59 protein-coding genes, 1 pseudogene and 1 other annotated feature (2 of these 61 cut by a window edge) are annotated in these 56,682 nt (G+C 53.6%); of the genes and pseudogenes, 28 read left to right on the top strand and 32 right to left on the bottom strand.

Annotated elements, in window-relative coordinates; all coding sequences use genetic code 11:
- The 3 genes from ACF8PE_RS13815 to pdeR form a co-directional block, all read left to right on the top strand.
- Positions 1–227: the 3' portion of a CMD domain-containing protein gene (locus ACF8PE_RS13815; RefSeq protein WP_392494983.1), read on the top strand. 781 nt of this gene lie to the left of the window's left edge; 227 of the gene's 1,008 nt are visible here — the last part of the coding sequence; its start codon lies off the left edge, out of view; the stop codon is at positions 225–227.
- An 88-nt stretch (positions 228–315) separates the two neighbouring features.
- Positions 316–2,250 carry an exoribonuclease II gene (locus ACF8PE_RS13810; protein WP_392494982.1) on the top strand — a complete coding sequence of 645 codons (1,935 nt, stop codon included), beginning with the start codon at positions 316–318 and terminating at the stop codon, positions 2,248–2,250.
- A gap of 322 nt (positions 2,251–2,572) precedes the next feature.
- Entirely contained in the window at positions 2,573–4,564 is a 1,992-nt protein-coding gene (pdeR, locus tag ACF8PE_RS13805) for a cyclic di-GMP phosphodiesterase (protein WP_117385505.1), read from the top strand.
- Here the strand turns inward: pdeR and ACF8PE_RS13800 are convergent.
- Positions 4,561–5,430 carry a crotonase/enoyl-CoA hydratase family protein gene (locus ACF8PE_RS13800; protein WP_032611157.1) on the bottom strand — a complete coding sequence of 290 codons (870 nt, stop codon included), beginning with the start codon at positions 5,428–5,430 and terminating at the stop codon, positions 4,561–4,563. The genes pdeR and ACF8PE_RS13800 overlap by 4 nt on opposite strands.
- A gap of 192 nt (positions 5,431–5,622) precedes the next feature.
- Here ACF8PE_RS13800 and ACF8PE_RS13795 point away from each other — a divergent pair, with 192 nt between their 5' ends.
- The 3 genes from ACF8PE_RS13795 (at position 5,623) to osmB (ending at position 7,109) form a co-directional block, all read left to right on the top strand.
- Positions 5,623–5,805, top strand: a complete 183-nt coding sequence (locus ACF8PE_RS13795; protein ID WP_059307720.1) for a hypothetical protein — start codon at positions 5,623–5,625, stop codon at positions 5,803–5,805.
- Positions 5,806–5,873: 68 nt separating this feature from the next.
- A complete protein-coding gene (locus tag ACF8PE_RS13790; protein ID WP_059307719.1) occupies positions 5,874–6,629 on the top strand; it encodes a DNA-binding transcriptional regulator YciT in 756 nt (251 codons plus the stop codon).
- Between the two features lie 261 nt (positions 6,630–6,890).
- Complete coding sequence (gene osmB, locus ACF8PE_RS13785; protein WP_392494981.1) at positions 6,891–7,109, top strand: osmotically-inducible lipoprotein OsmB; 219 nt, start codon at positions 6,891–6,893, stop codon at positions 7,107–7,109.
- Between the two features lie 113 nt (positions 7,110–7,222).
- On the opposite strand, the gene yciH is transcribed toward osmB, so the two are convergent.
- The 5 genes from yciH to pgpB form a co-directional block, all read right to left on the bottom strand.
- Positions 7,223–7,549, bottom strand: a complete 327-nt coding sequence (gene yciH, locus ACF8PE_RS13780) for a stress response translation initiation inhibitor YciH (protein ID WP_032611165.1) — start codon at positions 7,547–7,549, stop codon at positions 7,223–7,225.
- On the bottom strand, positions 7,549–8,286 hold the full coding sequence (gene pyrF, locus ACF8PE_RS13775) for an orotidine-5'-phosphate decarboxylase (RefSeq protein ID WP_392494980.1): 738 nt from the start codon (positions 8,284–8,286) through the stop codon (positions 7,549–7,551). Before pyrF ends, yciH begins: the two co-directional genes overlap by 1 nt.
- 181 nt (positions 8,287–8,467) lie before the next feature.
- On the bottom strand, positions 8,468–9,637 hold the full coding sequence (gene lapB / locus ACF8PE_RS13770; protein ID WP_032611170.1) for a lipopolysaccharide assembly protein LapB: 1,170 nt from the start codon (positions 9,635–9,637) through the stop codon (positions 8,468–8,470).
- 6 nt (positions 9,638–9,643) lie between these two features.
- The gene (locus ACF8PE_RS13765) at positions 9,644–9,952 is read right to left on the bottom strand and encodes a LapA family protein (protein WP_032611172.1); all 309 of its coding nucleotides are present in this window, start codon (positions 9,950–9,952) and stop codon (positions 9,644–9,646) included.
- A gap of 151 nt (positions 9,953–10,103) precedes the next feature.
- Positions 10,104–10,868 (bottom strand): phosphatidylglycerophosphatase B, encoded by a 765-nt coding sequence (pgpB, locus tag ACF8PE_RS13760; protein ID WP_059307716.1) that lies wholly within the window; start codon positions 10,866–10,868, stop codon positions 10,104–10,106.
- 197 nt (positions 10,869–11,065) lie between these two features.
- Between pgpB and ribA the strand changes: the two genes are divergently transcribed.
- On the top strand, positions 11,066–11,656 hold the full coding sequence (gene ribA, locus ACF8PE_RS13755) for a GTP cyclohydrolase II (protein WP_032611178.1): 591 nt from the start codon (positions 11,066–11,068) through the stop codon (positions 11,654–11,656).
- A gap of 47 nt (positions 11,657–11,703) precedes the next feature.
- Here the strand turns inward: ribA and acnA are convergent, their stop codons facing one another.
- The 6 genes from acnA to topA form a co-directional block, all read right to left on the bottom strand.
- Positions 11,704–14,379 carry an aconitate hydratase AcnA gene (acnA, locus tag ACF8PE_RS13750; RefSeq protein WP_103793313.1) on the bottom strand — a complete coding sequence of 892 codons (2,676 nt, stop codon included), beginning with the start codon at positions 14,377–14,379 and terminating at the stop codon, positions 11,704–11,706.
- A 167-nt stretch (positions 14,380–14,546) separates the two neighbouring features.
- Positions 14,547–14,645 carry a small membrane protein YmiC gene (ymiC, locus tag ACF8PE_RS13745; RefSeq protein WP_032611183.1) on the bottom strand — a complete coding sequence of 33 codons (99 nt, stop codon included), beginning with the start codon at positions 14,643–14,645 and terminating at the stop codon, positions 14,547–14,549.
- Between the two features lie 129 nt (positions 14,646–14,774).
- Positions 14,775–14,909: a hypothetical protein gene (locus ACF8PE_RS13740; protein WP_072250830.1), complete on the bottom strand. Its 135-nt coding sequence runs from the start codon at positions 14,907–14,909 to the stop codon at positions 14,775–14,777.
- A 38-nt stretch (positions 14,910–14,947) separates the two neighbouring features.
- Positions 14,948–15,088 (bottom strand): YmiA family putative membrane protein, encoded by a 141-nt coding sequence (locus tag ACF8PE_RS13735; RefSeq protein WP_213019257.1) that lies wholly within the window; start codon positions 15,086–15,088, stop codon positions 14,948–14,950.
- Positions 15,089–15,423: 335 nt separating this feature from the next.
- Positions 15,424–16,398, bottom strand: a complete 975-nt coding sequence (gene cysB / locus ACF8PE_RS13730; protein ID WP_032611190.1) for an HTH-type transcriptional regulator CysB — start codon at positions 16,396–16,398, stop codon at positions 15,424–15,426.
- Between the two features lie 187 nt (positions 16,399–16,585).
- Positions 16,586–19,180: a type I DNA topoisomerase gene (gene topA, locus ACF8PE_RS13725; RefSeq protein ID WP_032611192.1), complete on the bottom strand. Its 2,595-nt coding sequence runs from the start codon at positions 19,178–19,180 to the stop codon at positions 16,586–16,588.
- Between the two features lie 396 nt (positions 19,181–19,576).
- On the opposite strand from topA, the gene ACF8PE_RS13720 reads away from it, so the two are divergent.
- On the top strand, positions 19,577–19,828 hold the full coding sequence (locus tag ACF8PE_RS13720) for a YciN family protein (RefSeq protein ID WP_032611195.1): 252 nt from the start codon (positions 19,577–19,579) through the stop codon (positions 19,826–19,828).
- Between the two features lie 34 nt (positions 19,829–19,862).
- On the opposite strand, the gene sohB is transcribed toward ACF8PE_RS13720, so the two are convergent.
- Positions 19,863–20,909, bottom strand: coding sequence for a protease SohB (gene sohB / locus ACF8PE_RS13715; RefSeq protein ID WP_032611199.1), 1,047 nt, complete (start codon positions 20,907–20,909; stop codon positions 19,863–19,865).
- Between the two features lie 249 nt (positions 20,910–21,158).
- On the opposite strand from sohB, the gene ACF8PE_RS13710 reads away from it, so the two are divergent.
- Positions 21,159–21,920 (top strand): YciK family oxidoreductase, encoded by a 762-nt coding sequence (locus ACF8PE_RS13710; RefSeq protein ID WP_032611201.1) that lies wholly within the window; start codon positions 21,159–21,161, stop codon positions 21,918–21,920.
- Positions 21,917–22,507 carry a cob(I)yrinic acid a,c-diamide adenosyltransferase gene (gene cobO / locus ACF8PE_RS13705; protein ID WP_032611203.1) on the top strand — a complete coding sequence of 197 codons (591 nt, stop codon included), beginning with the start codon at positions 21,917–21,919 and terminating at the stop codon, positions 22,505–22,507. The genes ACF8PE_RS13710 and cobO overlap by 4 nt, the downstream gene beginning before the upstream one ends.
- Before the next feature lie 32 nt (positions 22,508–22,539).
- On the opposite strand, the gene rluB is transcribed toward cobO, so the two are convergent.
- The 6 genes from rluB to rnm form a co-directional block, all read right to left on the bottom strand.
- Complete coding sequence (gene rluB / locus ACF8PE_RS13700) at positions 22,540–23,415, bottom strand: 23S rRNA pseudouridine(2605) synthase RluB (RefSeq protein ID WP_032611205.1); 876 nt, start codon at positions 23,413–23,415, stop codon at positions 22,540–22,542.
- Between the two features lie 275 nt (positions 23,416–23,690).
- Positions 23,691–24,182, bottom strand: coding sequence for a type VI secretion system tube protein TssD (locus tag ACF8PE_RS13695; protein WP_059307712.1), 492 nt, complete (start codon positions 24,180–24,182; stop codon positions 23,691–23,693).
- Between the two features lies 1 nt (position 24,183).
- Entirely contained in the window at positions 24,184–24,456 is a 273-nt protein-coding gene (locus ACF8PE_RS13690) for a hypothetical protein (RefSeq protein ID WP_032611209.1), read from the bottom strand.
- Positions 24,425–24,949, bottom strand: a complete 525-nt coding sequence (locus ACF8PE_RS13685) for a DUF2778 domain-containing protein (protein WP_155166886.1) — start codon at positions 24,947–24,949, stop codon at positions 24,425–24,427. The genes ACF8PE_RS13690 and ACF8PE_RS13685 overlap by 32 nt, the downstream gene beginning before the upstream one ends.
- 201 nt (positions 24,950–25,150) lie before the next feature.
- Positions 25,151–25,771, bottom strand: a complete 621-nt coding sequence (locus tag ACF8PE_RS13680; protein ID WP_032611213.1) for an L-threonylcarbamoyladenylate synthase — start codon at positions 25,769–25,771, stop codon at positions 25,151–25,153.
- Positions 25,768–26,649 (bottom strand): RNase AM, encoded by an 882-nt coding sequence (gene rnm, locus ACF8PE_RS13675; protein WP_032611215.1) that lies wholly within the window; start codon positions 26,647–26,649, stop codon positions 25,768–25,770. Before rnm ends, ACF8PE_RS13680 begins: the two co-directional genes overlap by 4 nt.
- A 138-nt stretch (positions 26,650–26,787) precedes the next feature.
- Here rnm and trpL point away from each other — a divergent pair, with 138 nt between their 5' ends.
- The 9 genes from trpL (at position 26,788) to ACF8PE_RS13630 (ending at position 35,488) form a co-directional block, all read left to right on the top strand.
- On the top strand, positions 26,788–26,832 hold the full coding sequence (gene trpL, locus ACF8PE_RS13670; RefSeq protein ID WP_106993556.1) for a trp operon leader peptide: 45 nt from the start codon (positions 26,788–26,790) through the stop codon (positions 26,830–26,832).
- Positions 26,809–26,903, top strand: a sequence feature (Trp leader region). It overlaps the preceding gene by 24 nt.
- 23 nt (positions 26,904–26,926) lie before the next feature.
- The gene (locus ACF8PE_RS13665; protein WP_144837211.1) at positions 26,927–28,489 is read left to right on the top strand and encodes an anthranilate synthase component 1; all 1,563 of its coding nucleotides are present in this window, start codon (positions 26,927–26,929) and stop codon (positions 28,487–28,489) included.
- The gene (gene trpD, locus ACF8PE_RS13660; protein ID WP_155166888.1) at positions 28,489–30,084 is read left to right on the top strand and encodes a bifunctional anthranilate synthase glutamate amidotransferase component TrpG/anthranilate phosphoribosyltransferase TrpD; all 1,596 of its coding nucleotides are present in this window, start codon (positions 28,489–28,491) and stop codon (positions 30,082–30,084) included. Before ACF8PE_RS13665 ends, trpD begins: the two co-directional genes overlap by 1 nt.
- Positions 30,085–30,087: 3 nt before the next feature.
- Positions 30,088–31,446 carry a bifunctional indole-3-glycerol-phosphate synthase TrpC/phosphoribosylanthranilate isomerase TrpF gene (gene trpCF / locus ACF8PE_RS13655; RefSeq protein ID WP_164540554.1) on the top strand — a complete coding sequence of 453 codons (1,359 nt, stop codon included), beginning with the start codon at positions 30,088–30,090 and terminating at the stop codon, positions 31,444–31,446.
- A gap of 10 nt (positions 31,447–31,456) precedes the next feature.
- Positions 31,457–32,650 carry a tryptophan synthase subunit beta gene (gene trpB, locus ACF8PE_RS13650; RefSeq protein WP_032611228.1) on the top strand — a complete coding sequence of 398 codons (1,194 nt, stop codon included), beginning with the start codon at positions 31,457–31,459 and terminating at the stop codon, positions 32,648–32,650.
- Positions 32,650–33,459, top strand: a complete 810-nt coding sequence (trpA, locus tag ACF8PE_RS13645; RefSeq protein ID WP_032611230.1) for a tryptophan synthase subunit alpha — start codon at positions 32,650–32,652, stop codon at positions 33,457–33,459. Before trpB ends, trpA begins: the two co-directional genes overlap by 1 nt.
- A gap of 156 nt (positions 33,460–33,615) precedes the next feature.
- Positions 33,616–34,827, top strand: coding sequence for a selenium metabolism membrane protein YedE/FdhT (yedE, locus tag ACF8PE_RS13640; RefSeq protein WP_059307705.1), 1,212 nt, complete (start codon positions 33,616–33,618; stop codon positions 34,825–34,827).
- Entirely contained in the window at positions 34,824–35,057 is a 234-nt protein-coding gene (gene yedF, locus ACF8PE_RS13635) for a sulfurtransferase-like selenium metabolism protein YedF (RefSeq protein ID WP_039030671.1), read from the top strand. The genes yedE and yedF overlap by 4 nt, the downstream gene beginning before the upstream one ends.
- A gap of 158 nt (positions 35,058–35,215) precedes the next feature.
- Positions 35,216–35,488, top strand: coding sequence for a YqjD family protein (locus tag ACF8PE_RS13630; RefSeq protein WP_051915983.1), 273 nt, complete (start codon positions 35,216–35,218; stop codon positions 35,486–35,488).
- Between the two features lie 31 nt (positions 35,489–35,519).
- Here ACF8PE_RS13630 and ompW read toward each other — a convergent pair whose 3' ends face one another.
- Positions 35,520–36,152 carry an outer membrane protein OmpW gene (gene ompW, locus ACF8PE_RS13625; protein ID WP_032611237.1) on the bottom strand — a complete coding sequence of 211 codons (633 nt, stop codon included), beginning with the start codon at positions 36,150–36,152 and terminating at the stop codon, positions 35,520–35,522.
- Positions 36,153–36,377: 225 nt separating this feature from the next.
- Here ompW and ACF8PE_RS13620 point away from each other — a divergent pair.
- From ACF8PE_RS13620 to yciA, 4 genes and pseudogenes are all read left to right on the top strand, one after another.
- Positions 36,378–36,467, top strand: a pseudogene (locus ACF8PE_RS13620) (YkgJ family cysteine cluster protein); the annotation flags it as partial.
- Positions 36,468–36,492: 25 nt separating this feature from the next.
- The gene (locus ACF8PE_RS13615; RefSeq protein WP_059307704.1) at positions 36,493–37,236 is read left to right on the top strand and encodes a YciC family protein; all 744 of its coding nucleotides are present in this window, start codon (positions 36,493–36,495) and stop codon (positions 37,234–37,236) included.
- 56 nt (positions 37,237–37,292) lie between these two features.
- Positions 37,293–37,832: a septation protein A gene (locus ACF8PE_RS13610; RefSeq protein WP_032611241.1), complete on the top strand. Its 540-nt coding sequence runs from the start codon at positions 37,293–37,295 to the stop codon at positions 37,830–37,832.
- A 55-nt stretch (positions 37,833–37,887) separates the two neighbouring features.
- Positions 37,888–38,283, top strand: coding sequence for an acyl-CoA thioester hydrolase YciA (gene yciA / locus ACF8PE_RS13605; protein ID WP_032611243.1), 396 nt, complete (start codon positions 37,888–37,890; stop codon positions 38,281–38,283).
- Between the two features lie 43 nt (positions 38,284–38,326).
- Here the strand turns inward: yciA and tonB are convergent, their stop codons facing one another.
- Entirely contained in the window at positions 38,327–39,064 is a 738-nt protein-coding gene (gene tonB, locus ACF8PE_RS13600) for a TonB system transport protein TonB (RefSeq protein ID WP_032611257.1), read from the bottom strand.
- A gap of 221 nt (positions 39,065–39,285) precedes the next feature.
- Here tonB and ACF8PE_RS13595 point away from each other — a divergent pair, with 221 nt between their 5' ends.
- Positions 39,286–39,582, top strand: coding sequence for a YciI family protein (locus ACF8PE_RS13595; RefSeq protein WP_392494979.1), 297 nt, complete (start codon positions 39,286–39,288; stop codon positions 39,580–39,582).
- A gap of 35 nt (positions 39,583–39,617) precedes the next feature.
- Here the strand turns inward: ACF8PE_RS13595 and leuE are convergent, their stop codons facing one another.
- Positions 39,618–40,253, bottom strand: coding sequence for a leucine efflux protein LeuE (leuE, locus tag ACF8PE_RS13590; protein ID WP_077226994.1), 636 nt, complete (start codon positions 40,251–40,253; stop codon positions 39,618–39,620).
- A 70-nt stretch (positions 40,254–40,323) separates the two neighbouring features.
- Entirely contained in the window at positions 40,324–40,497 is a 174-nt protein-coding gene (locus ACF8PE_RS13585) for a YciY family protein (protein ID WP_098946243.1), read from the bottom strand.
- Between the two features lie 142 nt (positions 40,498–40,639).
- Between ACF8PE_RS13585 and cls the strand changes: the two genes are divergently transcribed.
- Positions 40,640–42,100 carry a cardiolipin synthase gene (gene cls, locus ACF8PE_RS13580; RefSeq protein WP_032611248.1) on the top strand — a complete coding sequence of 487 codons (1,461 nt, stop codon included), beginning with the start codon at positions 40,640–40,642 and terminating at the stop codon, positions 42,098–42,100.
- 37 nt (positions 42,101–42,137) lie between these two features.
- Positions 42,138–42,467 (top strand): HI1450 family dsDNA-mimic protein, encoded by a 330-nt coding sequence (locus tag ACF8PE_RS13575; RefSeq protein ID WP_032611249.1) that lies wholly within the window; start codon positions 42,138–42,140, stop codon positions 42,465–42,467.
- Positions 42,468–42,525: 58 nt separating this feature from the next.
- On the opposite strand, the gene oppF is transcribed toward ACF8PE_RS13575, so the two are convergent.
- The 6 genes from oppF to ACF8PE_RS13545 all read right to left on the bottom strand — a co-directional run bounded on the left by oppF (position 42,526) and on the right by ACF8PE_RS13545 (position 49,533).
- Positions 42,526–43,530: a murein tripeptide/oligopeptide ABC transporter ATP-binding protein OppF gene (gene oppF / locus ACF8PE_RS13570; RefSeq protein WP_032611251.1), complete on the bottom strand. Its 1,005-nt coding sequence runs from the start codon at positions 43,528–43,530 to the stop codon at positions 42,526–42,528.
- Positions 43,527–44,540 (bottom strand): ABC transporter ATP-binding protein, encoded by a 1,014-nt coding sequence (locus ACF8PE_RS13565; protein WP_059307703.1) that lies wholly within the window; start codon positions 44,538–44,540, stop codon positions 43,527–43,529. The genes oppF and ACF8PE_RS13565 overlap by 4 nt, the downstream gene beginning before the upstream one ends.
- Positions 44,541–44,551: 11 nt before the next feature.
- Positions 44,552–45,460: an oligopeptide ABC transporter permease OppC gene (gene oppC / locus ACF8PE_RS13560; protein WP_032611264.1), complete on the bottom strand. Its 909-nt coding sequence runs from the start codon at positions 45,458–45,460 to the stop codon at positions 44,552–44,554.
- A gap of 14 nt (positions 45,461–45,474) precedes the next feature.
- Positions 45,475–46,395, bottom strand: a complete 921-nt coding sequence (gene oppB / locus ACF8PE_RS13555) for an oligopeptide ABC transporter permease OppB (RefSeq protein ID WP_032611266.1) — start codon at positions 46,393–46,395, stop codon at positions 45,475–45,477.
- An 85-nt stretch (positions 46,396–46,480) separates the two neighbouring features.
- On the bottom strand, positions 46,481–48,112 hold the full coding sequence (oppA, locus tag ACF8PE_RS13550) for an oligopeptide ABC transporter substrate-binding protein OppA (RefSeq protein WP_059307702.1): 1,632 nt from the start codon (positions 48,110–48,112) through the stop codon (positions 46,481–46,483).
- Positions 48,113–48,885: 773 nt separating this feature from the next.
- Positions 48,886–49,533 (bottom strand): YchE family NAAT transporter, encoded by a 648-nt coding sequence (locus tag ACF8PE_RS13545; protein WP_234548755.1) that lies wholly within the window; start codon positions 49,531–49,533, stop codon positions 48,886–48,888.
- A 477-nt stretch (positions 49,534–50,010) separates the two neighbouring features.
- Between ACF8PE_RS13545 and adhE the strand changes: the two genes are divergently transcribed.
- Positions 50,011–52,695 carry a bifunctional acetaldehyde-CoA/alcohol dehydrogenase gene (adhE, locus tag ACF8PE_RS13540; RefSeq protein WP_077227831.1) on the top strand — a complete coding sequence of 895 codons (2,685 nt, stop codon included), beginning with the start codon at positions 50,011–50,013 and terminating at the stop codon, positions 52,693–52,695.
- Between the two features lie 84 nt (positions 52,696–52,779).
- On the opposite strand, the gene tdk is transcribed toward adhE, so the two are convergent.
- Positions 52,780–53,394 carry a thymidine kinase gene (tdk, locus tag ACF8PE_RS13535; protein WP_032611276.1) on the bottom strand — a complete coding sequence of 205 codons (615 nt, stop codon included), beginning with the start codon at positions 53,392–53,394 and terminating at the stop codon, positions 52,780–52,782.
- A 549-nt stretch (positions 53,395–53,943) separates the two neighbouring features.
- On the opposite strand from tdk, the gene hns reads away from it, so the two are divergent.
- The gene (gene hns / locus ACF8PE_RS13530; RefSeq protein ID WP_032611278.1) at positions 53,944–54,357 is read left to right on the top strand and encodes a histone-like nucleoid-structuring protein H-NS; all 414 of its coding nucleotides are present in this window, start codon (positions 53,944–53,946) and stop codon (positions 54,355–54,357) included.
- A 205-nt stretch (positions 54,358–54,562) separates the two neighbouring features.
- On the opposite strand, the gene galU is transcribed toward hns, so the two are convergent.
- Complete coding sequence (gene galU, locus ACF8PE_RS13525) at positions 54,563–55,471, bottom strand: UTP--glucose-1-phosphate uridylyltransferase GalU (RefSeq protein WP_059307701.1); 909 nt, start codon at positions 55,469–55,471, stop codon at positions 54,563–54,565.
- 200 nt (positions 55,472–55,671) lie between these two features.
- On the bottom strand, positions 55,672–56,682 hold the 3' portion of the coding sequence (rssB, locus tag ACF8PE_RS13520; protein ID WP_032611283.1) for a two-component system response regulator RssB. It continues 3 nt past the right edge of the window; the window shows 1,011 of its 1,014 coding nt (coding positions 4–1,014); the start codon falls outside the window, past its right edge; the stop codon is at positions 55,672–55,674.

Below are 56,682 nucleotides of genomic sequence, written 5' to 3'. Positions count from 1 at the left end.
TTCTGGTCAGCGGGATCCATGCCGCACAGACATCGCCTGCCCTGGATGAGCCAGTGAGACGCGCGATAGAGCAACTGGCGCGCTCCCCGGATCAGTTCAGCGCCGCGCAATTTACCCCGTTAACGGATGAGGGGCTTTCCCCGGCCCAGGCTATCAACCTGCTGACCTGGAGCGCTTTTTGCGGCTGGTTGAACCGTCTGAAGATCGCCATTGGCAGAGGCGAATAACCATACTAATTACCTAAAGAGCGCTTGCTGTAGCAGTGAGATTCGCGTAAAACTGTCAGCCGCTCAATGGCTACGAAAATAGATCACTATGCTCCAGGACAACCCGCTGCTAGCGCAGCTTAAACAGCAACTGCATTCCCAGACGCCACGTGCTGAAGGGGTGGTAAAAGCCACGGAAAAAGGCTTTGGCTTCCTTGAAGTCGATGCGCAGAAAAGCTACTTCATTCCGCCTCCGCAGATGAAGAAAGTGATGCACGGCGATCGTATTACCGCTGTGATCCATAGCGAAAAGGATCGTGAATCCGCCGAGCCTGAAGCGTTGATCGAACCCTTCCTGACCCGTTTTGTCGGTAAGGTCCTGCGTAAAGATGACCGTCTGTCCATCATCCCGGACCATCCCCTGCTGAAAGACGCCATTCCTTGCCGCGCCGAGCGCGGTGTCGCGCATGATTTCAAAGAAGGTGACTGGGCCGTGGCTGAAATGCACCGTCACCCTCTGAAGGGCGACCGCGGTTTTTATGCAGAACTGACCCAGTTTATTACATTTGGCGACGATCATTTCGTGCCATGGTGGGTCACGCTGGCACGCCATAACCTGGAAAAAGAAGCGCCTGAAGGCGCGGCGACAGAGATGCTGGACGAAGGTCTGACGCGTCGCGATCTCACTGCGCTCAATTTTGTGACCATCGACAGTGCCAGCACTGAAGATATGGACGATGCGCTGTATGTGGAAGAGCAGGCTGACGGCAAACTGCTGTTAACCGTGGCGATTGCCGATCCGACGGCCTGGATTGCTGAAGGCACCCCGCTGGATGAATCGGCTAAAATCCGCGCCTTCACCAACTACCTGCCGGGCTTTAACATTCCGATGCTGCCGCGCGAGCTGTCTGATGACTTATGCTCGCTGCGAGCCAACGCCGTGCGTCCGGTCCTCGCCTGTCGTATGACCATCGCCAGCGATGGCACTATCGAAGAGAACATTGAGTTCTTTGCCGCAACCATCGAGTCGAAAGCCAAGCTGGTGTACGACGAAGTCTCTGACTGGCTGGAAAACAGCGGTACCTGGCAGCCTGCCAACGACGCCATTGCCGAACAGATTCGTCTGTTGCAGCGCGTCTGCCTGAGCCGCAGCGAGTGGCGTAAGACCCATGCGCTGGTGTTCAAGGATCGCCCTGACTACCGCTTTATCCTCGGTGAAAAAGGCGAAGTGCTGAATATCGTTGCTGAGCCGCGTCGCATTGCTAACCGCATCGTTGAAGAGTCAATGATTGCGGCCAACATCTGTGCGGCCCGCGTGCTGCGCGACCAGCTCGGTTTCGGTATTTATAACGTGCATACCGGCTTTGATCCGGCAAACAGCGAAGCGCTGGCTGCCCTGCTGAAGACCCACGACGTGCATGTCGATCCGCAGGAAGTGCTGACGCTGAACGGCTTCTGCAAGCTGCGTCGTGAGCTGGATGCACAGCCATCTGGCTTCCTCGACAGCCGCATTCGCCGTTTCCAGTCTTTCGCGGAGATCAGCACCGAACCTGGCCCGCACTTTGGTCTGGGTCTGGAAGCTTATGCAACCTGGACATCACCGATCCGTAAGTATGGCGATATGGTGAACCACCGCCTGCTTAAGGCTATCATCAAAGGTGAAACCATCGCCCGTCCGCAGGACGAGACCACCGTGCAGATGGCAGAGCGTCGTCGTCTTAACCGCATGGCGGAGCGCGATGTGGGTGACTGGCTGTATGCCCGCTTCCTGAAAGACAAAGCCGGGACTGACACCCGTTTTGCGGCTGAAATCATCGATATCAGCCGTGGCGGTATGCGCGTTCGTCTGGTGGATAACGGCGCCGTGGCATTTATTCCGGCACCGTTCCTGCACGCCGTGCGTGATGAACTGGTCTGTAGCCAGGAGAACGGCACTGTTCAGATTAAAGGCGAAGTGGCTTATAAGGTGACCGAGGTTATCGACGTTACTATCGCTGAAGTCCGCATGGAAACACGCAGCGTTATCGCCCGCCCTGCGGTCTGATAGTTCGCTGCGAAAAAGTCGGATTCACCCCACCGGGTGGTCCGACTTTTTTATTACCTCTAAAACCTGATACTCATCACTTTTACTTATCTTTTCCTGCCAAATTTGCCAAAAGCGATCACAATTATTTGCGACGGGCAGGTTCACGCCATTTTGTGTTCTCAGAATATTCATTCGCCTGTATCCTTTTTCGCCATTCTCGTTCTAATATAAGAATACTGGGAAAAAACAATAAGTTTAGCCTTGAATCAGCGCCGTTTTAACGTGATTAAACCGACTGAAAATGCACATTGTGTGCAATTGAGTGCGCCTGGGAGAGAGCATGATTGACGATGTGGAGCAAAATTTGCTGTTTCGTTACATGGGCACCCACAGTCCCTGGTGGCGGTTAACGGCAGACAGCAATGCGCTTCATCTTGCGGCCAGTGAAAGCGCAGATACGACGCAAGTAGTCGCCCTGACCGACGAACAGGCAAATCATATTCGCCAGATGACGGTGATCACCTCCAGCATTACCATGACGCTCTCCCTGTACGGCTCCGAAGTACCTGTGCATCTGGTGGGCCGCAAGATTACTAAAAAAGAGTGGGCCGGCACCGCCTCTGCCTGGCACGACACCCCTTCTGTTGCCCGCGACCTGGCGCAAGGTTTATCTTTTGCTGAACAGGTGGTTTCCGAAGCCAATTCAGTCATTGTCATCCTTGACCGGCACGGCAATATTCAACGCTTTAATCGTCTGAGCGAAGAGTATACCGGGATGAAAGAGCATGAAGTTATCGGCCAGAACGTCTTCAAATTGTTCATGAGCCGTAGCGAAGCCGCCGCCTCCCGCCGTAACATCAGCGGTTTTTTTCGTGACGGTAGCTCCTATGAAGTGGAACGCTGGATCAAAACGCGCAAAGGGCAGCGCCTGTTCCTGTTTCGCAATAAATTTGTGCACAGCGGCAGCGGCAAAAATGAAATTTTCCTTATCTGTTCCGGGACGGATATTACTGAAGAGCGCCGCGCCCAGGAGCGACTCCGGGTGCTCGCCAATACCGATACCATCACCGGCCTGCCAAACCGCAATGCCATACACGATCTGATCAGTGCTGCGATCGACATGCGTGGCGAGGGCCAGGTGGGTGTGGTCTACCTTGACCTCGATAATTTCAAAAAAGTGAATGACGCCTACGGACATATGTTTGGCGATCAGCTTTTACAGGCCGTGGCGCTGGCGATCCTCAGCTGTCTGGAAGAGGGCCAGCTTCTGGCTCGTCTGGGCGGCGATGAGTTTATCGTGCTGGCAACCGGTACCTCGCAGGGCGCGCTGGAGGCTATGGCCTCGCGGATCCTGACCCGCCTGCGCCAGCCCTTCCGCATCGGTTTAATCGAAGTCTATACCGGCTGTTCGCTGGGTATCTCTCTCGCCCCGCAGCACGGGACCGATCGTGAAAGCGTGATTCGCAATGCCGACACCGCCATGTACACCGCCAAAGAGAACGGGCGCGGTACGTTCTGCGTCTTTTCGCCAGAAATGAATCAGCGTGTTTTTGAATACCTGTGGCTGGACACCAACCTGCGCAAGGCTCTGGATAACGACCAGTTGGTGATTCACTATCAGCCAAAAATCACCTGGCGCGGCGAGGTCAAGACCCTTGAAGCGCTGGTTCGCTGGCAGTCGCCGGAGCGCGGGCTGATCCCGCCGCTCGAATTTATCTCCTATGCCGAAGAGTCCGGGCTTATCGTGCCCCTGGGCCGCTGGGTCATGCTTGATGTGGTGCGCCAGGTCGCTAAATGGCGCGATAAAGGTATTAACCTGCGGGTCGCCGTTAACGTCTCGGCCCGCCAGCTGGCCGATCAGACCATCTTCAGCGATCTGAAACAGGCTCTGAAGGATCTTGATTTTGAGTACTGCCCGATTGATGTGGAGCTGACGGAAAGCTGCCTGATTGAGAACGAAGAGCTGGCGCTATCGGTAATTCAGCAGTTCAGCAAGCTGGGGGCGCAGATCCATCTCGATGATTTTGGCACCGGTTACTCCTCGCTGTCGCAACTGGCCCGCTTCCCCATCGATGCCATAAAGCTCGATCAGGCGTTTGTACGTGATATTCATAAGCAGTCGGTTTCGCAGTCGCTGGTGCGCGCGATTGTTGCCGTCGCCCAGGCGCTGAATTTGCAGGTCATAGCGGAAGGGGTAGAGAGTGCTAAAGAAGACGCCTTTCTGACGAAGAATGGCGTCAACGAACGACAGGGTTTTCTTTTTGCTAAGCCCATGCCCGTTGTCGCATTCGAGCGATGGTTTAAACGTTATCAGTCACGCAATGCGCGTTAGCTGGCTTTACGCAGGCCTGATGCGGTGTGGCGGTCCTGGAGCTGAACCAGCCGCTGCATATAGGCTACGTCTTTCGGCTGCAGGCAGAATGCAGCCTCCACCCAGTCTTCCGTGATGTCCATTAACTCACTGCGTGGCAACTGCATGACCCGCTGACGGGCGCGCAGCATGGCTCTGACACCGTTCATTTTAGGCTGTAACGTGTCGATAAAGGTACGTGTCGCCACATAGCCCTGACCGGGTTCGAACAGAACATCCACCAGCCCCTGCTGCTCATACCATTCCGCCGTGTGTGACTCCCCTTTGTAGATCAGCTCCTCGGCCAGTTTCATGCCGGAACGGCGCGCCACCAGCGAGTAGCCTCCCATGCCTGGGAAAAGATTAAAGGCGATCTCCGGAAAGCCTAAGCGCGCGTCCCGCTGCGCCAGTAAAAAGTGGTGCGCCAGCGCGGCTTCGAATCCACCGCCAAGCGCACTGCCTTCTACCATCGACAGGGTGATCGCCCCGGTATCGAAGCCTCGCGACGCAGCATGAACACAGTCCACACAGGCGCGGGCATACGCCCGTAGCGCTTCGCGACGGCCATTCTCAATGCAGTCAACAAAGAAGCGTAAATCACCGCCGGTGTTGTACATATCCGGCACCAGCGATCCGGTCACCCAAAAATCAACGTCAAACCCGGACTGCCTGACCAGCCAGGACAGGTTCATGATCTCCTCAATCAAAGCATGATTGAAGCAAGGGCGTGGCTGTGCTCGCAGCATCATCCACACAGTACGTCTTTCCTCTTCGTAATAACCTGCGAGCTGGGTGAATCGTGCAGAATCAGTAAACAGTTTACAGGTAGCCTGATTGATAATTGTCATAGTCTAATTCCTCATAGAAAAAAGCGCCTTGCGCGCAGAATTAGACTAATCCACTACCTAACTCCCCTGTATAAAGAAGTATCAAAATATCACTACCATTAATGGACTTTCGTTTGCACACTTTTTCCCTTCTCTTTTGCCTTCAATTTCTGCATCATTGAATTTATTCACTTTTCATTTAGGGATGAGGTTATGTCTGATATCGATGCACTGAAAGTTGCCCAACGTATTGATACTGTGCTGGATATTCTGGTTGCAGGTGATGTGAACTCTGCTCTGCGTAATCTCGAAATATTAAAATCAGAATTACTGGCTCAGGCGGGTGCGCAGAAAGATACCGATGAAGTCCCGCCTAAATCGCCGTGGGAAGTTTAAAGACCTCAGCAGCTCACGTAGTTATGTCAGTTTTCAACTAACGGCTGCGCCGTTTTAATTTGGATACTATGAATTCCCGACAACAAATAATATTACAGATGGTGATCGACACAGGACGTGTAAGCGTCGTTGATCTGGCTAAAAGCACTGGCGTGTCTGAAGTCACTATCCGCCAGGACCTCAATCTTCTGGAAAAAATGAGTTATCTGCGCCGCGCGCATGGCTATGCCGTGCCGCTGGACAGCGAAGATGTCGAAACGCGCATGATGAACAACTACGCCCTGAAACGTGAGTTGGCGGAGTTTGCCGCTTCCCTGGTGAATAACGGCGAAACGGTGTTTATCGAGAACGGCAGCTGTAACGCTCTGCTCGCACGTACCCTGGCCGAGCAGAAAGAGGAAGTCACCATCGTGACGGTGAGCAGCTACATTGCTCATCTTCTGAAAGAGACGCGCAGTGAAGTCATTTTGTTGGGCGGCATTTATCAGAAAAAAAGCGAAAGCATGGTGGGTCCGCTTACGCGCCAGTATGTTCAGCAGGTTCATTTCAGCAAGGCCTTTATCGGCATTGATGGCTGGCAGCCGGAGACCGGTTTTACCGGGCGTGACATGATGCGCTCGGATGTGGTGAACGCGGTGCTTGAGAAAGGTGGCGAGACGATTGTGCTGACCGACAGTACCAAGTTTGGCGCAGTGCATCCCTACACTATGGGGCCTGCCTCCCGCTTTAGCCGGGTAATTACCGACGAGGGTATTAAAGCGGTCCACAGTGAGAAATTGCAGCATGACGGACTGATCGTCGACATCGTTAAAAAACCTGTCTGATCCCCCTCCCTGCGCCCGGTTCGTCGGGCGTGTTACTGCCCTTTCGCTCTGAGATTATTCTGAACCATCCTTTAAGACTATTTACCTGTTGGATCAGTGATAAAGACGTAAAATTAATGTTAGCGATATAACAGGAAGTAACTATCACCTGCGTGATTTCGTAACGCCTGCGCGAACAGTTTCATGGAAAACGGGCTAAATAGTTTTACACTTATTTAGGCAGAGTCATTTCCATGGATCACTATTTCAGGAGAATGAGTTATGTCAATTAACAGCAAAAAATTATCCGCTGCTATGCTGGCTGTCACGCTGGCGTTATCACTGAGCGCATGCTCTGGCATGAGCAAACAAACTCGTAACACAGCGATTGGTGCTGGTGCTGGCGCAATCGGTGGTTCTGTCTTAACTGATGGTAGCGCCCTGGGTACCTTAGGTGGTGCCGCGGTGGGTGGGATTATCGGTCACGAGGTAAGTAAGTAAAGTAATACCGATTGCCATCGCAGTCAATTATAAGACATTGTTATTTATAGTCTTATAAAAATATAAGAATATTAAGCCACGGCTCCGGCCGTGGCTTATTTTATTGTTTAGCGTCAGCCGCCCGCTAATTTCACTTTCATTCCTTTCGCTTCCAGCAGGGATTTAATGAGATCCCGCTTATCGCCCTGGATTTCAATTACGCCATCCTTAACTGACCCGCCGCAGCCGCACTTTTTTTTCAGCTCTGCGGCAATCGAGGCCAGGGTGGCATCATCGGCATCAATGCCGGTCACCAGGCATACGCCCTTCCCTTTACGCCCGCTGGTCTGGCGTTGAATGCGTACAATGCCGTCGCCTTTCGGGCGTTCAGCAACCGCTTTTGGTTCATCAATGCGCCCGGCATCGGTCGAATAGACCAGGCGACTATTGGTATCGCGCATTACGCCCCCTTGTGAAGTGATGCGTTGATGGCTTTCAGGGTTTGCGCCGGATCCGCAGACTGGGTCACCGGACGACCAATAACCATATAGTCCACGCCCGCCGCCAGCGCCTGCTCCGGGGTCATAATGCGGCGCTGATCGCCGGCATCGCTACCCTGAGGACGAATACCTGGCGTGACCAGCTTAAAGTCCTGCCCGATAGCGTTTTTAAAACGCACCGCTTCCTGGGCAGAGCAAACCACGCCATCCAGTCCGCAGTTGTGGGTCAGGCGTGCCAGACGCTCAGCATGTTCGGCGGGTGACAGTGTCACCCCCAGATCCAGCAGGTCGCTGGCTTCCATGCTGGTCAGCACGGTGACAGCAATCAGTAATGGCGCGTCTTTACCAAACGGCAGCAGGGCTTCACGGGCTGCGGTCATCATTCTTGCCCCTCCGGAGGCATGAACGTTCACCATCCACACTCCCAGCTCGGCTGCCGCCGCGACCGCATGGGCCGTCGTGTTAGGAATATCGTGGAATTTCAGATCCAGAAAGACATCAAAGCCGCGCTGCTGCATATCACGCACGATTTGCGGACCAAACAGCGTGAACATCTCTTTGCCGATTTTCAGGCGGCAGTCGCGTGGGTCAATACGATCAACGAACGCAAGCGCGTTATCGCGATTGTTATAATCCAGGGCGACAACAACAGGAGATTCAGTAACTGCGCGGAAAGAAGAGGGAGCTACAGACGTCATGACCTGACCTTCTCGTCGATGGGCGCCGCATCGGCGCGGGAATGTTAAACGGCGTGCATTCTACCTGTGCATCGCTGAAATTAACAGGTTCCATTTCCATTCCTGCCAGGCCACAGCGTGCACCGGCCAGAACGAAAAACACCCATAAGTATGTTGTAACTAAAATAGGTTTTTTTAAAAATTACTGCCCATCCAGGCCGCGAATCGGCTTAATGGTGGACCAGGCGCGGCACGACGGACAGTGCCAGTAGAGCGTATAGGCGGTGAAACCACACTTCTGGCAGCGATAACGCGGCTTACTGCGGATCTGTTCGCCAACCATGTCGCGCAGCACCATCAGGCTCTCTTTAGCGCGCCCCTCCTCCGCATCGTTCAGGTGATAATCCATCAGCTTATGGAAGACGCGCATGGTGGGATGGCGCTGAAGCTGCCGTGTAATATAGACCTGCGCCGTGTCAGTGCCTTCGTGATCCTGGACGACATCCGCCAGCATTAGCTCCGCATAAGCGCCGGTATTCTCTTCCACGCAGCGGCGCAGGAAGGCTACCCACTCTTCAACCATACCCAGTTGCTGATAGCAGGTTTGCAGCATCTCGAGGGTTTCGCTGACCAGCTCTTTATCCTGATCGATCACCCGCAGCAGACTCTCTACCGCCTTCTGATAATCGCCTTTTGCCATGTAAACGCGGCCCATCATGATGGAGACGCGCGCGCTGCTGCGATCGGCGGCTGCGCCCTTCCTGAGGAGCGCCATGGCTTTATCCATGTCTTCATTGCCCATCTGCTGCAGAGCCAGCTCGCAATAGAAATGGGCGATTTCAACACGCTGTTTGTCTTTACCCAGCTTCACCAGGCGTTCCGCAACATCGATTGCTTTCTGCCATTCGCTGGTAGCCTGATAAATCTGGAGAAGCTGTTGCAGGGCGCTGATACGGAAATCGGTTTCGTCCACCAGCTGGTTGAACATCTCTTCGGCGCGATCGTACAACCCTGCCGCCATGTAGTCGCGACCAAGTTGCTGTACAGCCAGCAGACGCTGCTCATAGGTTAAAGAGGCGCTTTCCATTAAGGTCTGGTGGATGCGGATGGCGCGGTCAACTTCACCGCGGGAGCGGAACAGATTACCGAGAGTAAGATGGGCCTCAACGGTCCCGGTATCCTCTTTCAACATCTCGAGGAACAGGTCTACCGCTTTATCCTGTTGGTTGCTCAGAAGGAAGTTAACCCCGGCGACATAGTCGCGTGAAAGGCGGTTAGCTTCATCCTGTTTTGTTTGTTGCGCACTTCTGCGGCCCATATACCAGCCATAGGCTGCGGCTACAGGCAAAAGCAGAAACAACAACTCCAGCATCTTCGATTATTCCTTCGCTACCGGCACACCTGAACTTACCGGAACGTCGGTCGGGGGCGCAATTTGGTATTCAAGACGTTTAATTTTACGTTCGGCACGCGCCAGCGATACTCGCACTTTCAGCCAGAACAGGCCGCAAATGAGCCAGCCGATTGCAAACCCTGCCGCAAAAAGTACCGCAAGCAGGCTGGAAATCCGATATTCGCCTTGCGCCAGCAGATAATTAAAGGTTACCTGTTGATCGTTTTGCGCACCCAATGTGACGGAAATGACAAAAATCGCCAGCACCAGTAAGAAAATGAGTAAATATTTCACATTACTTCCCGTTATGTGGTTTGAGCGAATAAAGAGTGTTCAACATAGCGTAGTCAGCCTTATAAACTACCATTTTCAGGACGGGCGCGAAACGGAAAAAGCATCGCGCCACGGTTAGATGTGCGACTAAATATGAGAATTTCAACCGCTGTCAGCTTTCCTGGTCTCTGTCGGCTATTTCCCGCTTCTCTTCTACCGGCGGCGTGAGTGGGCCGCAGACGCGCTGAGCAAGCCAGGTGGCGCAGGTGATGAGTAGCCATGACATCAGAGTGGCAACCACCAGGTCCCGCGGCCAGTGCATGCCGAGCAGCAGGCGGCTCCCCATGACTCCCGTCGCCCACACCAGCAGAAAGGCGATGGTTAATGTGCGCCGACGCGGCCACAGCAGCCCTACCCCCAACAATGCCCAGCTTGCGGCAAACATCGTGTGCCCGGACGGAAAGGCAAAGCCAGTCTCTTTTTGCCAGTGCTTACGTAAGAATGTCGGGACAGCCTGCTGTTCAGTAAGCTGTTCTTTCACCAGCTCACCGCGTTCTTTACGCTTTAAATTGTAGAAGTCGTCGACCGGCACATGGTGAGTTTTTTCCAGCCAGACGACAAATGGACGCGGCTCCTGCACCCGATCTTTCACCCAGGATTTGAGCCCCTGGCCGACCAGAATCACGCCAGCGAGAATGGCAAAGAGCATGATGGCGGGCCGCAGGCGGAAACGCAGGCACCATAAAAACCAACCGCACAAGAGCGCATGCGTAATAATGCCCCAGGGTTGGGTGACTGTTTCCGTGATCCAGAACAATGCCTTCAGCCAGGCGCTATTTGTGCCAGGCTCCCACTGCCAGCCTGATATCCATACAGTCACAGGCATAATGAGTAATATCCCTGCGCCAACCGCCGTACGGCGGGCAATAGAAAGCATGTCATCTCCTTTTTTCGGTAAGCCCCACAATCATAACCGAAAAATTACGGCTGCGTAAAAATGTCGGATTGTGCGTTTAACGTTCGTTAAGCTGGCGGTGATTAGGTGAACCCGCGCAGCTTGTGGCAAAATAAGTCAATACCGACAGCCAAACAGGCAACAGACACAAGGCGTGTCAGCATTTTCTGGAGAATCACATGCAGCTTAAACGTGTGGCAGAAGCCAATCTGCCAACCCCATGGGGCGATTTCCTGATGGTGGGTTTTGAAGAACTGGCAACCGGGCAGGATCACGTTGCGTTAGTGTACGGAGACACCTCCGGGCAGACGCCGGTACTTGCTCGTGTTCATTCCGAGTGTTTGACGGGTGATGCCCTGTTTAGCCTGCGCTGCGATTGTGGTTTTCAACTGGAAGCCGCCCTGTCGCATATCGCGGAAGAAGGCCGCGGCATCCTGCTGTATCACCGCCAGGAAGGTCGTAATATCGGCCTGCTGAATAAGATCCGCGCCTATGCCCTGCAGGATCAAGGGTACGACACCGTAGAAGCCAACCACCAGTTAGGTTTTGCAGCCGACGAGCGTGATTTCACCCTGTGCGCCGATATGTTCAAGCTGCTGGGCGTGGATGAAGTGCGTCTGCTGACTAATAATCCGCGTAAAGTCGAGATCCTCACCGAAGCCGGGATCAACATCGTGGAACGTGTGCCGCTGATCGTGGGCCGTAACCCGAACAACGAACATTATCTGGATACCAAAGCGGCGAAGCTCGGGCACCTGCTTAGCGAGTAACAATAACAGCCCGGCTACACCCTGTGTGCCGGGCTGATTAACGCGCTTTACTTCAGCATATTACGAATCACATAGTGCAAAATGCCGTCGTTCTGGTAGTAGGTTAGCTCTGTCGCGGTATCAATTCGGCAGCGACAGTCCAGCATCTCCGTCTGCCCATCTGCCCGGGTCAGTTTGACCGGCACGGTGGCGCCTGGCGTCAGATTTTGCAGATCCGCGATATCGATCCGCTCTTCCCCCGTCAGCCCCAGTGTTTTACGCGATGTCCCTTGCGGGAACTCCAGCGGTAAAATCCCCATCCCGATAAGGTTTGAACGGTGGATACGTTCAAAGGACTCGGCGATCACCACGCGTACGCCCAGCAGTCGAGGCCCTTTTGCTGCCCAGTCGCGACTGGAGCCGGAACCGTACTCTTTCCCGGCAATTACCGCCAGCGGCGTGCCTTCCTGCTGATACTTCATGGCGGCATCGTAAATCGAGATCACTTCGCTGCCCGGCAGATGGCGGGTCATCCCCCCTTCTACGCCAGGGACCATTTCGTTGCGGATACGAATATTGGCGAAGGTGCCGCGCATCATCACCTCATGGTTACCGCGACGAGATCCGTAGGAGTTGAAGTCACGTCTCTCAACGCCACGACTCTGCAGATACCGTCCTGCCGGGCTATCCGCTTTAATGCTCCCCGCCGGGGAGATATGGTCGGTCGTCACCGAATCGCCAAGGATGGCCAGCACGCGAGCGCCGTGAATATCTTCCAGCGGCTTAGGTTCCGCCAGCATTTCGTCGAAGAAAGGCGACAGACGGATGTAGGTAGAATCATCCTGCCAGCTGTAGGTATCCGAGCGCGCCACTTCAATGGTTTTCCACTCTGGCGTGCCCTCAAACACCTCGGCATACTCTTTGCGGAACATATCGGTAGAGACTTTTTCCACCGCCAGGGCAATCTCCTGCGCCGAGGGCCAGATATCTTTCAGATAAACCGGATCCCCTTTGCGATCGTGTCCCAGTGGGTCGGTCGCCAGGTTGATGTTCATATTGCCAGCCAGGGCGTAGGCCACCACCAGCGGTGGTGACGCCAGCCAGTTGGTTTTGATCAGCGGATGAATACGACCTTCGAAGTTTCGGTTGCCGGACAGGACTGCCCCTACAGTCAGATCGCCCTGCTTGATGGCCGTTTCGATTGGCTCCGGCAGCGGCCCCGAGTTACCAATACAGGTGGTACACCCATAACCCACCAGGTTAAAGCCAAGCTCATCCAGATACGGCGTTAACCGGGCCTGGGCCAGATAATCGGACACTACTTTAGAGCCAGGGGCCAGCGAGGCTTTTACCCACGGCTGGCGTTTCAGCCCAAGGGTAACGGCTTTTTTCGCCAGCAGTCCGGCCGCCATCAACACGCTGGGGTTCGAGGTGTTGGTGCAGGAGGTAATGGCCGCGATCGCCACCGCACCATCCGGGAGCTGGTACTGATGGCCGTTCATTACGTAATCAATGGGGCGGCTATCCTTTTGCGCGGTATTGACCTCAAGCTCTGTGCTGGCGGCAAACGCCTTCGGCACATCGGCCAGCGCCACGCGATCCTGCGGCCGTTTCGGCCCGGCGAGACTGGCTTCCACTTCGCCCATATCCAGCGCCAGGGTGCTGGTGAACACAGGTTCATCACCCGTGTTACGCCACATCCCTTGCGCTTTGGCATAGGCTTCAACCAGCGCAACCTGCTCGCTGCTGCGCCCGGAGAGGCGCATATACTCCAGCGTCACACCGTCGATTGGGAAGAAGCCACAGGTCGCGCCGTATTCTGGCGCCATGTTAGCAATGGTGGCCCGGTCTGCCAGCGGCAAGGTGTCCAGCCCGTCACCATAGAATTCAACGAATTTGCCCACTACCCCGTGCTTACGCAGCATCTGGGTAACAGTGAGCACCAGATCGGTGGCGGTAATGCCTTCACGCAGTTTACCGGTCAGCTTAAAGCCGACTACGTCAGGGATCAGCATGGAAACCGGCTGACCGAGCATGGCGGCCTCGGCTTCGATACCCCCTACCCCCCAGCCCAGTACGCCAAGGCCGTTGATCATGGTGGTGTGCGAGTCGGTGCCGACCAGCGTATCCGGGTAGGCCACCCACTCTTTATCCTGCAGTTCGCTCCACACCGCTTTGCCAAGGTATTCGAGATTGACCTGGTGGCAGATACCGGTGCCGGGCGGGACAACGCTAAAGCGGCTGAAGGCCTGCTGGCCCCACTTCAGAAACACGTAACGCTCGTGGTTACGCTCCATCTCCAGGCGCACGTTCTCTTCAAACGCTTCATCATCGCCAAAGTGGTCCACGGTGACCGAGTGGTCGATGACGAGGTCCACAGGAGAAAGCGGGTTCACTTTGGCAGTATCGCCGCCAAGACGTTTAACCGCTTCACGCATCGCCGCCAGATCGACCACTGCCGGAACGCCAGTAAAGTCCTGCATCAGGACCCTGGCCGGACGATAGGCTATCTCCCGGTCGGCATGGGCATTTTGCAGCCACCCGGCGAGCGCGTGAATATCCTCCGCGGTGACAGAGACGTCATCCTGCCAGCGCAGGAGGTTTTCCAGTAATACTTTAAGCGACTTGGGTAAACGTGCGATGTCCCCGAGTTCCCTGGCGGCCAGCGGCAGGCTGTAGTAGTGATAAGTTTTGTTCTCGGCCTGCAATGTGTCCTTACTGGCTTCGCGTAAGGTTAACGACATAAGCTCCTCCTTAATTACCGGGATTGCGATGCCCTGACCTTTATCAGGGCCGTAATTAAAGATAACACATCGTCACCGTAACGATTTGATAACAACCCAAATGGACAAATTTGCAGACTTATGGAAGGGGGAAAAACAAAAAGCCCCGCTTAAGCGAGGCTTTTATTTCAGTGTAGGGTGAGCCAGATCAGCTGGCACCAGAAGAGAATCGACAGGGAAAACGCGGCGATCCACGACCAGTATTTGGCTCCAGATATATTGTTCATGATTGTGACACCTGTCTTTATTTATTTGTTTACGGCTGAGTCTGGCTCAGTTCGGTATTGCTAATGTGTATTTATTTAAGAGTACAAAAGCGCACTGGATTATTAACGCGCTATGCCTGAGCGGCAGAATTATTGTTTTTTGGTATCGTCTTCTGCGAACGAATCAATGAAAGCTTGCTGTTGCGGCGACAGCGTCCAGGAAGCCGGAATGTGATCTGTCACGGCTTTACGGACTTTGCGGCGAGTGTCACGTTGCTGACACATAGGTTTCACTGCTTCACTACGCCCCTGTACCGTCATCTTTAACCCCAATATTTCCAGACCAGTAATGCCACCACGACCCAAAACAGGGTGGAACCGAGAAACACCGCCAGCCAGGCTTTACGCTTAAGTCCTGGGTCCCGTTGCGGCTCGTGACGTCCTGACGGCATTGCTAACCTCATACAATCGATATCACTTATCATTTAGATACCAAACAATTGGTATAAGTAATCATGGTTGAGATAAATCCTAAAGAAACTTTAGTTGAAAATCCAGCGAATTTACGAACTCTGTACCGTGAAATATCTAATCTTTTGAGCGGAAATATATAAATGAAACGAGGTGTTTGCGTAGCGGCTATTTATTTTCTATTTTTGTTGTCTTTTTGTAAGCGGGTCGGGCAAAAGGCGTGATAACGCTCTGGCTAATCTGATGATCAAACAGCGGAAAGCGGGCTTTAATACAGATGAGGGCGGGAATAACGGTATCTTTCCCGCAGGAAAGATACCGGAGGGGATTATTTTTCTGGCAGCTTAATATCTTTAAACATCGCTTCGATGTCTTCATTAGAACGCAGGGCAACTGCCGTATCCACGACATCACGGGTTAAATGCGGCGCGAATCGCTGAATGAAATCATACATATAGCTACGCAGGAAGGTGCTACGGCGGAAGCCGATTTTCGTGGTGCTATGGCCGAACACCCCCTGGGTATCCAGACGTACTAAATCGGGATCGGCAACCGGATCTACCGCCATACTGGCAATGACCCCTACCCCCAGCCCCAGTCGCACATAGGTTTTAATCACGTCGGCATCGGTGGCGGTGAAGACGATCCGCGGCGTCAGGCCTGCGCGATTAAAGGCCGTGTCCAGTTCAGAGCGGCCAGTAAAGCCAAAGGTGTAGGTCACCAGCGGATACTGGGCAAGCTCTTCAATAGAAACCGATGTTTTAGCCGCCAGAGGATGTTCCGGGGTCACCACAATCGAGCGGTTCCAGTGATAGCAAGGCAGCATGACCAGATCGTCATAAAGATGCAGCGCCTCGGTGGCGATTGCAAAATCCGCATTGCCTTTGGATACTGCCTCAGCAATCTGCGTCGGTGAGCCCTGATGCATATGCAACGAAACGCGAGGATAACGCTCAATAAAGCCTTTGATCACGCCAGGCAGTGCGTAGCGCGCCTGCGTGTGGGTGGTGGCGATATACAGGGAACCTTTATCAGGCCAGGTGTGCTCGCCTGCCACCGATTTGATGGCATCGACCTTCGACAGCACTTCGCGAGCGATACGGATAATCTCTTGCCCCGCAGGGGTAACCTGAGTGAGGTGTTTGCCGCTACGGGCGAAAATCTGGATCCCCAGCTCATCTTCAAGCATACGCACCTGCTTACTGATGCCAGGTTGCGAGGTATAAAGACCTTCTGCAGTGGAAGAGACGTTAAGGTTGTGGTTGACCACCTCAACGATATAGCGAAGCTGCTGTAGTTTCATGCCGGACCATCCGATTGAGCGCACACGGGCAATCGCTTAAGACGATTTGATAATAAGAAAAGGATTAACTATAACCACTATATCATTTATATCTTTGCTGTATAGCCCGTAACAAAAAATAATAAACAGGCAATAAAAAAGGGCCGGATGTCCGGCCCTTTTACAGGTAAGTTACGGTAATTAAGGATTATTTCTTACCTTCAACCCATTTTCCGTCAACATAAAATGCTGACCAGCCGGTCGCTTTACCGTCTTTTTCAGCAGCAACGTACTGCTGCTTGGTTTTACGGCTAAAACGCACGACCGTCTTATTGCCTTCAGGATCCTGCTGCGGCGCATCGGCGAGATAGCGCAGCTTTTCGGCCAGGCGATCGCGGAAGCGGTACAGTTCTTCCACCAGCGGCGCACGGGTCTCACGTGATTTCGGGAAGGTGTTAGCTGCCAGGAAGACACCCGCCGCGCCGTCACGCAGGACGAAATAGGCATCGGACTTCTCGCAAGGCAGCTCCGGCAATGGAACCGGATCTTCCTTCGGCGGTGCCACTTCACCGTTACGCAGGATCTTACGTGTGTTTTTACACTCGTCGTTGGTGCAGGCCATGTATTTACCAAAACGCCCCATCTTCAGGTGCATTTCAGAGCCACATTTTTCACACTCCACGATCGGACCGTCATAGCCCTTAATGCGGAATTCGCCCTCTTCAATCTCGTAGCCGTCACAGGTCGGGTTGTTACCGCAGACGTGCAACTTACGTTTCGGATCGATCAGGTAGCTGTCCATCGCGGTGCCGCACTTGTTACAGCGGCGCTTGGCACGTAATGCGTTTGTTTCCGCGTCGTCGCCTTCCAGCACGTTCAGGACTTCGTTTTCCGGCACCAGGTTGATGGTGGTTTTGCAGCGCTCTTTCGGTGATAAGGCATAGCCTGAGCAGCCGAGGAACACGCCAGTGGTCGCAGTACGGATCCCCATCTTGCGGCCGCAGGTCGGACAGTCGATGCTGGTCAGCACCATCTGGTTCGGCTGCATACCACCCTCTTCAGGGTCTTTCTCTGCTTTTTCCAGCTGGTCGGTGAAGTCGCCGAAGAAGCTATCGAGCACCTTCTTCCACTCGGCTTCGTGGTTAGCCACCTGGTCAAGGCTGTTTTCCATCTGCGCGGTAAAATCGTAGTTCATCAGATCGCGGAAGTTAGCTTCCAGACGATCGGTGACAATTTCACCCATTTTCTCGGCATAGAAACGACGGTTTTCCGTACGCACATAGCCGCGATCCTGAATGGTCGAAATGATCGACGCATAGGTAGACGGGCGACCGATACCGCGTTTTTCCAGCTCTTTCACCAGCGAAGCTTCGCTGAAGCGTGCCGGTGGCTTGGTGAAGTGCTGAGCCGGGGTCAACTCAATCAGGGAGAGTTCATCCCCTGCGTTGACCGCTGGCAGCGTTTTATCTTCATCGCCCTTACGCAGCGCAGGCATCACCTTCGTCCAGCCATCGAAACGCAGAATACGACCACGCGCTTTCAGGCGGAAATCGCCCGCACCGACGGTGAGCGTGGTGGAGTCGTACTGCGCTGGCGTCATCTGACAGGCGACAAACTGGCGCCAGATCAGCTGATACAGCTTCTGCGCATCGGCTTCCATATCTTTCAGGGATTCGGCCAGCACAGCAACATCGGAAGGACGAATCGCTTCGTGCGCTTCCTGCGAGTTCTCTTTGCTGTTGTACTGGTTGGCGCTCTCCGGCAGATATTTTTTGCCGAAGTTATCGCCAATGTAACCACGCACCATGTTGACGGCGTCCTGGCTCAGGTTGGTAGAGTCAGTACGCATATAAGTAATGTGACCAGCTTCATACAGACGCTGAGCCATCATCATGGTTTTCTTCACGCCGTAACCCAGACGGGTACTTGCCGCCTGTTGCAGCGTGGAGGTAATAAAAGGCGCGCCCGGCTTGCTGCTGGTCGGTTTGTCTTCACGATCCAGGACCTGATAGCGGGCTTTCTCCAGCAGCGCCACCGCGGCCATTGTCTGTTCGCGGTTTTCAGGGCGGAACGGCTTATCGTTCTGGTGCGACACTTCCAACGGCAAGGTATCGCCGCTCGGCGTGGTCACGCTGGCGTCAATTTCCCAGAACTCTTCCGGCACAAACGCTTTGATTTCGCGTTCACGTTCGACCACCAGACGTACGGCAACGGACTGTACGCGGCCTGCTGACAGACCACGGGCAATCTTTTTCCACAGCAGTGGAGAGACCATGTAACCCACGACGCGGTCCATAAAGCGGCGCGCCTGCTGGGCGTTAACGCGGTCGATATTCAGCTCGCCCGGCTTTTCAAATGCCTGACGGATCGCGTTTTTAGTAATTTCGTTGAACACCACGCGGCTGTAGCGGGTGTCATCTCCCCCGATCACTTCCCGCAGGTGCCATGCAATGGCCTCCCCTTCGCGGTCAAGGTCGGTTGCGAGATAGATGTGGTCGGCTTTTTCCGCCAGCTGTTTCAGCTCGGAGACGACTTTCTCTTTACCCGGCAGCACTTCGTACTGTGCCTGCCAGTTATCCCATGGGTTAACTCCCATACGATTAACGAGCGCGCTACGTTCATCCTTTTTAGGCTTTTTGGCCCCTTTGGTGGAGGTAGAGTCGGCGCTCTTCTTGGCTGAGCCACTGGTCGGCAGATCGCGGATATGACCGACGCTGGACTTAACCACGTAGTCACTACCCAGATACTTATTGATCGTTTTGGCTTTTGCCGGGGACTCAACGATAACGAGAGCTTTACCCATATTCACCTTTACCTAATTTGTTTCTTCCAGGAATACGTCGCGTGAGTTCACCTTCCACTGGCGACGAGTCATCTATATAACGACGCCATCAGTGGTTATCAACCCCTTTTCGGGAAAGTCGCTAAAAACGACCTCAGCCAGGTAGTTGAGTTTACGGGCTTTTTCTCGCTCCGGTGTGACTGCACGACGAGATTTAGGTCGAATGTCAAGCAAATCTATTGCCAGAATGACGAAAGCGCACACTCTACCTGATAAAATCCGTTACGCAACTTTATTAGCATGCAAAAGCAAATCACGCCAGCGCTGTCCGTCTTGCCCTGCATGCCGAAAAATGGGGAAAATTTGCTCCTGAGACCGCGGCGGCGTAGACTAATACCACTGTTTAAGGAGGGGATAATGCAGCAAACAACCCAACCCATCGACCGCGTAACCTTGCTTGCCGAAGCCAATAAACTTATTCGGGAACATGAAGACACCCTGGCAGGAATCGAAGCCACTGGGGTGGAACAGCGCAACGGCGTGCTGGTATTCAGCGGCGAGTACTTTCTCGATGAGCAGGGGTTACCCACCCCACGCAGCACGGCGGTATTTAACATGTTTAAATACCTGGCCCACGCGCTCTCGGAAAAGTATCACCTGGTCGACTGATGCAAAACGCGAGGCACTGGCCTCGCGTTTTTATTTACAGCAGGGGTTTTTGTCCACGCTGGAGCCAGCGTAGCAGAAGACGGTCCGCACTCTCTGCAGCGCTGTTGGTAAAGCGATCCATTAGCTTTTTGCGTCGCGTATAGCGCACGCCGACCAGCTCACGGCCCTCCATCAGCCCCAGCAGCAGATCGTCACTGGTTCCCACCTGATCCACCAGCCCTTTCTCCAGCGCCTGGGTGCCGTACCAGTGCTCGCCCGTGGCGACCTGGTCGATATCCAGGGTTGGACGCATCTGCTGCACAAAGCTTTTGAACAGCTGATGGGTGTCATTAAGATCTTCGCGGAACTTCTGACGCCCCTCTTCAGTATTTTCGCCGAGCAGGGTCAGGGTGCGCTTGTACTGACCTGCGGTGTGCAACTCGACGTCAATATCTTTGTTCTTCAGGAAACGATTGAAGTTAGGGATCTGCGCTACTACGCCAATCGAACCAATAATAGAGAAAGGTGCGGCGACAATTTTGTCGGCCACGCAGGCCATCATGTAGCCACCGCTGGCAGCGACCTTATCTACCGCTACCGTCAGTGGGATCTGCTTGTCACGCAGGCGTTGCAGCTGCGATGAGGCCAGACCGTAACCATGAACCACCCCGCCCGGACTTTCAAGACGCAGCACAACCTGATCTTCGGCTCTGGCCACCGCCAGCACGGCGGTGATCTCTTCGCGCAGGGATGAAACCTCATGCGCATCCATGCTGCCTTTAAAATCGAGCACATAGACCCGCGGTTTTGCCGCTTCCGGGCGCTGCTCAAGCTTTGCTTTCTGCTTTGCGGCTTTAGCGTCAAGCTTGTGCTTTTTCTTCTGCGCTTTGTGCCACAGCTTTTGCTGATGCGCGTCAAGCAACGCCACCGACATCTCTTCCTGCATCTCCGTGTACTGCTCGCTCAGCCGGGTAATCCGCAATTCGCCGCGCTGACGTTTGCGCTGCGTCAGGTTGACAATCAGAACTGCAATCACCGCAATGGCCATCACCACTGTTGCAATTTTGGCCAAAAATAAACCGTATTCAGAAAGTAATTCCACGCGTCCACCTTGGTTTAACCACTTGTTTTCACACCCAGTGTACAACAGCCTTCACCAGGCGTCTCTCATCTGACGATATCCTTGCGAGGCGCCTTCAGGAATGGGAATTTCACGGAAAAACATTTGCAAATTGTTAATTTTACAGTGAACTCTCCGGATGACTGATTGAAATCCTTGTCGCTTTCGGGCATAAAGCCGAAAAGAGACCGCACAGTATGGGCCGCGACAGCGCGAGCCAGAGGAGTGACCTTGCACTATCAACCCAAAAAAGATCTACTGCAAAACCGTATTATCCTGGTCACGGGTGCCAGCGACGGTATTGGCCGTGAGGCGGCGCTGACCTACGCACGCCATGGCGCGCGCGTTATCCTGTTGGGGCGTAATGAAGAAAAACTGCGTGACGTCGCCAGAACCATCGCCAGCGAGGGCGGCGCGCCGACACATGAATATACACTTGACCTGTTAACCTGTACGCCAGAGACGTGTCAACAGCTTGCCGGGCGCATTGCCGAGGATTACCCGCGTCTGGACGGGGTGTTGCACAATGCCGGTTTCCTGGGCGAGGTGCGCCCGATGGAGGAGCAAACCCCGGAGATCTGGCAGCAGGTGATGCAAGTGAACGTCAATGGCACTTTTTTCCTCACCCAGGCGCTGCTTCCTTTATTACTGCAATCTGATTCTGGCTCGCTGGTGTTTACCTCGTCCAGCGTCGGACGCCAGGGACGGGCCAACTGGGGCGCTTATGCCGCCTCGAAATTTGCCACCGAAGGGATGATGCAGGTGCTGGCTGAGGAGTATCAGAGCCGTCACCTGCGCGTCAACTGTATCAACCCCGGCGGCACCCGCACCGGCATGCGCGCCAGCGCGTTCCCGAGCGAAGATCCGCTTAAACTGAAAACGCCCGCCGACATCATGCCGCTCTATCTGTGGCTGATGGGAGATGACAGCCGCCGTAAAACCGGCATGACCTTCGATGCCCAACCCGGCCGTAAACCAGGAATTTCGCAATGAGTGATGAACGTCATCAGCAGCGCCAGCAGCGCCTGAAAGAGCAGGTCGATGCCCGTGTTGCCGCCGCGCAGGATGAGCGCGGAATTATTATCGTCTTCACCGGCAACGGCAAAGGCAAAACCACTGCCGCCTTCGGTACGGCGACCCGCGCCGTCGGTCACGGGCAAAAGGTAGGCGTAATCCAGTTCATCAAGGGAGAATGGCCAAACGGCGAGCGTAATCTGCTTGAGCCTCACGGGGTTGAATTTCAGGTGATGGCAACCGGCTTTACCTGGGATACCCAAAACCGCGATACCGACACCGCTGCCTGTCTGGCTGTCTGGGAGCAGGCGAAGCGTATGCTGGCCGATCCCACGCTGAACATGGTGCTACTGGATGAAATCACTTATATGGTGGCTTACGACTATCTGCCTTTGCAGGAGGTGCTGGACGCGCTGAACAACCGTCCGGCGCACCAGACGGTGATTATCACCGGGCGCGGCTGTCATCGGGATATTCTGGAGATGGCGGACACGGTCAGCGAACTACGCCCGGTCAAACATGCCTTCGATGCTGGCGTGAAAGCGCAAATCGGTATCGACTATTAAGAAAAAACCCGGCAATGCCGGGTTTTGTTTTTTTAGCCGTTGTTGTTACGGCTGCCAGAGCGGCGATTGCTGCTGACCTGGCTGTGACGTTTGACTGCCCGGCGGATCTGATTCGCTTTCATGCGACGACGATCTTTTTCCACCGCCACTTTAGAGGTGGTTTCCGGGGTCAGCTGCACCAGTTCACGCAGGTAGTTGGTCTGGGTTAAATCCAGCTCGGTATAGCCGCCACGCGGCAGCCCTTTCGGCAGCAGAATGTCACCGTAACGCACGCGGATCAGGCGGCTCACCTGCACACCCACGGCTTCCCACAAACGACGTACTTCGCGGTTACGACCTTCGGTCAGGGTGACGTTGTACCACTGGTTAATACCTTCCCCACCGGTAAATTTGATGGTCTTGAAGGCGGCCGGGCCATCTTCAAGCTGTACGCCCCGGGACAGGTCGCGGATTTTGCTGTCGTCAACTTCACCAAACACGCGAACCGCGTACTCACGCTCCACTTCACGGCTTGGGTGCATCAGACGGTTTGCCAGCTCACCGTCGGTGGTGAACAGCAGCAGCCCGCAGGTGTTCACGTCCAGGCGACCTACAGCGATCCAGCGCGCACCGCGCAGTTTTGGCAGGCGGTCAAACACGGTAGGACGGCCTTCAGGATCGTTGCGGGTGCAAAGCTCGCCTTCCGGCTTGTAGTACGCCAGCACGCGGCAGATTTGCTCGGCAGACTCTTTTACCGAGATAAGATGGCCATCGATACGAATTTTCAGGCCTGGTACGATTTCCACACGATCGCCCAGGGTGGCGATTTTACCGTCCACACTGACACGACCTGCTTCGATAATGGTTTCGATTTCACGGCGTGAACCGTGGCCGGCGCGGGCCAGCACTTTCTGTAATTTCTCGCTCATTGAGCTTCCTTCAGGTGTCGCCTTCACAGGCGTCTGGTATACTTTCAAAAACAATGAGTTAAGTTTAAAAAACATTAACTCACTGATCTGCAACTATTTCATAGCACACAAAATGGCGGACAAGGTGTCGCACCCAGTGATTCATGGCCGCACATATTACATGAATTTTAGACTAAATGATTCAACAAGTTTTGCGCGGCGGCGTTCTGGCACTGTTAACCTGAAGTAAACCCAACGGATTGGCCCTCTCGTACAGATGGGCTGTCGGATTATGGTTATGCCGTAGGGCGCTCATTCCAGGCATCTGTGTGCTGAATGTTGCCATCCACTATGCGCCAGGTGATTTTTTCATACTGAATGCTGACGCTTTCTACATGGTTCATTTTGTCGTTGCCCGTGAGTTTAACGTTCGGCACAGCGCAATTTACCCCGGTGATCTTCACGTTTTCCATAAACACCGTGTAATAGCAGACTTCCTGCCCGGCGTCGTTGATATGGTAAAACTTGATTTCCGCGCTTTTTAACGTCTGGCCTGTAGCGGCTGCTTTATACAGATAGGGCGTTGAGCTATCCACTTCCTTTTCAATCATCATGGATGAGTGCTGGCGGGTTCCGGTGATTTTCCCATTGGCACTGTCTACTGGCAGGTTAATGCCGTGGCTTAACCCGATTATCTCTATGCTGCCTTCACGATCTTTGACATCTACGGAGCCTTTAATATCTGCACCGCCATCGTCTTTCAGCCACATATACGGAGGGATAGGCATTTTATTTTTTCCTTAATTTTTTGATTAACTTCATTGTTAAAATGTATAAAGGGATAGCTATTGATAGCATTATTGAAAAATCTATATCGGTAAAAGCTTCATACATGGAATCGGCGCTTTCATCTCCATAGACAATAAGCGCCCATTTTGTTGCAAAATCTTCACCAATATATAACTCTGCTTCTGGAAAAGTTTTTCCTAAAAACATCAGCAACATAATGAAATAAATCAACTTACTTATTTTACGTGCAAGAATTTTTAGTATAGCCACCATCGACTACCTCCACCCACCCTCGCGCCATCAACGACCGCATACAGGGAACCTGCATAAGTGAGGTATTCATAAGCGCATTGCGGATCATCGCAAAATCAGAATTATTGGCGATGGTTATGCAACCTTTTGATACCGTACCAGGATGCAACCGGAAGTTACCGCGTTGAACCCCTTCTATCCAGGTGTCATCATCGATTCCCCAATCATCGCGCCATAAGGCAAACCAGTCCGATTTACCAAAAGCGCGTCGACCAAAGAATCTATTAGCCTCATCGTGTGTTTCCGTTAATTTCTGAGAAAAGTAGTTACCTTCTTTGCGATCTACGATCCAATATTTTCCGGGAGGGATCGGCCCTGATTTTGCAATAGCAGCACAATTAATATTGTTCCGGTAGGTACCCAACCCTGAATGCGCCATAAACACACCCACGCCATACAGATTAAAAGGTACATAATCTGCCCCGTTCAGAATCAACTTTCCCTGTAACGCCATCGACATTTCCATATCTAAAAATGGTATTCGCTTATCATATATCTACATATTCAGGCATGGGTAAGGCTATTCCGTGCACAGAAAGATTTTCAGATAATAATAAGATAATAAGTAAAGGAAGACGTAAATAAGCAGAGAGATAAGTAATGGGCCATTATAGCGAGGAAAAAACGCTAATGAGATGGCCCATTAAAATAGAAATTACAGGAAAGGTTTTACGTCACCTACCCCTTCACGCAACACGACCGGGGCATCTTCCGTTAAATCGACGACCGTGGTCGGCTGTTGGCCGAGGTAGCCGCCGTGAATCACTAAATCCACCTGTTTTTCCAGACGGTCTTTGATCTCATCCGGGTCAGACTCGGTAAAGTCGCTACCCGGTAGCATCAGGGATGTGGAGAGCATCGGCTCACCCAGCGTTTCGAGCAGCGCCTGAGCAATCGGATTAGAGGGCACTCGCATCCCGATGGTTTTGCGTTTTTCCTGCAGCAGGCGGCGCGGCACCTCTTTGGTTCCCTTCAGGATAAAGGTGTAGTTACCCGGGGTGTTATTTTTGATCAACCGAAACGCCACGTTATCAACGTAAGAGTAGGTAGACAGCTCAGAGAGATCGCGACACATTAGGGTGAAGTTATGCCCGTTCGGGAGGTGGCGGATCCGGCAAATACGCTCCATCGCGCTTTTATCTTCAATCTTACAGCCCAGCGCGTAGCCCGAATCGGTTGGATAGACGATAACCCCGCCCTTACGCACGATCTCCACGGCCTGATTAATCAAACGCGGCTGCGGATTGTCAGGATGGATATAAAAAAATTGACTCATACTTCCCTCTCTTCAATTGGCGTTGGCTGTTCCCAGAGCTGCCACACGGGCTCGACGCCGGCGGGTAACCACAGCTTGCGTCCCAGCTCGATCCAGGGACAAGGCTGATGGAAATCAGAGCCCTGGGAGCCAAGGAGGCCGTACTGGCGGGCATACTCAGCCAGTTGACTGCGCTCGTTGGGCGCCTGCTGACACTGCGCGACTTCCATCGCGTCTCCGCCGTGTTCGGCAAAGTATGCCAGCAGACGTTTCAGCCATTTGGCGGAGAGGTTATACCGACCGGGATGGGCCAGCACCGCCTTGCCGCCAGAATGATGAATGACATCAATAGCTTGTTCTATTGTACACCACTGGGGAGGAACGTATCCGGTTTTCCCCCGTGCGAGGTATTTTTTAAACACATCCGCAATGTTATTCGCCTTTCCGGCCTCAACCAGAAAACGGGCAAAGTGCGCCCGGGTTACCGCGCCGCCTTTTGCCAGGCGGAGTGCCCCTTCCCAGGCACCGGGAATATGGGCTTTGTCCAGCCGTTCGGCGATCAGTTCGGCCCGCAGCACGCGACGCGCCTTCTGCTCGTCCAGCAACGTACGCATGGCAGGGTTCTCAATATCGATGTTCAATCCGACGATATGGATCTCATGATTTTCCCAGACGGTGGAAATTTCCACGCCCGTTATAAGCGTAAGCGGCAATTCAGTGCGGGCAATTTCTGCCCGCGCGGCTGCAATGGCCTCGGTGGTATCGTGATCGGTGATCGCCAGCGTGCCCACACGCATCTCGTGGGCGCGATGGACAAGTTCTTCGGGCGTAAGCAGGCCGTCAGAGGCCTGAGTATGGCTATGTAAATCGTAAATCACTGCGTAATTCGTGTCGCTCAAAGCGGCTCCCGTCACTCTTCTTCAATATCTGCGCCGCCATAATAACGGTATGTGGTGAAATTCTGAAATCGGGGGGTTGACATTACACCATCGAACTAGTTAACTAGTACGAAAGTTCACTCAACGAGGTATCTGAAAATGACCGCACATTTCACTCTGCATGGCTGGTGGCGCACTTCCTGAAATTCGGGCAGTGTCGTACGTCTGCAATGTGCAAACAGATACCTGGCCCGCCACTGAGCGGGCTTTTTTTTGAACAGAATAAAGAGAACAAAAAATGCAAACAGCCAAACCGAACCTCGAACTGCTGACCCGTGAGGCGGCCTATCGCCACAACCCTACCGCTCTGTTCCATCAGGTCTGCGGCGCGCGCCCTGCCACGCTGCTGCTGGAGTCTGCGGATATCGACAGTAAGGATGACCTGAAAAGCCTGCTGCTGGTGGATAGCGCCCTGCGCATCACCGCCCTGGGCGACACCGTTACCCTGAAAGCACTGTCCGAAAACGGCGCAGCGCTGCTCTGTTTGCTGGATGACGTGCTGCCTGCAGGCATTGAGAATGAGCATCGCCCGGATATGCGGATCCTGCATTTCCCGCCGGTCAGCCAGTTGCTGGACGAAGATGCCCGCCTCTGCTCGCTGTCGGTCTTTGACGCCTTCCGCCTGTTGCAGAACCTGGTGAATGTGCCGGAACATGAACGCGAAGCAATGTTCTTCGGCGGGCTGTTTGCCTATGACCTGGTGGCCGGTTTCGAAGAGCTGCCTGAGCTTGAACAAGGTAACCGCTGCCCGGACTACTGCTTCTACCTGGCAGAAACCTTACTGGTGATCGACCACCAGAAAAAATACACCCGCATTCAGGCCAGCCTGTTTACGCCGTTACTGGCTGAGAAACAGCGTCTGGAGCAGCGCATTGCCCAGCTGCAGGAGCAGATGAATGAAGCGCCACCGGAGCTGCCGGTGCAGCGCGTGGAACAGATGCGTTGCGATGTCAGTCAGACGGACGACGAGTACGGCGTGGTGGTTCGCCAGATGCAAAAAGCCATTCGTGCGGGCGAGATTTTCCAGGTGGTGCCATCCCGTCGTTTCTCCCTGCCCTGCCCGTCTCCGCTGGCGGCCTACGACGTGCTGAAGAAAAGCAACCCCAGCCCGTACATGTTCTTTATGCAGGATAACGATTTTACGCTGTTCGGCGCCTCGCCGGAAAGCTCCCTGAAGTACGACGCCACCAGCCGCCAGATTGAAATCTACCCGATCGCTGGTACCCGCCCGCGCGGCCGCCGTGCAGACGGTTCTCTGGACCGCGATCTGGACAGCCGGATTGAGCTGGAGATGCGCACCGACCAGAAAGAGATGTCCGAACACCTGATGCTGGTGGATCTGGCGCGCAATGACCTGGCGCGCATCTGTACGCCGGGCAGCCGTTACGTAGCCGATTTAACTAAAGTGGACCGCTACTCCTTCGTGATGCACCTGGTCTCCCGCGTGGTGGGCGAGCTGCGTCAGGATCTTGATGTGCTGCACGCCTACCGCGCCTGCATGAACATGGGCACCCTGAGCGGCGCGCCTAAAGTACGCGCCATGCAGCTTATCGCCCAGGCCGAAGGCCGCCGTCGCGGCAGCTACGGTGGTGCGGTGGGCTATTTCACCGCCCACGGCGATCTCGATACCTGCATTGTGATCCGCTCGGCCTACGTCGAAGAGGGCATTGCCACCGTCCAAGCGGGCGCAGGCATCGTGCTCGACTCTGTTCCGCAGTCTGAAGCTGACGAAACCCGCAATAAGGCCCGCGCGGTACTACGCGCAATTGCGACTGCCCATCACGCACAGGAGATTTTCTGATGGCTGACATTCTGCTGCTCGATAATATCGACTCATTTACCTACAACCTGGCGGATCAGCTGCGTGCTAACGGTCACAACGTGGTGATTTACCGTAACCATGTCCCGGCCCAGACCTTAATCGACCGCCTGGCGACCATGCAAAACCCGGTGCTGATGCTCTCCCCGGGGCCAGGCGCGCCAAGCGAGGCGGGCTGTATGCCGGAGCTGTTAACCCGCATGCGCGGCAAGCTGCCCATCATTGGCATCTGTCTGGGCCACCAGGCGATTGTCGAGGCCTACGGTGGTTACGTCGGCCAGGCTGGCGAGATCCTGCACGGGAAAGCCTCCAGCATTGAGCATGACGGCCAGGCCATGTTTGCCGGGCTGATGAACCCGCTGCCGGTGGCGCGCTATCACTCGCTGGTGGGCAGCGATATCCCGGCGGGGCTGACCATTAACGCCCATTACAACGGGATGGTGATGGCGGTGCGTCACGATGCTGACCGGGTTTGCGGCATGCAGTTCCACCCGGAATCCATTCTGACCTCTCAGGGTGCGCGTCTGCTGGAGCAAACACTCAACTGGGCGCTGCAGAAGCTGGAGCAGACCAACAGCCTTCAGCCGATTCTGGAAAAACTCTATCAGGCGCAGACCCTGAGCCAGCAGGAGAGCCATCAGCTGTTCTCCGCCGTGGTGCGCGGCGAGCTGAAACCCGAGCAGTTGGCCGCCGCGCTGGTTAGCATGAAAGTGCGTGGCGAGCAGCCGCAGGAGATCGCCGGTGCAGCCACCGCCCTGCTGGAAAACGCCGCTCCGTTCCCGCGTCCTGATTACCTGTTCGCGGATATCGTCGGCACCGGTGGCGACGGCAGCAACAGTATCAACATCTCCACCGCCAGCGCCTTTGTGGCGGCGGCCTGTGGGCTGAAGGTGGCGAAACACGGCAACCGCAGCGTCTCCAGCCGTTCCGGCTCCTCGGATCTGCTGGCCGCCTTCGGTATCAATCTGGATATGAATGCAGAGAAATCCCGTGACGCGCTGGACGAACTGGGCGTCTGCTTCCTGTTCGCGCCGAAATACCACACCGGGTTCCGCCATGCGATGCCGGTGCGTCAACAGCTAAAAACCCGCACCCTGTTTAACGTACTCGGGCCGCTGATCAACCCGGCGCATCCGCCGCTGGCGCTGATTGGCGTCTACAGCCCGGAGCTGGTGCTGCCGATTGCCGAAACCCTGCGCGTACTCGGATATCAGCGTGCCGCGGTAGTGCACAGCGGTGGGATGGACGAAGTTTCCCTGCATGCGCCAACCCTGGTGGCCGAACTGAATAACGGCGAAATCAAAAGCTATCAGCTTGAAGCGGCAGACTTTGGCTTAACGCCCTATCACCAGGCACAGCTGGCAGGCGGCACCCCGGAAGAAAACCGTGACATTCTGACGCGCCTGTTACAAGGTAAAGGTGAGCCAGCGCATGAGGCCGCTGTTGCCGCCAATGTCGCCATGCTGATGCGTCTGCACGGCGAAGAAGATCTCCAGATTAATGTGCAAAAAGTGATGGCCGTGTTGCGCTCTGGCGCAGCCTACGACCGAGTGACCGCACTTGCGGCAAGAGGGTAAACAATGCAGACCGTATTAGCGAAAATCGTTGCCGATAAGGCCATCTGGGTTGAAGCGCGTAAACAGCAGCAACCGCTCGCCAGCTTCCAGAATGAGGTGGTACCGAGCAGCCGTCGTTTTTATGACGCCCTGCGGGGCGCGCGCACCGCGTTTATCCTGGAGTGCAAAAAGGCCTCCCCGTCGAAAGGGGTGATCCGCGATGATTTCGATCCGGCACAGATTGCCGCCATTTATAAGCACCACGCCTCGGCCATTTCGGTGCTGACCGATGAAAAATATTTCCAGGGCAGTTTTGATTTCCTGCCGATCGTCAGCGGGATCGCCCCACAGCCGATTTTGTGCAAAGACTTTATTATCGATCCGTATCAAATCTGGCTGGCGCGCTTTTATCAGGCCGATGCCTGCCTGCTGATGCTCTCGGTGCTGGATGATGAACAGTACCGCCAGCTCGCTGCCGTCGCACACAGCCTGAACATGGGCGTGCTGACCGAGGTGAGCAATGAAGAGGAGCTGGAGCGCGCCATTGCTCTGGAGGCAAAAGTGGTGGGCATTAATAACCGCGACCTGCGCGATCTCTCTATCGACCTTAACCGCACCCGCCAGCTGGCGCCGCGTCTTGGGGCCGGCGTGACGGTGATCAGCGAGTCCGGCATTAACAGTTATGCCCAGGTTCGCGAGCTGAGTCACTTCGCTAATGGCTTCCTGATTGGCTCTGCCATGATGGAGCAGGCAGATCTTAGCGCGGCGGTACGTCGCGTTCTGTTGGGTGAGAATAAAGTGTGCGGCCTGACGCGTCCCCAGGATGCCGCCGCGGCATATGAAGCAGGCGCGATTTACGGCGGGCTGATTTTTGTTGAGTCCTCCCCGCGTAACGTCAGCGAGTCTCAGGCGCGCGACGTGATCGCCGCCGCCCCACTGCAGTACGTGGGCGTATTCCGCAATGCCGCCATCGAAAAAGTGGCGGCCACTGCCGGGGCACTCTCTCTCGCTGCCGTACAGCTGCATGGCAGCGAGGATCAGGACTATATCAATGCCTTGCGCGCAGTGCTGGAACCCCAGGTGCAAATCTGGAAAGCACTGAGCGTGGCCGAGATCCTGCCGCCGCGCACGCTGCAGCATATCGATAAATATGTTCTGGATAACGGCCAGGGCGGAACCGGGCAGCGCTTTGACTGGTCGCTACTTGACGGTGAGAAGCTGGATAACGTCCTGCTTGCCGGAGGTTTAAGCCCGGACAACTGCGTTGAAGCCGCTAAAGCGGGCTGCGCAGGTCTCGATTTCAATTCAGGCGTTGAGTCGCAGCCGGGCATAAAAGATGCCAGCAAACTGGCTTCGGTGTTCAAAACGCTGCGTGCATATTAAGGAAGAGAAGATGACCACATTATTAAACCCTTACTTTGGCGAATTCGGTGGCATGTATGTGCCGCAGATCCTCATGCCCGCCCTGCGTCAGCTGGAAGAGGCGTTCGTGAGCGCGCAAAAAGATCCGCTCTTCCAGGCTGAATTTACCGACCTGCTGAAAAACTATGCCGGTCGTCCAACGGCGCTGACCAAATGCCGCAACCTGACCGAGGGCACGAACACCACGCTGTACCTGAAGCGTGAAGATCTGCTCCACGGCGGCGCGCATAAGACCAACCAGGTGCTGGGTCAGGCGTTGCTGGCAAAACGGATGGGTAAAACCGAAATCATTGCCGAAACCGGCGCCGGTCAGCACGGCGTGGCCTCGGCGCTGGCCAGCGCCCTGCTCGGCCTGAAATGCCGCATCTATATGGGGGCAAAAGACGTTGAGCGTCAGTCACCGAACGTCTTCCGTATGCGTCTGATGGGCGCGGAAGTGATCCCGGTGCACAGCGGCTCGGCCACCCTGAAAGATGCCTGTAACGAGGCGCTGCGCGACTGGTCCGGCAACTATGAAAATGCCCACTATATGCTGGGCACCGCGGCTGGCCCGCACCCGTTCCCGACCATCGTGCGTGAATTCCAGCGCATGATTGGCGAAGAGACCAAAGCGCAGATCCTCGAAAAAGAGGGGCGTCTGCCGGATGCGGTGATCGCCTGCGTGGGCGGTGGATCCAACGCCATCGGCATGTTTGCTGATTTTATTGATGACGCCCGCGTGGGGCTGATTGGCGTTGAACCAGCAGGTCACGGGATTGAGACCGGTGAACACGGTGCGCCGCTGAAGCATGGTCGCGTTGGCATCTACTTCGGTATGAAAGCGCCGATGATGCAGACCGACGAAGGGCAGATCGAAGAGTCTTACTCCATTTCTGCCGGGCTGGATTTCCCGTCCGTTGGGCCGCAGCACGCGCACCTGAATAGTATCGGTCGCGCCGAGTACGTGTCGATTACCGATGATGAGGCGCTGGACGCGTTTAAGACCCTGTGTCGCAAAGAGGGGATCATCCCGGCGCTGGAGTCTTCTCACGCGCTGGCCCATGCCCTGAAAATGATTAAAGACAACCCGGAAAAAGAGCAGCTGCTGGTGGTGAACCTTTCCGGCCGCGGTGATAAAGACATCTTCACCGTTCACGATATTCTGAAAGCACGAGGGGAAATTTGATGGAACGTTACGATAACGTGTTTGCTGAGCTGAAAGCCCGCAAGGAAGGCGCCTTTGTTCCCTTCGTCACACTGGGAGATCCGTCTCCTGAGCAGTCGCTGAAAATCATCGACACGCTGATTGAAGCGGGTGCCGATGCGCTGGAGCTGGGCATTCCCTTCTCCGATCCGCTGGCTGACGGCCCGACTATCCAGGCCGCGACCCTGCGCGCCTTTGCGGCAGGCGTGACCCCGTCCCAGTGCTTTGAGATGCTGGCAACCATTCGCCAGAAATACCCGACTATCCCCATCGGCCTGCTGATGTACGCCAACCTGGTCTTCAACCGCGGCATCGACGAGTTCTACGCCGAATGCGCGCGCGTGGGGGTCGATTCGGTGCTGGTGGCAGATGTGCCGGTAGAGGAGTCAGCCCCGTTCCGTCAGGCGGCGATGCGGCATAACGTCGCGCCGATCTTTATCTGTCCGCCGAACGCCGACGATGAACTGTTGCGCCAGATCGCCTCTCACGGCCGCGGGTATACCTATCTGCTGTCCCGTGCCGGGGTAACAGGTGCAGAGAACAAAGCGGCCCTGCCCCTGCATCATCTGGTGGAAAAGCTGGCAGAGTACAATGCTGCCCCGCCACTGCAGGGCTTTGGTATCTCGGCCCCTGAGCAGGTCTCTGCTGCGCTGGGTGCCGGCGCGGCGGGGGCCATTTCCGGTTCGGCAATCGTGAAAATCATCGAAAACAACGTCAATACACCTGAGAAAATGCTGAGCGAGCTGAAAAGCTTCGCCAGCGCCATGAAAGCGGCGACCCGTCCACAATAACCGAACCGCCGTCTGGTTTTGCCAGACGGCGTTCCGCATAAATTGATCCTGTCGTGCTTTCCTGCATTTAACCCTTTTCAAATATGTTTCCCGGCGTATTATCCCCTCCACTAATAAGGCTTCCTCCTTAAACCTTCTGAGTTCAGAGGCTTAACTATGTCATGGCAACACTTTAAACAGACTTATTTAATTAAGTTCTGGTCCCCCGTTCCTGCGGTCATTGCGGCAGGCATCCTCTCCACCTATTACTTTGGCATCACCGGTACCTTCTGGGCCGTTACCGGCGAATTCACCCGCTGGGGCGGACAGTTACTGCAACTGGCAGGTGTTCATACCGAAGAGTGGGGCTACTTTAAACTGATCCACCTTGAAGGCACCCCGCTCACCCGTATCGACGGCATGATGATCATCGGCATGTTCGGGGGCTGTTTCGCCGCCGCGCTGTGGGCCAACAACGTTAAACTGCGTATGCCGCACAGCCGGATCCGCATTGCTCAGGCGGTTGTCGGCGGCATTATTGCCGGATTTGGCGCGCGTCTGGCGATGGGCTGTAACCTGGCCGCCTTCTTTACCGGGATCCCCCAGTTCTCTCTGCACGCCTGGTTCTTTGCTCTGGCCACCGCCGTCGGCTCATACTTTGGCGCACGCTTCACGCTGCTGCCGCTGTTCCGTATTCCGGTCAAAATACAAAAAGTGAGTGCCGCTTCGCCGCTGACCCAGAAGCCGGATCAGGCGCGTCGCCGCTTTCGTCTGGGAATGCTGGTGTTCTTCGGGATGCTGGCCTGGGCGCTCTGTACCGCGCTGAATCAGCCTAAACTTGGTCTGGCAATGCTGTTCGGCGTCGGCTTTGGCCTGTTGATCGAGCGGGCGCAGATCTGCTTTACTTCGGCGTTTCGCGACATGTGGATCACCGGGCGCACCATGATGGCCAAAGCCATCATCGCCGGAATGGCAGTGAGCGCCATCGGTATTTTCAGCTACGTTCAACTGGGCGTGGCGCCCAAAATCATGTGGGCAGGTCCAAACGCCATTATCGGCGGGCTGCTGTTTGGCTTTGGGATTGTGTTGGCAGGCGGCTGCGAAACGGGCTGGATGTACCGCGCGGTGGAAGGCCAGGTGCACTACTGGTGGGTGGGCCTGGGTAACGTGATTGGTTCCACCCTGCTGGCCTTCTACTGGGATGATTTCGCGCCTGCGCTGGCTACCAACTGGGACAAAGTCAATCTTCTGAACACCTTTGGTCCGCTGGGCGGACTGCTGGTGACCTATCTTTTGTTGTTGATCGCCTTTTTACTGGTGCTGGCGCAGGAGAAACGCTTCTTCCGTCGTGCTGCCGTCAAAACTGAACTTCGTGAGGATGCCGCATGAAAGAGATCGTTCCTGACTACCGCCTCGATATGGTGGGTGAGCCTTGCCCCTACCCGGCTGTCGCGACCCTTGAAGCGATGCCGCAGCTGAAAAAAGGTGAGATCCTTGAGGTGGTGAGCGACTGTCCCCAATCCATCAACAATATCCCGCTGGATGCCAAAAATCATGGCTACACCGTGCTGGATATTCAACAGGATGGACCGACGATCCGCTATCTCATCCAGAAATAATGACCGGGTGGCGACAGGCCACCCTTTTTTATCCCCCCCCGCTAATACCCGCCTATTTAGATTTGACTGATACCGTAGGGTCTTAAGTATTAATCTCATTTTCTTCAGGATATCCCCATTGAGTCTATGCTTAACATTGACTACAAAAGGAGAATGTTATGTCAGACCAAAATCTTGATAATGATGCACAATATGCTGGTGAAAAAGCGAAGAACAAGCTGGATGAGGCGGCTGGTGCTGCGCAGCAGCAGTTTGGTGAATTTGTTGATTCGCCAAAACATCAGTTAAAAGGTGCCGGGCGCAAATATGCCGCGCAGGCAAGTGACGTAGTGACTGATGTTACCGATGCAGTGAAAAATAATCCCCTTACCGGCCTGATTGCCGCAGGCGCAGTAGGTATTGTCCTCGGCCTGTTGCTGGGTCGTAGATAAATAAAAAAGGCCCTTCGGGGCCTTTTTTACGTCAGAAGCGATATCCCGCCGAGAACATAAACACCCACGGATCCAGACGGGTATTGATATTTTGCTGCTGATCCCCCGCCTTAAAGCGCACTTCGGTGTCGATATCCATGTACCAGACCGACATGTTAATCAACCAGTCGCGGTTGATGAGATAATCCAGGCCCGCCTGCCCCGCCATGCCCCATGAATCTTTCAGACTCAGATCGGAAAGGCCCGCGGCTTTACCGGTGTCGTTGAACTTTTCATCAAAGAAGGTGGTGTAGTTGACCCCGGCCCCCACATAGGGGCGCACTTTGCTGCTGGCGTCACCGAAATACCACTGGGCCATCAACGTGGGCGGCAGATGATGAACCGTGGCGATGTCCCCGGTTGGGCCAGTCCCGACCTTGTGACGAAACGGCGTGGCTGCCAGCAATTCTACGCCAACGTTGTCGGTGGCCATCCAGGTAAAGGTCATTCCGGCCTGGGTATTGTTACTGACGTTGAATCCGCCCAGGCCCAGAACATTATCCGAGCCTTCCGTAGGACGTACCGTGGCAGATCCAAGGCGGAAAAAGAACTCACCGGCTTCGTGTGCAACGGCACCGCCGGAAAACGTACCCAGAATCAGCGCTGCTATCACTGCTTTTTTCATATCCACTCCCTCGTTATGGTTTTATTCGAGAACGGAATATACCTACAAATGATTAATAAGTGATCTCGCAGGGATCACATTAAATTCAGCAATTTAACATTCATTGATCTAAATTAATTTTTTTAACCGTAGGCAAAAATTGGTAGTCGGTGTCTGGATCAATTTCGCGCTTTCGGACAAATAAAGCGCAGTGGGAAAACACCCGCGCAAAATTCCAGCGACGCATTACGGGCGCTTTACAAAGATATGCTTTTCCATACAACCCTTGATACTGCCACCGGGCAGTTATCCAGGGTACAATTGCCCGCTAATTAACACCTGCAATACTCAAGGAGAGTGCATGTCTATCACGGCGAAGTCTGTCTACCGTGACACGGGGAATTTCTTCCGCAATCAGTTCATTACCTTTTTACTGATCGCCTTGTTGTGCGCATTAATCACGGTGGTACTTGGTCATGCCTTTTCGCCGAGTGAGGAGCAAATTGCCAGCCTGAGTCAAGGCGATCAGATCGCCAGCAGCGTCGGGCTGTTTGAGATGGTGCAAAATATGACCCCAGAGCAACAGCAGATCCTGTTGCGCGCCTCTGCGGCCACCACCTTCTCAGGATTGATCGGCAATGCCATTCTGGCAGGTGGCGTACTGTTAATGATCCAGCTGGTGTCTGCCGGGCACCGCGTCAGCGCCCTGCGGGCGATTGGTGCCAGCGCGCCGCTGCTGCCGAAACTGTTTATCCTGATCTTTTTGACCACCATGCTGGTGCAATTGGGGATTATGCTGGTTGTGGTGCCGGGCGTGCTGTTAGCGATTGTGCTCGCCTTCGCGCCGATTATGGTGGTGCAGGACCGAATGGGCATTTTTGTCGCCATGCGTAGCAGCATCCGACTGGCATGGTCTAATATGCGTCTGGTTGCCCCGGCGGTGATGAGCTGGCTGCTGGCTAAGACCTTGCTGCTGCTGTTTGCCCCGAACCTGTCCGTGCTGACCCCGAACGTCGGTGCCGTGGTGGCCAATACGGTTAGCAATCTGATCTCAGCGGTATTACTGGTCTATTTGTTCCGCCTGTATACCTTAATTCGCCAGTAATTTTTCTGATGGCTCCGGCGCCACGCCCGGGCCATCGCAGATGATGGAATCGAAGAATGAAGCAGTTTCTTGATTTTTTACCCTTGGTTGTCTTTTTTGCCTTCTACAAGCTGTATGACATCTATGCGGCAACCACCGCTTTGATCGTTGCCACCGCAGTGGTGCTGATCTACAGCTGGGTGCGCTACCGCAAGGTTGAAAAGATGGCCTTAATCACCTTCGTGCTGGTGGCCTTTTTTGGCGGGTTGACCGTCTTCTTCCACAACGATGAGTTCATCAAATGGAAAGTGACCGTCATCTACGTGCTGTTTGCCGGTGCCTTGCTGTTCAGCCAGTGGGTCATGAAAAAGCCCCTTATTCAGCGCATGCTGGGTAAAGAGCTGGCCCTGCCGCAGAGCGTCTGGTCGCGTCTGAATATCGCCTGGGCAGTGTTCTTTATTCTCTGTGGCCTGGCGAATATCTATATCGCCTTCTGGCTGCCGCAGAATATCTGGGTCAACTTCAAAGTGTTTGGTCTGACCGCGTTAACGCTGATCTTTACCCTCCTGAGCGGTGTCTATATCTACCGCCATATGCCGCAAGACGATAAGCATTGATCCACCGGCCAGCGCACATCCCGCGCTGGCCACTTCGTTATAAGCTGAGAAAATAATGACAACACAAGACGCCCCGCAGGGCGAACTGGTCTTACGTACGCTGGCAATGCCTGCCGATACCAATGCGAACGGTGACATTTTTGGCGGCTGGCTGATGTCGCAAATGGATATGGGTGGGGCCATCCTCGCCAAAGAAATTGCTCAGGGCCGCGTGGTGACGGTCCGGGTCGACGGCATGACTTTTCTGCGCCCTGTCGCGGTTGGGGACGTGGTGTGCTGCTACGCGCGATGCGTAAAGCGTGGGAATACCTCGGTGTCGATCAACATCGAAGTGTGGGTAAAAAAGGTCTCCTCTGAGCCTATCGGCCAGCGTTACAAAGCGACCGAAGCGCTGTTTATCTATGTCGCGGTGGATAACGACGGGAAACCACGTCCATTGCCTCAGGCCTGACATTCAGGCCAAAAAAAAGCCTCCATCTGGAGGCTTTTTTATTTTATTCCATCTGTGCCCCGCCGTTGAGGCGGAAGACGATATTCACGATCAGCCCGCGGCCTGGCTTACCGGGTTCGTAACGCCATTTGCGCATTGCGGTTTTCACGTCCCGCTCAAACATATTCGATGGCTGCGCGGAAAGGATTTCGACATTATCCACCCGTCCGTCTGCGGTCACGTCAAACTTCACGCGAACACGCCCTTCGATGCGTAATGCCTGCGCACGCGCCGGATAGACCGGCTGGTTACGGCTCAGCGCACGTGGGCCGGAAGGGGCCGTCACCACGGGCTTCGCGGTGGCCGGGGACGAGTTCATCACCGGGCGAGCCGGGGCCGCTCTCTCAACCGGCTGGGTGGTGCGAGGCTCGACCGGGCGCTCTTGACGCTTCGGACGCTCTTCCACTTTTTTCTCCGGTTTTGGTTTCGGCTTCGGTTTTGGCTTAGGCTTCGGCTCCGGTTTATGGATCACCACAGGCGCTTCTTTAGGGGGTTCAGGAACGATTTCTGGTTCCGGTTCCGGCTCGGGTTCTGCAACAGGCTCTGGTTCTGGTGGTGGCGCAACCTGTACAGGCTCCAGCTCTGCAGGCGTTACCATGGTCACAGAAATCGGCTGCGCGGGCGCTGGCATTTCAATAACCTGATGTACCGATGTGTAAAGCAGACCCGCCACGACGGCTCCATGAATTCCGACAGACAACAGCGTCGGCCAGGGAAAGCGGCGAGGGAGTTCAAGGGTCATTGAAGTCATAATCGTTTCAGTTAAAAAGCCAGGCCCTGATTTTAAATGCAAATAGCAATCATATTCAATAAGGCAGTTACACTTCGCCCGAATTAACCGTCCAACAGGCGAAAAAAGGCACGTAGTGAGCAGGGTTTTAACAATGTCGCTATCTTTGCATTGCAGTCCCCTGCACTTTCACATAACGTAATTCCTACTTTTATTGGCTAAGGAGCTTTGCCGTGCTTTATGTGATTTTTGCTGCAGATGTTGCTGATTCTCTGGAAAAACGCCTCTCCGTGCGTCCTGCCCATCTGGCGCGCTTACAACTGCTGCATGACGAAGGCAGATTGCTGACCGCCGGGCCAATGCCTGCCGTCGACAGCAACGATCCGGGTGCGGCAGGCTTTACTGGCTCGACGGTGATTGCCGAGTTCGAATCGCTGGAAGCGGCACAGGCCTGGGCGCAGGAAGATCCGTACGTGGCAGCTGGCGTGTATGATAACGTCGTGGTGAAGCCCTTTAAAAAAGTTTTCTAGGATAAAAAAAGGCTCCTGACAAGGAGCCTTTTTTGTTAGTGCAGCGATGCCAGCCGCGCCGCGAACCCGACAAATAACAAACCTATCAATCCATTCCCCAGCTTCGCCAGTTTCTTTTTTGTCTTGAGGTAGCGGGTGACAAACGCCCCGGAGAAAATCAGGAAGCTCATATAGGTAAAGCTGATGATCTCCAGCGTGACCGCGAGGATCATAAACGCCACGCCGGTGTTATTAGCCTGAACGTCAATAAACTGCACAAAGAACGAAACATAAAACAGGATCGCTTTCGGGTTGGTCATACTCAGCACCAGCGAGCGTTTCATAATGGTTTTTGCCGGCTCGATACCGCCCGCTTCGCCTTGTTGCTTATGTTTGATAACCGACCAGAGCATCTTGCCGCCCAGCCATAATAAATAGAACGCCCCAAGATAGCGGACAATATTGAACAGCACAGGGGTAGTCTGAATAAGCGCCGCCACACCTGCCCACGCAAGAAACATCAGCACCGCATCACCAATAAACACGCCGCTGGCCGCCAGATAGCCCTTTTTCACGCCGTGACCAATACCGGTTTTTAAGACAAACAGCGTATTCGGCCCTGGAACCAGAACAATGAAAATGGCCCCGACAACGTAGGTCCAGAAATTAAGCACACCGAAATCCGCAAACATTTCATCCTCCTTTTCGAAACAGCGAATAAATAAAAAACATCGGGCACCTCTGAGGGTGCCCTTGTGTCATTCAGTAATCCTGAACGGCGAACAGTAACGCATTGCGATGACGGTTCATACTGCATTTTCTGATGGCGTGGATACGCATATTACGGCGGGATTGTGCTTCCAGCCAACGCGCTTTGCGACGACCTGTCTGTCGCAACATGCGCCAGCGCCCTACTTCTGTTCTACTGCGCTTCATGTTAACAACTCTTACTAAAACAGAGCGCTCATTATAGACCCTTGCCTGCGGCAAACCAGTGCTTTTATCTGGCGTTTTTATTTGCCAGAAATATCCTGACGCGTAAACTCTTAACAATACGCTTTCAAAAGGATTTTTTATTATGACAACCTTCTACACCGTGGTGAGTTGGCTGCTCATTCTGGGATACTGGCTGCTCATCGCAGGTGTAACATTACGCATCCTGATGAAGCGCCGAGCCGTTCCCTCCGCCATGGCATGGCTGTTGATCATTTTTATCCTGCCATTGGTGGGTATTATTGCGTATCTCTCCTTTGGTGAGCTTCATCTCGGTAAACGCCGGGCGGAGCGCGCCCGTGCCATGTGGCCCTCCACCGCAAAATGGCTCAACGATCTCAAATCCTGCAAACATATCTTTGCCGAAGAAAACAGCGACGTCGCCGCCTCCCTGTTTCAGCTCTGCGAGCGCCGCCAGGGCATTGCCGGGGTGAAAGGCAATCAACTTCAGCTGATGACCACCTCCGATGACGTGATGAACGCGCTGATCCGCGATATTCAGCTGGCGCGCCATAACATCGAGATGGTGTTTTACATCTGGCAACCGGGCGGCATGGCCGATCAGGTTGCAGAGTCCCTGATGGCCGCCGCGCGCCGGGGCATTCACTGCCGTCTGATGCTCGACTCCGCCGGTAGCGTGACCTTTTTCCGCAGCAACTGGGCGTCGATGATGCGCAACGCCGGGGTGGAGGTGGTCGAAGCCTTAAAAGTGAATCTGCTGCGTGTGTTCCTGCGCAGGATGGACCTGCGCCAGCACCGCAAAATGGTACTAATCGACAACTACATCGCCTATACCGGCAGCATGAACATGGTGGATCCGCGCTTCTTTAAACAGGACGCTGGCGTGGGCCAGTGGGTCGATCTGATGGCCCGTATGGAAGGCCCGGTCGCGACCGCGATGGGTGTGGTCTACTCCTGCGACTGGGAGATCGAAACCGGTAAGCGCATTCTGCCCCCGCCGCCTGATGCCAATATCATGCCGTTTGAGCAAGCCAGCGGGCATACGATTCACACCATCGCCTCCGGCCCCGGTTTCCCGGAAGACCTTATCCACCAGGCGCTGCTCACTGCGGCCTATTCCGCCCGCGAATACCTGATCATGACCACCCCCTACTTTGTGCCGAGCGACGATCTGCTGCACGCCATCTGTACCGCCGCCCAGCGCGGGGTTGATGTCAGCATTATTCTGCCGCGCAAAAACGATTCGGTGCTGGTAGGCTGGGCCAGCCGGGCCTTCTTCAGCGAGCTGCTGGCCGCCGGGGTAAAGATCTATCAGTTTGAAGGTGGGCTGCTGCACACCAAAAGCGTGCTGGTGGATGGCGAACTCAGTCTTGTGGGGACGGTTAACCTCGATATGCGCAGCCTGTGGCTCAATTTTGAGATCACCCTGGTCATCGATGACGCCGGATTTGGCGGGGATTTAGCCGCGGTACAGGATGACTATATCTCGCGCTCGCGCCTGCTGGACGCGCGTTTGTGGGTGAAAAGGCCGCTGTGGCAGCGAATTACCGAACGACTGTTTTACTTCTTTAGTCCGTTGCTGTAAAACGTGCCCAACCAACGATGTTTAACAGGTAGTCATCATGGAAATGGATCTGAACAATCGCCTGACCGAAGACGAAACGCTCGAGCAGGCTTACGATATCTTTCTTGAACTGGCCGTCGATAATCTCGACCCGGCAGATGTCATTCTCTTTAATCTGCAGTTTGAAGAGCGCGGCGGTGCCGAGCTGTTCGACCCGTCTGAAGACTGGGCCGAGCATGTGGATTATGACCTGAACCCTGACTTCTTCGCTGAAGTCGTCATTGGTCTGGCCGATACCGACGGCGGTGAGATTAACGACATCTTTGCCCGCGTCCTGCTGTGTCGCGAGAAAGACCACAAGCTGTGCCACATTCTTTGGCGGGAATAACATCTGCCGCGAATAAAAAAGGCTGCGAATGCAGCCTTTTTTATTACATGTTAACCACTCAGAGCGGGTCGACCTTCAGACAGGAGACCGCATGACGGAAGCTGCCTTCCAGCACCGGACGGGTTTTCGCGCATTCCGGCCCGGCCATCGGGCAACGGGTACGAAATACGCAGCCGGACGGCGGATTGATCGGCGACGGCAGTTCCCCTTCCAGAAGCTGAATAGTTTTATTCTTCTCCAGATCGGGATCCGGGACCGGCACCGCAGACATCAAGGCTTTGGTATAAGGGTGCAGCGGGTTGTGGTACACCTCATCATAGGTGCCCAGCTCTACCGCATGGCCGAGATACATCACCAGCACGCGATCGGAGATGTGCTTCACCACCGCCAGATCGTGAGCGATAAAGATCAACGACAGCCCCATCTCACGCTGCAGTTTTTGCAGCAGGTTAACCACCTGCGCCTGGATAGATACGTCCAGCGCCGAGACCGGTTCGTCACAGATAATCAGTTTTGGCTCGAGGATCAGCGCGCGGGCAATCCCGATACGCTGGCACTGGCCGCCTGAGAACTCGTGCGGGTAACGGTTGATAAGGTTTGGCAGCAGCCCCACTTTCATCATCATCGCCTTCACGCGATCGCGCACTTCGGTACGCGGCATTTTCGGATGATAGGTGCGCAGCGGCTCGGCGATGATCTCGCCAATGGTCATGCGCGGGTTCAGGGAGGCCAGCGGATCCTGGAAAATCATCTGAATGTCGCTGCGCACGTCGCGCCACTCGTCAGGCTTCATCCCCAACAGATCTTTACCCAGCCAGGCCACTTTGCCGTCTGTGGCTTTGACCAGCCCGATAATCGCACGGGCAAAGGTGGATTTACCGCAGCCCGACTCGCCCACCACGCCGAGCGTCTCCCCTTCGTACAGACGCAGGGTTACGCCATCCACGGCTTTCAGGGTTTTTGCCGGCTGCCAGAACCACTGCTTGCCATCTTTAATGTCAAAGTGGACTTTCAGATCCGCGATTTCGAGCAGGACGTTACGTTTTTCGTCAATGACAGTCATACCAGCTCCTCGTACGGCTTAAAGCAGGCACGCAGACGGCCTGGGGCAAACTCTTCCAGCGGTGGCGCGCTGTTGCAGATCTCCATCGCGTGTGGACAACGCGGCTGGAACGGACAGCCTTTTGGCAGACGCAGCAGGTTTGGCGGGTTGCCCGGAATAGTCAGCAGCGACTCGCCTTCCGCATCAAGACGCGGTACGGCATTCAGCAGGCCGATAGAGTACGGGTGCGCCGGGTGGTAGAACACATCCCGCGCTTTTCCGTACTCCATGGTGCGGCCAGCATACATTACCAGCACTTTATCGCAGATGCCGGCCACTACGCCCAAATCGTGGGTAATCATAATGATCGCCGTATTGAACTCGCGCTTCAGCTCGTTCAACAGGGTCATGATTTGCGCCTGAACGGTAACGTCCAGCGCGGTGGTTGGCTCATCGGCTATCAGCAGTTTTGGTCTGCACAGCAGCGCCATGGCTATCATAACGCGCTGGCGCATACCGCCAGAGAACTCATGCGGGAACATGCGCATACGCTTACGCGCTTCCGGCATTTTCACCGCATCGAGCATTTTGACCGACTCTTCAAAGGCTTCGGCTTTGCTCAACCCCTTATGCAGCATCAGGACTTCCATCAGCTGCTCGCCGACGCGCATGTACGGGTTCAGGGATGTCATCGGATCCTGGAAAATCATCGAGATCTGCTCAGCACGCAGCTTGTTCAGCTCGTTTTCCGGCAGGTTAAGGATCTGTTTGCCGTTAAAGGTGGCAGACCCTCCGATGACGCCATTTTGCGCCAGCAGGCCCATCAGCGCAAAAGCGGTCTGGGATTTACCGGAACCGGATTCACCCACGATACCCAGCGTTTCACCGGCTCGCAGACTGAAGTTGAGATCGTTCACGGCGGTCACATCGCCATCCGGCGTTTTAAAGGTGACGCGCAGATCTTTCACATCCAGCAGAGCATTGCCCTGCTGATGCATTTGTGGCGCAGATGCCGTTTCAATAATGGTCATGGCGGCGCTCCTTAACGGTCTTTCGGGTCGAGGGCATCACGCAGGCCATCGCCGATAAAGTTGAAACAAAACAGTGTCACGACCAGGAAACCTGCCGGGAACAGCAGCAGCCACGGTGAAACTTCCATTGAGTTCGCGCCATCGCTCAGCAGCGCACCCCAGCTACTCAGTGGCTCCTGGGTACCCAGACCGAGGAAGCTGAGGAAGGATTCAAACAGGATCATGCTTGGCACCAGCAGGGAGGCATAGACCACCACCACACCCAGTACGTTCGGCACGATATGACGCACCACGATATTGCCGGTAGAGACCCCACCCACCTGCGCTGCTTCGATAAACTCTTTGCGCTTCAGGCTCAGGGTCTGACCACGCACGATACGCGCCATATCCAGCCAGGAGACCATGCCGATGGCAACGAAGATCAGCAGGATATTCTGACCGAAGAAGGTCACCAGCAGGATCACGAAGAACATGAACGGGAAGGAGTTGAGGATCTCAAGGATACGCATCATCACTGAGTCCACTTTACCGCCGAGATAGCCTGAGAGCGATCCGTACAGCGTACCCAGAATCACCGCCACGAAGGCTGCGGCGATCCCCACCATCAACGAGATACGCCCACCGATCGCAACACGGACCAGCAGGTCACGCCCGGAGGAGTCGGTACCGAAATAGTGACCCGATTCGCTATCCGGCGCACTGGACATCATGCCCCAGTCGGTATCGAAGTAGGTGAACTGCGACAGCATAGGTGCAAAGGTCACAAACAGAGCGATAATCACCAGCACAATCAGGCTGGCAACCGCCGCACGGTTGTGCATAAAGCGACGGCGGGCATCCTGCCAGAGACTGCGTCCTTCGACTTCCAGTTTTTCACTGAAGTTTTCCAGCGCCTCGCTGTTTTTCTTACTTAACATCATGGCGAGCTCCAGTGTCAGTAGCGGATTTTCGGATCGATAACGGCATACAGCACGTCAACAATCGCGTTAAAGAAAATGGTCAGCGCACCGACGAGAATGGTCAGACTCAATACCAGTGAGTAGTCGCGGTTCAGGGCACCGTTAACAAACAGCTGTCCGATACCTGGCAGACCATAGATGGTTTCGATAACCATTGAACCGGTAATGATACCGACGAACGCCGGGCCTAAATAAGAGAGAACCGGCAATAACGCAGGTTTTAATGCATGACGGAAAATAATCCGACGCATCGGCAGCCCTTTTGCGCGCGCGGTACGAATGAAGTTAGAGTGTAGGACTTCAATCATCGAACCACGGGTGATACGCGCAATGCTGGCGATATAGGCCAGAGATAAGGCCACCATCGGCAGGATCATGTACTGCAGCGCCCCGCCGTTCCAGCCACCACCGGGCAGCCATTTCAGGGTGATGGCAAATATCATCACCAGTAAGGGCGCGACGACAAAACTCGGTATGACGACACCGGTCATTGCCACCCCCATAACGGCATAATCCCATTTGGTATTTTGATTCAGCGCGGCAATGACGCCCGCCGTAACGCCAAGAATAACGGCCAGTAAAAATGCCGCGGCGCCTAATTTAGCCGAAACGGGGAAGCTGGAAGCCACCAAATCGTTTACGGAATAATCTTTATATTTAAATGACGGTCCAAAATCGCCATGCGCCAGTTGCTTCAGATAATTGAAATACTGGGTGGAGATCGGATCGTTTAAATGATATTTCGCTTCAATATTCGCCATCACTTCTGGCGGCAGCGTACGTTCACCGGTAAATGGACTGCCCGGCGCGAGACGCATCATAAAGAACGAGATCGTTATAAGAATAAAAAGCGTTGGGATCGCTTCAAGACAGCGACGTAGGATAAATTTCAACATTGCCCGTACCTTCTGGCGTGTGCCTATATAGTATTACGATGAGTAGACACCGTGGGGCGAGCATCGCCCGCCCCACTCATTGCCATTAATGCTTGATAATATACAAGTTTTTGACGTAGATATTATCCATCGGGTCTTTACCGGTATAACCACCCACCCACGGTTTCACCAGACGGGCGTTCACGTAGTAGTAGACCGGGACGATCGCAGAGTCTTTATCGAGCTGCTGTTCAGCTTTCGAATACAGCTCAGCGCGCTGCGCTTCGTCCGTGACTTTCAGGGTATCGCCGATCAGCTTATCGAACTCTGCGCTCTTATAGTGTGCAGTGTTGTTCGAGCTGTCGCTCAGCATGGTATTCAGGAAGGAGGTCGGTTCGTTATAGTCCGCACACCAGCCTGCACGCGCCACATCAAAGGTGCCCTGATGACGGCTGTCCAGGAAGGTTTTCCACTCCTGGTTTTCCAGCTTCACGTTCGCACCCAGGTTTTTCTTCCAGATGGAGGAGACGGCGATAGCCAGTTTTTTATGCAGATCGGAGGTGTTATACAGCAGGCTAAAGGTCAACGGCTTGTCAGCGGTATATCCGGCTTCGGCCAGCAGTTTCTTCGCTTCTTCGTTACGTTTTTCCTGTGACCAGCCGAACCACTCTGGCTGAGTCAGTTTTGCACCATCGGTGTACGGTGGGGTGTAGCTATAGGCTGGCAGGTCGCCCTGGTTTTTCACTTTGTTCACGATGATATCGCGATCCAGTGCCAGCTTCAGCGCGGTACGCACACGAACGTCGGTGAATGGCGCTTTCTGGTTGTTGATTTCGTAGTAATAAGTACACAGATACGGGTCAACGTGTACTTCAGCCGGGATCTCTTTTTTCAGCTTCTGGAACAGTTCGATCGGCATGTTGTTATAGGTCATGTCGATTTCGCCGCTGCGGTAGCGGTTAACGTCAGTCACTTCAGACGAGATTGGCAGGTAGGTAACCTGGTTGATAACGGTCTTCGCGTTATCCCAGTAGTTGGTATTACGCTCCAGGTCGATACGTTCGTTAACAACCCAGGCTTTCAGCTTATAGGCGCCGTTAGTAACGATATTGGCAGGCTGGGTCCACTTCTCACCGAATTTTTCAACCGCGGCTTTAGGCACCGGGGAAACGGACGGGTGTACCAGCAGTTTGTAGAAATAAGGTACTGGCTCGCTCAGGGTAACTTCGAAGGTATTGTCATCAATCGCTTTTACACCGAGGTCGGTAATTGGTTTTTTGCCGGTGATGATGTCATCGATATTGGCGATGTGGCCATACTGCAGATAGCTCGCGTACGGAGAGGCGGTATTTGGATCCGCCAGGCGCTGCCAGCTATAAACGAAATCTTGTGCGGTAACCGGGGAACCATCAGACCATTTTGCGTCTTTACGCAGGTGGAAGGTCCAGACTTTAAAATCTTTGTTTTCCCATTTTTCGGCAACCCCGGCAACCGGATGGCCGTCTACGTCAGTAACCAGCAGACCTTCGAACAGGTCGCGGTTAACGTTAGACTCCGGTACACCTTCAATTTTGTGCGGATCCAGAGACTGAACCTCAGCACCGTTGTTACGCACCAGCGTTTGCTTCTCCGCCAGTTGAACCCCAGCAGGTACGTCAGCAGCCATTGCAACGTTGCCCGCGATTAGCGCAGTTAGAATCCCCGCCGCGACCAGACTTTTTTTTGTGATGATGGACATTGTGTTGATACTCCACTCTTTATAATTACTGGTTTTTTACCAGCCTGTTTAATTCCCCTTTTTGGGGTTCCCTGACAACGTAGGAGTTTATGCTGCTGCCAGGCGTTTTTACTTCTCGCTATCACCGACTTTACTATTACTAACGGCTCGTCTGGCCGCCTTGCGTCGATTCTTAACAGGCCTCCCCTGTCGAAGCCTGTCTTAATTCTTTTAGATCAGAACCGTTAATGAAAAAGATTCTCATCTAATAGATTTCTGCGAAAAATATAAGGCCGGAAAGTATCAAATGGTTTTCTCGGGTGCCAATACATTTTGCAAATTTGTTAACCAATTCTCTTTTACGGGAGATACCGTTACTTTGTGGGCTACCCTGCCGCGCATCGAAAACGGGAAAAAGCTTCGTTATTCAATGGGATGTAGAAGTCTTACTCGACGATGGCGTCACTGTGCTGAAGACGAAGCGTTGTTTGTACAAAAAATTAACAACTGTCTATTATTTAGCACATTCATCTAAATCATTTACCAAATTACTAATATCATCTCAGTTATCTCGCAGCAAGCCCCAGAGTATCGTGTGAGTAAAATAACAGTGTTATTGCGTGGATTGTGTACAGTGCGATACAGGAAGGGCTGGCAAGTCTTTGATAGTTAACAAAACAAAATTATTAGTAAAATTTATTATAGTTAACGCGTTTTTCAACTTTCATTATATGATTTGCTAATATTGACAAAAAAAACGGCGCCATCTGGCGCCGCTCTTTCGTTTGAAAACCTTAACTCAATAAACCGGGGAAAATTGATTTCAGCCCGGTAACAATAAATTCAATTCCCAACGCCATCAGCAATAGTCCCATTATACGGGTGATCACGTTAATGCCGGTCTGGCCAAGCAGTCGAACCAGCCAGGGCGCAATACGGAATACACCCCAACAGCAGAACGCAAACAGCGCGATGGCAATCGAGAAGCCAATCAGGTGCATCAGGTTGTGGTAGCGCGTTCCCCAGACGATGGTGGAACTGATGGCACCCGGCCCCGCCATTAAAGGCAAGGCCAGCGGCACTACACCGATACTTTCACGGATCGCGGTCTCTGATTTTTCTTGCTTGTTTTGTTTGTCCTCTCCCAGCTTGCCGCTAATCATCGACATCGCGATGGTCACCACCAGGATCCCCCCGGCAATACGGAACGAATCAATAGAGATGCCAAAAATCTGCAATATAGAGTCGCCAAGATAAAGAGATGTCAGCAGGATAATGGCCACCGACAGGTTTGCCGTCAGGTTGGTCTTATTCCTCGCCAGCGCCGTCTGATAGCTGGTCATGCTAATAAAGACGGGGATAATGCCCACCGGATTGACTAGCGCGAAAAGCCCGATAAAAAATTTGAAATAGGTTGAGAAATCAAAGAGCGATAGGCTCACAGTTAGCTCCGCTGATAAGCAAGACTCAAGACAACGTTATGGCAACGCCAATAACCGCGCAGAAGATACGCTTTTTATGCATGTACTTCACGACAATATTGCAAATTATAGTGATTTGACGCTGTAAAATATTTGTGTACTAAATGCATACCTGTAGTTCAATTGCTTTTGCAATTATTTAACATCTTTGGCAATGCCCCAAAATACCCCTGCTGAAAGGTATCAGCTTATGGATAAATTGATACAGATCATGTTTTCCGTACTCAGAAGTGAGTAATCTTGATGACGCCACCACGGAGATTCAGTATCTGAACGTAGGCTACTGATGGGAGGCTCTTTTAGTAAATCAGGGGTAAGATAAAAACGTTAACACCTTGTTTTTATGTAAGTTAAGCAAGTGACAGAGGCGCTGACTATACTGTTTCCGTGTCGAGCAGCTGATTTACTAAAAGAGTTTAACATTATCAGGAGAGCATTATGGCTGTTACTAATGTCGCTGAACTTAACGCACTTGTAGAGCGCGTAAAAAAAGCCCAGCGTGAATATGCCAATTTCACCCAAGAACAGGTTGATAAAATCTTCCGCGCCGCCGCTCTGGCTGCTGCAGATGCTCGAATTCCTCTCGCTAAATTAGCCGTTGCCGAATCCGGTATGGGTATCGTTGAAGATAAAGTGATTAAAAACCACTTTGCTTCAGAGTATATCTACAACGCCTATAAAGATGAGAAGACTTGTGGCGTCCTGTCTGAAGATGACACTTTCGGTACTATCACTATCGCTGAGCCAATCGGCATCATCTGCGGTATCGTTCCAACAACCAACCCAACTTCTACTGCTATCTTCAAATCGCTCATCAGCCTGAAGACGCGTAACGCAATCATTTTCTCTCCACATCCACGTGCTAAAGATGCGACCAATAAAGCGGCCGATATCGTTCTGCAAGCCGCGATCGCTGCAGGCGCACCAAAGGACCTGATCGGCTGGATCGATCAACCTTCTGTGGAGCTGTCTAACGCACTGATGCACCATCCTGACATTAACCTGATCCTTGCGACCGGTGGTCCAGGCATGGTTAAAGCTGCTTATAGCTCCGGTAAACCGGCTATCGGCGTAGGGGCAGGTAACACCCCAGTAGTTATCGACGAAACTGCCGATATCAAACGTGCTGTGGCATCCGTACTGATGTCTAAAACCTTCGATAACGGCGTTATCTGTGCTTCCGAGCAGTCCGTTGTGGTTGTGGACTCGGTATACGATGCTGTCCGCGAACGTTTCGCCAGCCACGGCGGCTACATGCTGCAGGGCCAGGAACTCAAAGCCGTTCAGGACATCATTCTGAAAAATGGCGCACTGAACGCCGCCATCGTTGGTCAGCCAGCGTACAAAATTGCTGAACTGGCAGGCTTCACCGTTCCAGCTAGCACCAAGATCCTGATCGGCGAAGTGTCAGTGGTTGACGAGAGCGAGCCGTTTGCTCACGAAAAACTGTCACCAACGCTGGCAATGTACCGCGCCAAAGATTTCGACGACGCCGTTGTTAAAGCGGAGAAACTGGTCGCCATGGGCGGTATCGGTCATACCTCCTGCCTGTACACTGACCAGGATAACCAGCCTGAGCGTGTGGCGCACTTCGGCCAGATGATGAAAACTGCACGTATCCTGATCAACACCCCTGCTTCTCAGGGTGGTATCGGTGATCTGTATAACTTTAAACTCGCGCCTTCCCTGACTCTGGGTTGTGGTTCATGGGGTGGTAACTCCATCTCAGAAAACGTTGGTCCTAAGCACCTGATCAACAAGAAAACCGTTGCTAAGCGAGCTGAAAACATGTTGTGGCATAAACTTCCGAAATCTATCTACTTCCGTCGTGGCTCTCTGCCAATCGCGCTGGATGAAGTGATTACTGATGGCCACAAACGTGCGCTCATCGTCACTGACCGTTTCCTGTTCAACAACGGCTACGCAGACCAGATCACCTCTGTTCTGAAAGCCGCGGGCGTGGAAACTGAAGTGTTCTTCGAAGTTGAAGCTGACCCAACCCTTTCTGTTGTACGCAAAGGCGCAGAGCTGGCGAACTCCTTCAAACCAGACGTGATCATCGCGCTGGGCGGCGGCTCCCCAATGGATGCAGCCAAAATCATGTGGGTTATGTACGAGCATCCAGAAACGCACTTCGAAGAACTGGCGCTGCGCTTTATGGATATCCGTAAACGTATCTACAAGTTCCCGAAAATGGGCGTGAAAGCGAAAATGATCGCCGTCACCACCACATCCGGTACCGGTTCTGAAGTAACGCCGTTTGCGGTTGTAACCGACGATGCAACCGGTCAGAAATACCCACTGGCAGACTATGCCCTGACCCCAGATATGGCGATTGTTGATGCCAACCTGGTCATGGACATGCCGAAATCACTCTGCGCATTCGGTGGTCTGGATGCGGTAACTCACGCCCTGGAAGCTTACGTTTCTGTTCTGGCGTCTGAGTTCTCTGACGGCCAGGCTCTGCAGGCACTTAAGCTGCTGAAAGAGAACCTGCCAGCGTCTTATAACGAAGGCTCTAAGAACCCGGTTGCCCGTGAGCGAGTGCACAGTGCTGCTACCATCGCCGGTATCGCGTTTGCTAACGCCTTCCTGGGTGTGTGTCACTCCATGGCGCACAAGCTGGGTTCTCAGTTCCACATTCCTCACGGTCTGGCGAACGCCCTGCTTATCTCTAACGTTATCCGTTATAACGCTAACGACAACCCGACCAAGCAGACTGCATTCAGCCAGTATGACCGTCCACAGGCTCGTCGTCGCTATGCAGAAATCGCTGATCACCTGGGCCTGAGCGCACCTGGTGACCGCACTGCGGCGAAGATCGAGAAGCTGCTGGGCTGGCTGGATAGCATCAAAGCTGAACTGGGTATTCCGAAGTCTATTCGCGAAGCTGGTGTTCAGGAAGCTGACTTCCTGGCACACGTAGACAAGCTGTCTGAAGATGCATTTGATGACCAGTGTACTGGTGCGAACCCGCGCTACCCACTGATCGCCGAGCTGAAACAGATCCTGCTGGATACCTACTACGGCCGTGAATACTCTGAAGGCGTAGCTGCACCAGCGGCACAACCTGCAGTTGTCGCGCCAGTTAAAGCGGATAAGAAAGCGAAGAAAAGCGCTTAATTAATCGTTAAATAAAAAACCCGCCTCGGCGGGTTTTTTATGTCTGTTATTCAGAAAAGAACAGACAGCGCAGAAATAGCGGGGTTAACGACGGCAGGCATCCTGAATGGCCGTCAGGGAGCCTACAACCAGCGCCTCTTTATAATGCTTACGACACACGGAGACATAGCGTTCATTACCGCCAATCACCACCTGTTCGCCTTCTGCATAAGGTTTACCAGCCTGATCCAGGCGCAGCACCATACTCGCTTTACGGCCGCAGAAACAGATGGTTTTCAATTCAACCAGTTTATCTGACCAGGCCAGTAAATACTGGCTGCCAATAAAGAGTTCGCCACGAAAATCAGTACGCAGGCCGTAACAAAGCACCGGAATATCCAGCTCGTCCACCACTTCTGATAACTCATGAACCTGCTGACGGGTTAAAAACTGACTCTCATCCACCAGAACACAATGTACAGGCTGTCTGGCAACCTCTGCGCGGATCTCTTCCAGCAGATTGGTTTGCGGGTTATATAGCTTGGCCGGTGAGGAGAGACCAATTCGCGAGCTAACCTTCCCGCTACCAAAACGGTCATCTATCTCTGCGGTGTAAACCAGGGTCTGCATACCGCGCTCCTGGTAATTGTACGAGGATTGCAGTAATGCAGTCGACTTACCTGCGTTCATTGCTGAGTAGTAGAAATACAGTTGTGCCATTGGCCGTTAAACCCTAATCATTGTGTATTATTACCGATGCGCGATTGTACCATATTTTGTCTGGTCTTCCGTGCTGTAGCGCGCTTTGCGGGCGATGTGACGCATTTTTATCACATGCAGGATATACACCAGGCGGTGTGATGAGAGTGTAAAAGCATGAATTGAAGTACAGTATTAAAAACGGTAAGTTCAGGAAAATCCTATTATTTTAATGGCGTGACCGGGCCAAAAATGAAGCAGGAATAATTAGCAATTTCAGCGAGCAGTTGTCTTTTCAACACTAATACAAAAGGTTGATATTTATCCGGAGTAAGAATAATCGCGAACAAAATTGCCCCTCAAAAAAGAGTTCACCGTCAGGTTTACAACGCATCTTTTGATAACGCGGTCCTCATTTCACCCTTAGAATTTAAGTTAGCGGTATTAATAATAGAGACAAATATTAGGTGTTTTTTGAATTCCTTACATTCTGGCCTATTGCATATATGAATTTATGCCTCTATTATTACTTCAACAAACCCCCCACATTATAAGTTTGAGATTACTACAATGAGCGAAGCACTTAAAATTCTGAACAACATCCGTACTCTTCGTGCCCAGGCGAGAGAATGTACTCTGGAAACGCTGGAAGAAATGCTGGAAAAATTAGAAGTTGTTGTTAATGAGCGTCGTGAAGAAGAAAACGCCGCAGCAGCTGAAATCGAAGAACGTACACGTAAACTGCAGCAATATCGTGAAATGCTGATTGCTGATGGTATTGATCCAAACGAATTGCTGAACAGCATGGCTGCTGCTAAAACAGGCACCAAAGCTAAACGCGCTGCACGTCCGGCTAAATATAGCTACATCGATGAGAATGGCGAATCTAAAACCTGGACCGGCCAGGGCCGTACTCCAGCGGTTATCAAAAAAGCCATGGACGAGCAAGGCAAACAACTGGACGACTTCCTGATTAAGGATTAATTCAGCCAGTTGTCCGAAAAATCCCGCTTAATGCGGGATTTTTTATGCCTGTATTTTATACGGTGTGACATTCCGTTACATGCTGTCATATAAGCGTTAAGCCTTTCTATAAGCTTCTTCCCGCGCGTTAAGGCTGGAAAGCCGCATAAAAAAACCGGTGTAGCCAGGCTATCACCGGTTTTTTGCTTAGCGCATCAGCGCCTGGTTAGTTTTTAATGCCCAGCGTCTCTTGCAGCCAGCCTTTAAATTCCTCACCCAGAGACTGGTGGCGAATACCATATTCAACAAAGGCCTGCATATAACCGAGTTTATTACCGCAGTCATGGCTCTTACCTTTCATATGGTAGGCTTCAACGGTCTCTTTCTCGATCAGCATGTCGATGCCATCGGTCAGCTGAATTTCATCGCCAGCACCTGGAGGTGTTTTCGCCAGCAGTGGCCAAATCTCTGCACTCAGGACATAACGCCCTACTACAGCGAGATTAGACGGCGCTACATCGGCTTTTGGCTTCTCAACTACGCCTACCATTGGCACGCTGTCGCCCGGCTTCATGTCCACGCCTTTGCAATCAACCACGCCGTAAGCGGTCACATCTTCAACCGGCTCAACCATGATCTGGCTGCTGCCCGTTTCGTCGAAACGTTTAATCATTTCTGCCAGGTTATCCTGGGACAAATCGGATTCGAATTCGTCGAGAATAACGTCCGGTAAAATAACCGCCACTGGCTCGTTACCAACAACCGGATGGGCACACAGCACTGCATGGCCAAGACCTTTTGCCAGACCCTGACGAACCTGCATAATAGTGACGTGCGGTGGGCAAATAGACTGTACTTCTTGCAGAAGCTGACGCTTAACACGTTTTTCCAGCATGGCTTCGAGTTCAAAACTGGTATCGAAATGGTTTTCGATAGAGTTTTTGGATGAATGCGTTACCAGCACAATTTCAGTAATGCCAGCGGCAATACATTCGTTGACCACATACTGGATTAATGGCTTATCAACGAGTGGCAGCATCTCTTTTGGAATTGCCTTCGTTGCTGGCAACATCCTGGTCCCCAACCCGGCAACCGGGATAACGGCCTTTGTCACTTTCGAATTTACGGCAGCCATTGAAACTCTCCTGTACTGTTCATGTTTTGAACTTTAGTCTGCATTAATAACGCGTTCAGTATATCAGCCAGAAGTTGAGGTCCGGGTCTGAAAAGGACGCGCTACCGCTTAATTAGGATAAATACGAAGAAAACGTACACCGATAGTAGCATTGCCGCTGAAACGGCGGTAAAGCTATCTACCGTTTAAATCGCAACTGATTATTCCGTGGACAACATTAAGCGCAACCGACCTCCCGTCCCCCAAATTTGGCATTGCCATGAGGTGCAGCGGTGGCTTATTTGGTTGAGATACGTATTGCCTAACGTTCCTAACGGAACGCCGTTACTCACCTGAATATGATGTTCGCCAGTATTAAGCGTGGCATTCAGTCCGGCAGAGACCAAAATCAAATTTTTCAGGCCGCTGTGGTAATAACCAACCAGTAACGGAAATTGCCCGGGCAAACTTGCCTGACGCAGCAGCTGGTTTACCTGTTTAAGTAAACTCCCTAACTCTGGCAGGCGTTGTCCCTGATGAGAAAGTTGTTCCTGGAGCAAGCCATTAAACAGAGCGCGTAATAATAACGCCGCCAGCACGCCATTATCCCCCGCACGGGTAACGTCCAGACAATAAAACGCCAGGTCGTTATCAGAGAGTGGGGCGATATCCAGCACCAGGCCTGGTTGATCGGCGGCCATCAACTGACGGTAATTAACTTTGCACCCGGAGATGTTCTGTTGCACCGGCGGTTGCAGCTCCTGTAAAAGCTTTGCCGCCGCCGTTGGGTTATTAACCAGTGCATCCCAGTCCTGAAAAAGTCGCTCTTCTTCTTCTACCCGCGAATTAAACATATTGGGGTACAGGCATGCGAGGACAGTTTCACGCAGGCGGTTAAGATCCTTCACCGGCTTGAGCAGGACATCCTGCACGCCCAGACGCAACGCTTTCGCGATGTCCGCCATATTTTCGGTCGCAGAAATGACGAGGATTGGGATCTGGTTTCCCGTATTACGGACATGCTCCACCAGCTTCAGGCCGTTCATACGCGGCATAGCGATATCGCAAATCATTAGATCGGGCTTAAGCCCTGCCATTTTTTCCAGAGCGTCGACTCCATCCCCTGCGAGTGCTGTAGTTGCTCCCAGTGATGAAAGCCACGAATCCAGTAGTGAGCGGAAAACAGGCTCGTCTTCAACTATAAGAATTTGTTTCCCGGCTAATGGCTGTGT

Origin of the sequence: Leclercia sp. GLN_9 (assembly GCF_043105735.1) — a bacterium.
Lineage (GTDB): Bacteria > Pseudomonadota > Gammaproteobacteria > Enterobacterales > Enterobacteriaceae > Enterobacter > Enterobacter adecarboxylatus.
The sequence above is the reverse complement of the archived record's forward strand: the minus strand, read 5'-3'. Positions and strand labels throughout refer to the sequence as shown.

Coding starts and splice junctions, on each gene's coding strand:
- ACF8PE_RS13810 (WP_392494982.1), top strand. CDS start 316: ATGCTCCAGGACAACCCGCTGCTAGCGCAGCTTAAACAGCAACTGCAT.
- pdeR (WP_117385505.1), top strand. CDS start 2,573: ATGATTGACGATGTGGAGCAAAATTTGCTGTTTCGTTACATGGGCACC.
- ACF8PE_RS13800 (WP_032611157.1), bottom strand. CDS start 5,430: ATGACAATTATCAATCAGGCTACCTGTAAACTGTTTACTGATTCTGCA.
- ACF8PE_RS13795 (WP_059307720.1), top strand. CDS start 5,623: ATGTCTGATATCGATGCACTGAAAGTTGCCCAACGTATTGATACTGTG.
- ACF8PE_RS13790 (WP_059307719.1), top strand. CDS start 5,874: ATGAATTCCCGACAACAAATAATATTACAGATGGTGATCGACACAGGA.
- osmB (WP_392494981.1), top strand. CDS start 6,891: ATGTCAATTAACAGCAAAAAATTATCCGCTGCTATGCTGGCTGTCACG.
- yciH (WP_032611165.1), bottom strand. CDS start 7,549: ATGCGCGATACCAATAGTCGCCTGGTCTATTCGACCGATGCCGGGCGC.
- pyrF (WP_392494980.1), bottom strand. CDS start 8,286: ATGACGTCTGTAGCTCCCTCTTCTTTCCGCGCAGTTACTGAATCTCCT.
- lapB (WP_032611170.1), bottom strand. CDS start 9,637: ATGCTGGAGTTGTTGTTTCTGCTTTTGCCTGTAGCCGCAGCCTATGGC.
- pgpB (WP_059307716.1), bottom strand. CDS start 10,868: ATGCTTTCTATTGCCCGCCGTACGGCGGTTGGCGCAGGGATATTACTC.
- ribA (WP_032611178.1), top strand. CDS start 11,066: ATGCAGCTTAAACGTGTGGCAGAAGCCAATCTGCCAACCCCATGGGGC.
- acnA (WP_103793313.1), bottom strand. CDS start 14,379: ATGTCGTTAACCTTACGCGAAGCCAGTAAGGACACATTGCAGGCCGAG.
- ymiC (WP_032611183.1), bottom strand. CDS start 14,645: ATGAACAATATATCTGGAGCCAAATACTGGTCGTGGATCGCCGCGTTT.
- ACF8PE_RS13740 (WP_072250830.1), bottom strand. CDS start 14,909: ATGTGTCAGCAACGTGACACTCGCCGCAAAGTCCGTAAAGCCGTGACA.
- ACF8PE_RS13735 (WP_213019257.1), bottom strand. CDS start 15,088: ATGAGGTTAGCAATGCCGTCAGGACGTCACGAGCCGCAACGGGACCCA.
- cysB (WP_032611190.1), bottom strand. CDS start 16,398: ATGAAACTACAGCAGCTTCGCTATATCGTTGAGGTGGTCAACCACAAC.
- topA (WP_032611192.1), bottom strand. CDS start 19,180: ATGGGTAAAGCTCTCGTTATCGTTGAGTCCCCGGCAAAAGCCAAAACG.
- ACF8PE_RS13720 (WP_032611195.1), top strand. CDS start 19,577: ATGCAGCAAACAACCCAACCCATCGACCGCGTAACCTTGCTTGCCGAA.
- cobO (WP_032611203.1), top strand. CDS start 21,917: ATGAGTGATGAACGTCATCAGCAGCGCCAGCAGCGCCTGAAAGAGCAG.
- rluB (WP_032611205.1), bottom strand. CDS start 23,415: ATGAGCGAGAAATTACAGAAAGTGCTGGCCCGCGCCGGCCACGGTTCA.
- ACF8PE_RS13695 (WP_059307712.1), bottom strand. CDS start 24,182: ATGCCTATCCCTCCGTATATGTGGCTGAAAGACGATGGCGGTGCAGAT.
- ACF8PE_RS13690 (WP_032611209.1), bottom strand. CDS start 24,456: ATGGTGGCTATACTAAAAATTCTTGCACGTAAAATAAGTAAGTTGATT.
- ACF8PE_RS13685 (WP_155166886.1), bottom strand. CDS start 24,949: ATGGCGTTACAGGGAAAGTTGATTCTGAACGGGGCAGATTATGTACCT.
- ACF8PE_RS13680 (WP_032611213.1), bottom strand. CDS start 25,771: ATGAGTCAATTTTTTTATATCCATCCTGACAATCCGCAGCCGCGTTTG.
- ACF8PE_RS13665 (WP_144837211.1), top strand. CDS start 26,927: ATGCAAACAGCCAAACCGAACCTCGAACTGCTGACCCGTGAGGCGGCC.
- trpD (WP_155166888.1), top strand. CDS start 28,489: ATGGCTGACATTCTGCTGCTCGATAATATCGACTCATTTACCTACAAC.
- trpCF (WP_164540554.1), top strand. CDS start 30,088: ATGCAGACCGTATTAGCGAAAATCGTTGCCGATAAGGCCATCTGGGTT.
- trpB (WP_032611228.1), top strand. CDS start 31,457: ATGACCACATTATTAAACCCTTACTTTGGCGAATTCGGTGGCATGTAT.
- trpA (WP_032611230.1), top strand. CDS start 32,650: ATGGAACGTTACGATAACGTGTTTGCTGAGCTGAAAGCCCGCAAGGAA.
- yedE (WP_059307705.1), top strand. CDS start 33,616: ATGTCATGGCAACACTTTAAACAGACTTATTTAATTAAGTTCTGGTCC.
- yedF (WP_039030671.1), top strand. CDS start 34,824: ATGAAAGAGATCGTTCCTGACTACCGCCTCGATATGGTGGGTGAGCCT.
- ACF8PE_RS13630 (WP_051915983.1), top strand. CDS start 35,216: ATGTCAGACCAAAATCTTGATAATGATGCACAATATGCTGGTGAAAAA.
- ompW (WP_032611237.1), bottom strand. CDS start 36,152: ATGAAAAAAGCAGTGATAGCAGCGCTGATTCTGGGTACGTTTTCCGGC.
- ACF8PE_RS13615 (WP_059307704.1), top strand. CDS start 36,493: ATGTCTATCACGGCGAAGTCTGTCTACCGTGACACGGGGAATTTCTTC.
- ACF8PE_RS13610 (WP_032611241.1), top strand. CDS start 37,293: ATGAAGCAGTTTCTTGATTTTTTACCCTTGGTTGTCTTTTTTGCCTTC.
- yciA (WP_032611243.1), top strand. CDS start 37,888: ATGACAACACAAGACGCCCCGCAGGGCGAACTGGTCTTACGTACGCTG.
- tonB (WP_032611257.1), bottom strand. CDS start 39,064: ATGACCCTTGAACTCCCTCGCCGCTTTCCCTGGCCGACGCTGTTGTCT.
- leuE (WP_077226994.1), bottom strand. CDS start 40,253: ATGTTTGCGGATTTCGGTGTGCTTAATTTCTGGACCTACGTTGTCGGG.
- ACF8PE_RS13585 (WP_098946243.1), bottom strand. CDS start 40,497: ATGAAGCGCAGTAGAACAGAAGTAGGGCGCTGGCGCATGTTGCGACAG.
- cls (WP_032611248.1), top strand. CDS start 40,640: ATGACAACCTTCTACACCGTGGTGAGTTGGCTGCTCATTCTGGGATAC.
- ACF8PE_RS13575 (WP_032611249.1), top strand. CDS start 42,138: ATGGAAATGGATCTGAACAATCGCCTGACCGAAGACGAAACGCTCGAG.
- oppF (WP_032611251.1), bottom strand. CDS start 43,530: ATGACTGTCATTGACGAAAAACGTAACGTCCTGCTCGAAATCGCGGAT.
- ACF8PE_RS13565 (WP_059307703.1), bottom strand. CDS start 44,540: ATGACCATTATTGAAACGGCATCTGCGCCACAAATGCATCAGCAGGGC.
- oppC (WP_032611264.1), bottom strand. CDS start 45,460: ATGATGTTAAGTAAGAAAAACAGCGAGGCGCTGGAAAACTTCAGTGAA.
- oppB (WP_032611266.1), bottom strand. CDS start 46,395: ATGTTGAAATTTATCCTACGTCGCTGTCTTGAAGCGATCCCAACGCTT.
- oppA (WP_059307702.1), bottom strand. CDS start 48,112: ATGTCCATCATCACAAAAAAAAGTCTGGTCGCGGCGGGGATTCTAACT.
- adhE (WP_077227831.1), top strand. CDS start 50,011: ATGGCTGTTACTAATGTCGCTGAACTTAACGCACTTGTAGAGCGCGTA.
- tdk (WP_032611276.1), bottom strand. CDS start 53,394: ATGGCACAACTGTATTTCTACTACTCAGCAATGAACGCAGGTAAGTCG.
- hns (WP_032611278.1), top strand. CDS start 53,944: ATGAGCGAAGCACTTAAAATTCTGAACAACATCCGTACTCTTCGTGCC.
- galU (WP_059307701.1), bottom strand. CDS start 55,471: ATGGCTGCCGTAAATTCGAAAGTGACAAAGGCCGTTATCCCGGTTGCC.